Origin of the sequence: Frateuria sp. GZRe12, from assembly GCF_051900535.1 — a bacterium.
Taxonomy (GTDB): Bacteria; Pseudomonadota; Gammaproteobacteria; order Xanthomonadales; family Rhodanobacteraceae; genus Frateuria_A.
Genome location: NZ_JBHZGI010000004.1, coordinates 222,238 through 278,771 on the forward strand (window position 1 = coordinate 222,238; position 56,534 = coordinate 278,771).

Annotated in this window: 48 protein-coding genes (2 of these 48 only partly in view); 19 read left to right on the top strand and 29 right to left on the bottom strand. The window is 69.1% G+C overall.

Annotated features, from left to right (window positions below; genetic code table 11):
- Positions 1–698: the 3' end of a S8 family peptidase gene (locus tag ACFWZ4_RS11450; protein WP_439704801.1), read on the top strand. It extends 1,798 nt beyond the left edge of the window; 698 of the gene's 2,496 nt are visible here — the last part of the coding sequence; its start codon lies beyond the left edge, outside the window; the stop codon is at positions 696–698.
- A gap of 86 nt (positions 699–784) precedes the next feature.
- Here the strand turns inward: ACFWZ4_RS11450 and ACFWZ4_RS11455 are convergent, their stop codons facing one another.
- Genes ACFWZ4_RS11455 through ACFWZ4_RS11465 form a run of 3 tightly spaced genes read right to left on the bottom strand, consistent with a single transcriptional unit; the run spans position 785 to position 3,567 of the window.
- The gene (locus ACFWZ4_RS11455) at positions 785–1,549 is read right to left on the bottom strand and encodes a hypothetical protein (RefSeq protein WP_439704802.1); all 765 of its coding nucleotides are present in this window, start codon (positions 1,547–1,549) and stop codon (positions 785–787) included.
- Positions 1,550–1,586: 37 nt separating this feature from the next.
- The gene (locus tag ACFWZ4_RS11460) at positions 1,587–2,219 is read right to left on the bottom strand and encodes a thymidine kinase (protein ID WP_439704803.1); all 633 of its coding nucleotides are present in this window, start codon (positions 2,217–2,219) and stop codon (positions 1,587–1,589) included.
- 49 nt (positions 2,220–2,268) lie between these two features.
- The gene (locus ACFWZ4_RS11465; protein WP_439704804.1) at positions 2,269–3,567 is read right to left on the bottom strand and encodes an NAD(P)/FAD-dependent oxidoreductase; all 1,299 of its coding nucleotides are present in this window, start codon (positions 3,565–3,567) and stop codon (positions 2,269–2,271) included.
- 108 nt (positions 3,568–3,675) lie between these two features.
- On the opposite strand from ACFWZ4_RS11465, the gene ACFWZ4_RS11470 reads away from it, so the two are divergent.
- Positions 3,676–5,655 carry a UvrD-helicase domain-containing protein gene (locus ACFWZ4_RS11470; protein ID WP_439704805.1) on the top strand — a complete coding sequence of 660 codons (1,980 nt, stop codon included), beginning with the start codon at positions 3,676–3,678 and terminating at the stop codon, positions 5,653–5,655.
- 31 nt (positions 5,656–5,686) lie between these two features.
- On the opposite strand, the gene ACFWZ4_RS11475 is transcribed toward ACFWZ4_RS11470, so the two are convergent.
- Positions 5,687–6,721 carry an AI-2E family transporter gene (locus ACFWZ4_RS11475; RefSeq protein WP_439704806.1) on the bottom strand — a complete coding sequence of 345 codons (1,035 nt, stop codon included), beginning with the start codon at positions 6,719–6,721 and terminating at the stop codon, positions 5,687–5,689.
- Between the two features lie 101 nt (positions 6,722–6,822).
- On the opposite strand from ACFWZ4_RS11475, the gene ACFWZ4_RS11480 reads away from it, so the two are divergent.
- The 6 genes from ACFWZ4_RS11480 to ACFWZ4_RS11505 all read left to right on the top strand — a co-directional run bounded on the left by ACFWZ4_RS11480 (position 6,823) and on the right by ACFWZ4_RS11505 (position 16,429).
- The gene (locus ACFWZ4_RS11480) at positions 6,823–7,683 is read left to right on the top strand and encodes a 5'-nucleotidase, lipoprotein e(P4) family (protein WP_439704807.1); all 861 of its coding nucleotides are present in this window, start codon (positions 6,823–6,825) and stop codon (positions 7,681–7,683) included.
- 271 nt (positions 7,684–7,954) lie between these two features.
- Positions 7,955–8,863 carry a hypothetical protein gene (locus ACFWZ4_RS11485; RefSeq protein ID WP_439704808.1) on the top strand — a complete coding sequence of 303 codons (909 nt, stop codon included), beginning with the start codon at positions 7,955–7,957 and terminating at the stop codon, positions 8,861–8,863.
- 34 nt (positions 8,864–8,897) lie between these two features.
- Positions 8,898–11,510, top strand: coding sequence for a glycerol-3-phosphate 1-O-acyltransferase PlsB (gene plsB, locus ACFWZ4_RS11490; RefSeq protein ID WP_439704809.1), 2,613 nt, complete (start codon positions 8,898–8,900; stop codon positions 11,508–11,510).
- Positions 11,511–11,619: 109 nt separating this feature from the next.
- Positions 11,620–12,936, top strand: a complete 1,317-nt coding sequence (locus ACFWZ4_RS11495; RefSeq protein WP_439704810.1) for an amidohydrolase family protein — start codon at positions 11,620–11,622, stop codon at positions 12,934–12,936.
- Between the two features lie 555 nt (positions 12,937–13,491).
- A complete protein-coding gene (locus ACFWZ4_RS11500) occupies positions 13,492–15,348 on the top strand; it encodes a M1 family metallopeptidase (RefSeq protein WP_439704811.1) in 1,857 nt (618 codons plus the stop codon).
- Positions 15,349–15,448: 100 nt separating this feature from the next.
- A complete protein-coding gene (locus ACFWZ4_RS11505; RefSeq protein WP_439704812.1) occupies positions 15,449–16,429 on the top strand; it encodes an alpha/beta fold hydrolase in 981 nt (326 codons plus the stop codon).
- 53 nt (positions 16,430–16,482) lie between these two features.
- Here ACFWZ4_RS11505 and ACFWZ4_RS11510 read toward each other — a convergent pair whose 3' ends face one another.
- The 16 genes from ACFWZ4_RS11510 to ACFWZ4_RS11585 form a co-directional block, all read right to left on the bottom strand.
- Positions 16,483–17,169, bottom strand: coding sequence for an ArsR/SmtB family transcription factor (locus ACFWZ4_RS11510; RefSeq protein WP_439704813.1), 687 nt, complete (start codon positions 17,167–17,169; stop codon positions 16,483–16,485).
- 173 nt (positions 17,170–17,342) lie between these two features.
- The gene (gene hrpB / locus ACFWZ4_RS11515; protein WP_439704814.1) at positions 17,343–19,898 is read right to left on the bottom strand and encodes an ATP-dependent helicase HrpB; all 2,556 of its coding nucleotides are present in this window, start codon (positions 19,896–19,898) and stop codon (positions 17,343–17,345) included.
- 126 nt (positions 19,899–20,024) lie between these two features.
- A complete protein-coding gene (gene gspD, locus ACFWZ4_RS11520; RefSeq protein WP_439704815.1) occupies positions 20,025–22,652 on the bottom strand; it encodes a type II secretion system secretin GspD in 2,628 nt (875 codons plus the stop codon).
- Between the two features lie 2 nt (positions 22,653–22,654).
- The gene (locus tag ACFWZ4_RS11525; protein ID WP_439704816.1) at positions 22,655–23,494 is read right to left on the bottom strand and encodes a hypothetical protein; all 840 of its coding nucleotides are present in this window, start codon (positions 23,492–23,494) and stop codon (positions 22,655–22,657) included.
- The gene (gspM, locus tag ACFWZ4_RS11530) at positions 23,491–24,153 is read right to left on the bottom strand and encodes a type II secretion system protein GspM (RefSeq protein WP_439704817.1); all 663 of its coding nucleotides are present in this window, start codon (positions 24,151–24,153) and stop codon (positions 23,491–23,493) included. Before gspM ends, ACFWZ4_RS11525 begins: the two co-directional genes overlap by 4 nt.
- The gene (locus tag ACFWZ4_RS11535) at positions 24,150–25,310 is read right to left on the bottom strand and encodes a type II secretion system protein GspL (RefSeq protein ID WP_439704818.1); all 1,161 of its coding nucleotides are present in this window, start codon (positions 25,308–25,310) and stop codon (positions 24,150–24,152) included. The genes gspM and ACFWZ4_RS11535 overlap by 4 nt, the downstream gene beginning before the upstream one ends.
- Positions 25,307–26,155, bottom strand: a complete 849-nt coding sequence (locus ACFWZ4_RS11540; protein WP_439704819.1) for a general secretion pathway protein GspK — start codon at positions 26,153–26,155, stop codon at positions 25,307–25,309. Before ACFWZ4_RS11540 ends, ACFWZ4_RS11535 begins: the two co-directional genes overlap by 4 nt.
- A complete protein-coding gene (locus ACFWZ4_RS11545) occupies positions 26,152–26,877 on the bottom strand; it encodes a prepilin-type N-terminal cleavage/methylation domain-containing protein (RefSeq protein ID WP_439704820.1) in 726 nt (241 codons plus the stop codon). Before ACFWZ4_RS11545 ends, ACFWZ4_RS11540 begins: the two co-directional genes overlap by 4 nt.
- Positions 26,878–26,924: 47 nt before the next feature.
- Entirely contained in the window at positions 26,925–27,401 is a 477-nt protein-coding gene (locus ACFWZ4_RS11550) for a type IV pilus modification PilV family protein (protein WP_439704821.1), read from the bottom strand.
- Positions 27,398–27,901: a type II secretion system protein gene (locus ACFWZ4_RS11555; RefSeq protein WP_439704822.1), complete on the bottom strand. Its 504-nt coding sequence runs from the start codon at positions 27,899–27,901 to the stop codon at positions 27,398–27,400. The genes ACFWZ4_RS11550 and ACFWZ4_RS11555 overlap by 4 nt, the downstream gene beginning before the upstream one ends.
- A 74-nt stretch (positions 27,902–27,975) precedes the next feature.
- Complete coding sequence (gspG, locus tag ACFWZ4_RS11560; RefSeq protein ID WP_439704941.1) at positions 27,976–28,383, bottom strand: type II secretion system major pseudopilin GspG; 408 nt, start codon at positions 28,381–28,383, stop codon at positions 27,976–27,978.
- A 37-nt stretch (positions 28,384–28,420) separates the two neighbouring features.
- Positions 28,421–29,638: a type II secretion system inner membrane protein GspF gene (gene gspF, locus ACFWZ4_RS11565; RefSeq protein ID WP_439704823.1), complete on the bottom strand. Its 1,218-nt coding sequence runs from the start codon at positions 29,636–29,638 to the stop codon at positions 28,421–28,423.
- A 236-nt stretch (positions 29,639–29,874) separates the two neighbouring features.
- A complete protein-coding gene (gene gspE / locus ACFWZ4_RS11570; protein ID WP_439704824.1) occupies positions 29,875–31,605 on the bottom strand; it encodes a type II secretion system ATPase GspE in 1,731 nt (576 codons plus the stop codon).
- Between the two features lie 208 nt (positions 31,606–31,813).
- Positions 31,814–33,628: an ESPR-type extended signal peptide-containing protein gene (locus ACFWZ4_RS11575; protein ID WP_439704825.1), complete on the bottom strand. Its 1,815-nt coding sequence runs from the start codon at positions 33,626–33,628 to the stop codon at positions 31,814–31,816.
- A 124-nt stretch (positions 33,629–33,752) separates the two neighbouring features.
- Positions 33,753–35,342 carry a M4 family metallopeptidase gene (locus ACFWZ4_RS11580; RefSeq protein ID WP_439704826.1) on the bottom strand — a complete coding sequence of 530 codons (1,590 nt, stop codon included), beginning with the start codon at positions 35,340–35,342 and terminating at the stop codon, positions 33,753–33,755.
- A gap of 215 nt (positions 35,343–35,557) precedes the next feature.
- On the bottom strand, positions 35,558–37,513 hold the full coding sequence (locus ACFWZ4_RS11585; RefSeq protein ID WP_439704827.1) for a S8 family peptidase: 1,956 nt from the start codon (positions 37,511–37,513) through the stop codon (positions 35,558–35,560).
- Positions 37,514–37,787: 274 nt separating this feature from the next.
- On the opposite strand from ACFWZ4_RS11585, the gene ACFWZ4_RS11590 reads away from it, so the two are divergent.
- On the top strand, positions 37,788–38,573 hold the full coding sequence (locus ACFWZ4_RS11590; RefSeq protein ID WP_439704828.1) for a TatD family hydrolase: 786 nt from the start codon (positions 37,788–37,790) through the stop codon (positions 38,571–38,573).
- 33 nt (positions 38,574–38,606) lie between these two features.
- Here the strand turns inward: ACFWZ4_RS11590 and ACFWZ4_RS11595 are convergent, their stop codons facing one another.
- The 6 genes from ACFWZ4_RS11595 to ACFWZ4_RS11620 form a co-directional block, all read right to left on the bottom strand.
- Positions 38,607–39,353 (bottom strand): class I SAM-dependent methyltransferase, encoded by a 747-nt coding sequence (locus ACFWZ4_RS11595; protein WP_439704829.1) that lies wholly within the window; start codon positions 39,351–39,353, stop codon positions 38,607–38,609.
- 68 nt (positions 39,354–39,421) lie between these two features.
- Positions 39,422–39,955, bottom strand: a complete 534-nt coding sequence (locus ACFWZ4_RS11600) for a pseudouridine synthase (RefSeq protein ID WP_439704830.1) — start codon at positions 39,953–39,955, stop codon at positions 39,422–39,424.
- A 3-nt stretch (positions 39,956–39,958) separates the two neighbouring features.
- Complete coding sequence (locus ACFWZ4_RS11605; RefSeq protein ID WP_439704831.1) at positions 39,959–40,837, bottom strand: class I SAM-dependent methyltransferase; 879 nt, start codon at positions 40,835–40,837, stop codon at positions 39,959–39,961.
- 35 nt (positions 40,838–40,872) lie between these two features.
- Positions 40,873–41,535 (bottom strand): NYN domain-containing protein, encoded by a 663-nt coding sequence (locus ACFWZ4_RS11610; RefSeq protein WP_439704832.1) that lies wholly within the window; start codon positions 41,533–41,535, stop codon positions 40,873–40,875.
- A gap of 184 nt (positions 41,536–41,719) precedes the next feature.
- Positions 41,720–42,832, bottom strand: coding sequence for an S-(hydroxymethyl)glutathione dehydrogenase/class III alcohol dehydrogenase (locus ACFWZ4_RS11615; RefSeq protein ID WP_439704833.1), 1,113 nt, complete (start codon positions 42,830–42,832; stop codon positions 41,720–41,722).
- Between the two features lie 102 nt (positions 42,833–42,934).
- Positions 42,935–43,849, bottom strand: coding sequence for a LysR substrate-binding domain-containing protein (locus ACFWZ4_RS11620; RefSeq protein ID WP_439704834.1), 915 nt, complete (start codon positions 43,847–43,849; stop codon positions 42,935–42,937).
- 135 nt (positions 43,850–43,984) lie between these two features.
- Between ACFWZ4_RS11620 and ACFWZ4_RS11625 the strand changes: the two genes are divergently transcribed.
- Positions 43,985–44,158 (top strand): hypothetical protein, encoded by a 174-nt coding sequence (locus ACFWZ4_RS11625; protein WP_439704835.1) that lies wholly within the window; start codon positions 43,985–43,987, stop codon positions 44,156–44,158.
- 107 nt (positions 44,159–44,265) lie between these two features.
- Positions 44,266–45,216, top strand: coding sequence for an aldo/keto reductase (locus ACFWZ4_RS11630; RefSeq protein WP_439704836.1), 951 nt, complete (start codon positions 44,266–44,268; stop codon positions 45,214–45,216).
- Between the two features lie 61 nt (positions 45,217–45,277).
- Here the strand turns inward: ACFWZ4_RS11630 and ACFWZ4_RS11635 are convergent, their stop codons facing one another.
- The 3 genes from ACFWZ4_RS11635 to ACFWZ4_RS11645 all read right to left on the bottom strand — a co-directional run bounded on the left by ACFWZ4_RS11635 (position 45,278) and on the right by ACFWZ4_RS11645 (position 51,153).
- Entirely contained in the window at positions 45,278–47,512 is a 2,235-nt protein-coding gene (locus tag ACFWZ4_RS11635; protein WP_439704837.1) for an NADP-dependent isocitrate dehydrogenase, read from the bottom strand.
- A 226-nt stretch (positions 47,513–47,738) separates the two neighbouring features.
- Positions 47,739–48,143 carry a DUF4156 domain-containing protein gene (locus ACFWZ4_RS11640; RefSeq protein WP_439704838.1) on the bottom strand — a complete coding sequence of 135 codons (405 nt, stop codon included), beginning with the start codon at positions 48,141–48,143 and terminating at the stop codon, positions 47,739–47,741.
- 151 nt (positions 48,144–48,294) lie between these two features.
- Positions 48,295–51,153 (bottom strand): M16 family metallopeptidase, encoded by a 2,859-nt coding sequence (locus ACFWZ4_RS11645; RefSeq protein ID WP_439704839.1) that lies wholly within the window; start codon positions 51,151–51,153, stop codon positions 48,295–48,297.
- 249 nt (positions 51,154–51,402) lie between these two features.
- Between ACFWZ4_RS11645 and ACFWZ4_RS11650 the strand changes: the two genes are divergently transcribed.
- The 8 genes from ACFWZ4_RS11650 to ACFWZ4_RS11685 form a co-directional block, all read left to right on the top strand.
- On the top strand, positions 51,403–51,609 hold the full coding sequence (locus tag ACFWZ4_RS11650; protein ID WP_439704840.1) for a hypothetical protein: 207 nt from the start codon (positions 51,403–51,405) through the stop codon (positions 51,607–51,609).
- A gap of 58 nt (positions 51,610–51,667) precedes the next feature.
- Positions 51,668–52,132 (top strand): tRNA (cytidine(34)-2'-O)-methyltransferase, encoded by a 465-nt coding sequence (locus ACFWZ4_RS11655; protein WP_439704841.1) that lies wholly within the window; start codon positions 51,668–51,670, stop codon positions 52,130–52,132.
- Between the two features lie 110 nt (positions 52,133–52,242).
- Positions 52,243–52,893 (top strand): ubiquinone biosynthesis accessory factor UbiJ, encoded by a 651-nt coding sequence (locus tag ACFWZ4_RS11660; RefSeq protein WP_439704842.1) that lies wholly within the window; start codon positions 52,243–52,245, stop codon positions 52,891–52,893.
- Complete coding sequence (ubiB, locus tag ACFWZ4_RS11665; protein ID WP_439704843.1) at positions 52,890–54,536, top strand: ubiquinone biosynthesis regulatory protein kinase UbiB; 1,647 nt, start codon at positions 52,890–52,892, stop codon at positions 54,534–54,536. The genes ACFWZ4_RS11660 and ubiB overlap by 4 nt, the downstream gene beginning before the upstream one ends.
- A gap of 181 nt (positions 54,537–54,717) precedes the next feature.
- Entirely contained in the window at positions 54,718–55,416 is a 699-nt protein-coding gene (locus ACFWZ4_RS11670; protein ID WP_439704844.1) for a pseudouridine synthase, read from the top strand.
- Positions 55,417–55,489: 73 nt separating this feature from the next.
- Positions 55,490–55,912, top strand: coding sequence for an alternative ribosome rescue aminoacyl-tRNA hydrolase ArfB (gene arfB / locus ACFWZ4_RS11675; protein WP_439704845.1), 423 nt, complete (start codon positions 55,490–55,492; stop codon positions 55,910–55,912).
- On the top strand, positions 55,909–56,526 hold the full coding sequence (locus tag ACFWZ4_RS11680; protein WP_439704846.1) for a 1-acyl-sn-glycerol-3-phosphate acyltransferase: 618 nt from the start codon (positions 55,909–55,911) through the stop codon (positions 56,524–56,526). Before arfB ends, ACFWZ4_RS11680 begins: the two co-directional genes overlap by 4 nt.
- On the top strand, positions 56,526–56,534 hold the beginning of the coding sequence (locus ACFWZ4_RS11685) for a LysE family translocator (RefSeq protein ID WP_439704847.1). The gene runs 627 nt beyond the window's last position; only the first 9 of its 636 coding nucleotides appear in the window; it begins with the start codon at positions 56,526–56,528; the stop codon falls past the right edge of the window. The genes ACFWZ4_RS11680 and ACFWZ4_RS11685 overlap by 1 nt, the downstream gene beginning before the upstream one ends.

Here is a 56,534-nt window from a genome sequence, read left to right on the forward strand (position 1 = left end):
TCACTGGCGAGGTGAGCTTCCTCAACAGCGGCGGTTACACCGGCCTGGGCGACATCGCCAACCACCCGGCGCGCGAGGCGATCGAGTTCGCCGTCGCCCATCGCCTGGTCGATGGCCTGGCCGATGGCCTCTACCATCCCGACGATCCGCTCAAGCGCCGCGACCTGGCGCGGTACCTGGTGATGGGCGCGAGCGTGCGCCAGTACCTGCCGTTCGACGGCCAGCCGAGCTTCACCGACCTCGGCACCGGCGCCGCGGCCTATCCGTTCGCCGAGTCGGCGATCGCCCCCGGCGGCGCCCTGCGCGACACCGGGCAGAGCCAGGACGGCGTGATGAACCTGTGGGGCGGCCAGTTCCATCCGACCGACAGCGTGACGCGGCTGAGCCTCGCCTACTCGCTCGTGCAGAGCCTGGCGCTGCAGGACGAGGCGCGCGCGTTCACCGGGCCGCTGACCGCGTTCTACGAAGGCCAGCGCATTCCGGTCGACGACGCCGGCACGATACCGGCCAACCTGCGCGGCTACGTGCAGCTGGCGCTGGACCGCGGCGTGATCAACGCGCGCTTCAAGCTGACCCAGGGCCCGTACGACCTGCAACCGACGCTGCACGCGTACTTCGACCCGAACAAGACCGTCACGCGGGCGGCCTACGCGGTGGCGGCCGGACGCTACATGACGCTGTACCAGAGCGGGCAGTAAACGCGGCGGTCGACCGGCGGCCAGCCTGCCGCCGGTCGATCACGCAAGGCGCTTCCGCGGATCGGAGGACTGGCCGTGGGTTGCCCCTACATCGGCCAGTCGAACGCCACGTGGGTGTTATTGAAACGCGGATCGTCCAGGCTGCCGCCCGGATGGGCCACCAGCTCGCCGGGCAGGCCTTCGACCTCCATCGGCTGGCCCTCGACGAAGCGGGCGCCGAGCGCCTGCAGTTCGACCAGCCGCTCGCACAACATGCCGGCCTGGCCTGCGTGCGCATCGGGCACGCCGCGCAGGCACAGGTCCGGACGACCAAACTTGCGCAGCCCGCGGGTGTGGATGACCGAGCGGCCGTCCTCCTCGTCCGCCTTGCGCAGGATCAGCACGTGGTTGCGCGGCGGTGCGCCGCCGGGGACCAGGTAGTGCCGGCGCCACGCCTCGGCGTCGAACAGGGTGAGGATTTGCGGATCGAGGATCGCGCTGCCGCCCACGTCCAGCAGGCCAGCGAGCGCGCCCAGCGTGTCGCGCAGGTAGTCCAGGCTTTCGCGATCGGCGAGTTCACCTCGCACCACCAGAACGTCCGGCGCGGCGCGGGCCTGCTCGAAAGCGGCCGGCGCATCCTCCTTCAGCAGCTCGCCCAGCGCGCCCTTCAGCGGATAGCCCTCCCAGCCGCGCAGCGCGTTGTGGACGAAGCGCTGCAGTGCCACGCCATCGGGCAGGCCCTGGCTCGCGTAGCGCGCGGCCGGAATCGCCAGGTCCGCGGCGAAACGGCCGAAGACGTAGAAGTGCAGCGCGATGGTTTCGTCGCTTGGCTGCCAGTACGGGCGGGGCCAGGCTTCCGGGGTTGCGGTCATGGGTGTCCTTGGGAAAGAAAGCGCCCGCCCGCCGACGTCAGGGCCGCTCGTCGAGCGGCAGCACGCTTTGCTGCAGTTCGATGCGGCCGCGACCTTCGGTGATGTGCTTGAACTCGGCGCGACTGACCGAGACATAGCGATCGTTGCCACCGATCTCAACCTGCGGGCCTTCGGTCACCGCGCGGCCCTGCTCGTCCACGCGCACCACCATGGTGGCCTTGCGGCCGGTGTGGCAGATCGTCTTGATCTCGTCCAGGTTGTCGGCCCAGGCCAGCAGGTAGCGGCTGCCCTCGAACAGCTCGCCGCGGAAATCGGTGCGCAGGCCATAGGCCAGCACCGGGATGTTGAGCCGGTCGACCACGTCCGACAGCTGCCACACCTGCGCCTTGGAGAGGAACTGCGCCTCGTCGACGAACACGCAATGCAGCGCGCCCCGTTCGGCGATGTCCTTCTCCACCAGCGCGAACAGGTCCTCGCCGGCGCTGAAGCGGCGCGCATGGGCCTTCAGGCCGATGCGCGAGGCGACCACGCCTTCGCCGTAGCGGTTGTCCAGCGCGGGCGTGAGGATCAGCGTGCGCATGCCGCGCTCGTGATAGTTGTACGCGCTCTGCAGGAGCGTGGTGGTCTTGCCGGCATTCATTGCCGAGTAATAGAAATAGAACTTGGCCATGAGGTCGGCGACGCCGGATCGGTCAGCGGAAACGCGTCATTGTAGGCGACTATTCGGCACGCGCCTGGGCCAGGCGGTAGCGGCGACCCACCCACCACTCGCGCAGGTTGCGCAGCACGCTCACGCCGTAGACGATCTTGAACACGCGCAGCCGCATGAGCACCGGCGGCGGATCGAACAGGTCGCCGGCCAACATCGAGATCACGCCCTGCTCCAGCTGCCAGGTGTTGCGCGGCGAGGAGAACATGCGACGCATCACCGGCTCGTTGAAGCGATAGATGAAGAAGGCGAAGCGCGCCATGCCCCGGCGCAGGCGCTTCTCCAGCGCCCGCTGCAGCGCCGCTTCCCGCTTCGGTTCGCGCAGCGCGCCATCGACCACCTCGACCGCGCGCTCGGCCGCGTCCATCGCCAGGAACACGCCGGAGGAAAATACCGGATCGAGGAAGGCGAACGCATCGCCGACCAGCATCCAGCCGGGGCCGGCCATCTGCCTCGAATCGTAGGAGTAGTTGCCCGCCGCGCGCACTTCGTCGATGAGCTCGGCGCCCTCCAGGCGCTGCCACAGTGCCGCGTTCTGCCTGAGCGTATCGAGCAGGAACTCCTGCGTGTCGCCGCGGCGGCGCTTGAGGTACTCCGGCCAGCACACCGCGCCCACGCTCATGCTGTCGTCCGGCAACGGGATCATCCACATCCAGCCATGGTCAAAGCGGTAGATGCTGACGTTGCCGGCGTCTTCGCCCGGGCGCCGCGCGGCGTTGCGGAAGCGGGTGAACAGCGCGGCGCTCTGGTGCTGGCGGTTCCTGCGCTTGAACTTCTTCTTCGTGGAGAGGAAGGCGTCGCGACCGCTGGCGTCGATCAGGTAGCGCGCCTCGATGGTGTAGCGCCGGCCGTCATCGGTCTTCACGTCCAGGCGCGCCTGCCGCGGCCCGGGCTGCTCGACGGCCACCACCTGCTGGCCCTCGCGCGCATCCGCCCCGCACTCGCGCGCATGGTCGTAGAGCATCTTGTCGAAGTCCTGCCGCCATACCTGGTAGCTGTGCGGGGGACTGTCGCAAAGCGCGCGGCCGAACGAGAACACGTTGTAGCCGCGCTCGTTGTCGGCCTGGAAGTCGGCGCCGGCCTTGAACACGCCCATGGCGTGCACCTTGTCCAGCACGCCCAGGCGCTCGAGCACCGGCAGGTTCATCGGCAGCAGCGATTCGCCGATGTGGAAACGCGGATGACGCTCCTTTTCCAGCGCGATCACCTTGTAGCCGCGCCGCGCCAGCAACGCGGCCGCGGTGCTGCCCGCCGGGCCGCCGCCGATGATTGCCACGTCGCACGACTCGATTGCGTTTTCCCGCTCCATCCGCGCTCCCCCGGGCGTATCCGATTGCCGCCCGATTATGGCCGATGCGCTCCGGCGCGCCAGAGGGGCTCTGCTACCATCGGCCTCCGCCCGCACCGCGCACGTTCCATGCTCAATCCGCAACAACAGGCCGCCGTCGAACATTGCGACAGCCCGCTGCTCGTGCTGGCCGGCGCCGGCTCCGGCAAGACCTCCGTGATCACCCAGAAGATCGCCTACCTGGTCCAGCGGCGGAAGCTCGCGGCCAGCCGGATCGCGGCGATCACCTTCACCAACAAGGCCGCGCGCGAGATGCGCGAGCGCGTGGGCAAGCTGGTCAGCAGCGAGGATGCCGCGGCCCTGACCGTGTGTACCTTCCACGCGCTGGGCCTTAAGTTCCTGCAGATCGAACACGCGCGCGCGGGCCTGCGTCGCGGCTTCTCGGTGCTGGACGCGGACGACAGCGAGGGCATCGTCAAGGAGCTGGCGCCCAAGGGCGTCAAGCCCGACGTGCTGTTCGGCATCCGCAACCTGCTCAGCCGCGCCAAGAACGCCGGACTCTCGCCGGAGGAGGCACTGGCCGCCGCGCGCGCGCCGCGCGAACTGGAAGCGGCGACGATCTACCAGATGTACCAGCAGCGCCTGGCCGCCTTCAACGCGGTCGACTTCGACGACCTGATCCGCCTGCCGCTGCGCATCCTCGAGTCCGATACCGAATGCCGCGAGGCCTGGCGCGAGCGCCTGCGCTACCTGCTGGTGGACGAATACCAGGACACCAACGACGCGCAGTACCGGCTGCTCAAGGTCCTGACCGGCGAGCGCGGCGGCATCACTTGCGTGGGCGACGACGACCAGTCGATCTACGCCTGGCGCGGCGCCAACCCGGAGAACATCGACCAGCTCGGCCGCGACTGGCCGAATCTGCGCGTGATCAAGCTGGAGCAGAACTACCGCTGCGGCAAGCGCATCCTGCGCGCGGCCAACCAGTTGATCGCGAACAACCCGCACCTGCACGAGAAGAAGCTCTGGAGCGAGCATCCCGAAGGCGCGCCGATCCGCGTGCTCGAGTGCAAGGAAGCCGAGCACGAGGCCGAGAAAGTGGCCGCCATCGCCACCACGCTCGCGGAAAAACACAAGGCGCGCTGGCACGACATCGCCATCCTGTACCGCGGCAACTTCCAGGCGCGCCCGCTGGAGAAGGCGCTGCGCCTGGCGCGCATTCCCTACCACCTCACCGGCGCGCTGTCCTTCCTCGACCGCGCCGAGGTGAAGGACCTGCTCTGCTACCTGCGCCTGCTGACCAACCCCAGCGACGACGCGGCGTTCCTGCGCGTGGTCAACGTGCCCAAACGCGAGGTCGGTGCGACCACGCTGGAGAAGCTTGGCCAGCTCGCCCAGTCGAAGCACTGCTCACTGCTGGAAGCCACCCGCAGCGATGCGGTGCTGCGCCAGCTCACGCCGCGACCGGCGACCGCGTTGGCCGGCTTTTCCGAGCTGCTCGACGAACTGCGCAGCGCCTCGCTGCACGAGAGCGCCGCCGACCTGGTCGAGCGCATCCTGAAGCGCACCGGCTACGCCGCGCACCTCGCCGCCAGCACACCCGACGCCGCCCTGCGCGACCGCCGCCTGGCCAACCTGCAGGAACTGGCCGACTGGTTCCGCGCGATGCAGAAGGGCAGCAGCGCCGGCGACCTCGCCGCGCAGCTGGCGCTGCTAAGCCACGCCGACCGCGACGAACCAGGCAACGCGGTGCGCATGATGACGCTGCATGCCGCCAAGGGCCTGGAGTTCCGCTTCGTCTTCATCGTCGGCTGCGAGGACGGCACGCTGCCGCACGAGGGCGCCATCGACGAGGGCCGCATCGACGAGGAGCGGCGCCTGATGTACGTGGGCATCACCCGCGCCAAGGAACTGCTCACCCTGTCCTGGTCGGCGCGCACCAAGCGCTACGGCGAGATCCACAACAACCAGCCCAGCCGCTTCCTGCACGAACTGCCCCAAGCGGACCTGCACTGGCAGGGCAAGGACCCGGAGGCGGACAAGGAAATCGTGCGCGAGACCGCGCAGTCGCACATGGCGAAGATCGCGGCCATGCTGGCGGGCAAGTGAGCCTGCGCCTGGCGGGGACGCCGGCGGCGCGTCAGAGCAGCCCTTCGCCTTCCAGCTCGCTCTTGAGATAGGCGTAGTAGATCGGCGCGGCGACCAGGCCGGCCAGGCCGAAGGCCGCTTCCATCGCGAGCATGGCGATCAGCAGCTCCCACGCGCGCGAGCGGATCTGCGTGCCGACGATGCGCGCGTTGAGGAAGTACTCCAGCTTGTGGATCAGGATCAGGAACACCAGCGCGGCGATGCCCACGCCGAGGGACACCGACAGGCCGGCGATGGTCACGGCGGTGTTGGAGATCAGGTTGCCGATCACCGGCAGCAGGCCGACCACGAAGGTCACCGCCACCAGCGTCTTGGCCAGCGGCACGTGGATGTCCATCAGCGGCAGCACGCCGATCAGGAAGATCGCGGTGAACATGGTATTGATCAGCGAGACCTTGATCTGCGCGAACACGATGTTGTGGAACGCATCGGCCAGGCGGAGGGAGCGCTGGCCCAGCGCCGCCGCCAGCGGGCCGGGCTGGTGGGTGGAGCCGGCGCTGTGGCTGAGCGCCACGATGGCGCCCAGCACCAGGCCGATGATGATGTGCGCGAAACCCCGTGCGGTGTCCTTGCCGGCCAGTTGCAGGCTGGCCGCGTGCTTGCGGGTCAGGTCGCCCGCCATCACGCGCAGCTCGTCCACGCTGTCCGGCAGCGAGCCGACCAGTGCGGACGGCAGCTGTTCGCGCGCCTTCTCCACCAGCGGCATCAGCTGCTTGTCCCACAGGTCCTGCGGGTTGCCGATCTCGCTGTGGAAGAAGCTGATCGCGCCCAGTGCCAACAGGATCAGCAGCCCGACCACCACCGCACCAATCAATGCCACCACCACCACCCGGGCACGGCGACCGGACAGGCGCCGTTCCAGCAACGGGCTGATCGTCTGCACCAGCTCATACACCAGCAGGCCGGCCAGCAGCGCCGAGAGCAGGTGCAGCCCGATCACCAGCAGCAGCGCGATGCCGGCCAGGACGTAGCTGGCGATCCGGGTGGGGCGCGAGGGCTCGCGCAGCAGGGACGGGTTCGGGGCCATGCGCCGGCACTCGGGGAGGGAAGCCCAGTCTCGCAGCAGGCCGGCCCGCCTTCCAGCCTGGCGTACACTGGCAGGCCGTTCGCGCACAAAAGGACCACGCGATGACCTCGCGCCTCCCGGCCCTGGCCGCCCTGTTCCTGCTCGCCGGCTGCACGGCTGCACCTCCGTCCCGGCCTGTGGCCTCGGCAACGCCGGCGGACGACAACCTCAATGCCACGGCCTGGGTGCAGAACGCGGTCGAGCACGATTTGATTTACCTGCAGACCTACCGGGACGCCCAGCAACGTCTGGGCTCCGCGTTGGCCGACGCACGGTGGGACGCACTCACGCCGGCCGATCGCCTCCAGTCCTCGAACGGCCTGCCGCCGGCGGTGGTGCTGGACGTGGACGAGACGGTGCTGGACAACTCGCCCTACCAGGCGCGCCTGATCCGCGCGCGCGCCCCGTTCGACCAGGCCAGCTGGGATGCCTGGTGCCGCGAGGCGCGCGCCCGCGCGCTGCCGGGCGTGGTCGCGTTCACGCGCCAGGCCGCGGCGCAGGGGATCAAGGTGATCTTCATCTCCAACCGCGACAAGGCGCTGGATGAGGCGACCCTGGCCAACCTGCGCCAGGTCGGCGTGCCGGTGGCCGGGCCCGAGGCCCTGCTGGGCCTGGGCACGACCGTGCCGGGATGCACCCAGCACGCATCGGACAAGGGCTGCCGTCGCCAGTGGGTCAGCCGCCACTACCGCGTGCTGATGCAGTTCGGCGACCAGCTGGGCGATTTCCTGGACATCCCCGAAAACACGCCCGCCGGCCGCGCGGCATCGGTCAAGCCATACCTGGACTGGATCGGCCGGCGCTGGTTCGTGCTGCCCAACCCCAGCTATGGCAGCTGGGAGCCGGCGCTGTTCGGCAATGACTGGAAACTCGCCGTGCCGGAGCGGCGCCTGCGCAAGATCGAGACGCTTCGTGTCGATTGAAATCATGTACTTGCGTCACAAAACAAAACCATTGCCTCAAGAGTCGGGTACGCGTAAGCTCTGTTCCGCCAACACCTGCTGACCTCCTAATCGCAGGCGAGGCCATTTCCCTTCCGGCTTGGCCGGATTTGCCCCGTGAGGCTCCAGGCCCGCGGGGTTTTTCTTTTTGCGGCCCGAACAGACATCCGCTTGCCGCCAGCTCGACGGGTCGCGTACGCCGGTGGGGCCATGCTTGGGCCACCCCACCCCCATGCTTCCCACGATGAGGTCCATGCGCCCTTCCCTTTTCCGACGCATCCTGCCCTGCCTTGCCCTGACTGCACTCGCCGCCTGCCAGTCGAGTGAGCACACGGCCACCTACGCTGCCAGCCAGTCGCCCGAGGCGGCCGTGCAGCAATCGATCGCACTGGTGCGCGCCGGCGATTTCGCCGGCTTCTGGCAGCACGCGCTGCCGCCGCATGACTACGCCATGCTGCGCGAAGACTGGGGCCAGGCCCGGGTCGGCGAGGCGCCGCTGACCGAGGCCGAACGCGCGCGCATCGACACCGCGCTCGAGCAACTGGCAGCGCCGGACGCCGCGGCCACGCTCGACGACCGGCTGCAGCCCTGGCTGGCCGACGTACAGGCGCGTTACGGCGACCAGTTGCCGCTGCTGGTCGGCATCGGCCGAGCGCTGGCCGGCAAGGCGATCGAGGAAGACGCGCGCCTCTCCGACACCCAGAAGCACCACGCCGTGGCGCTGGTCAATGCCCTCGGACCGTGGGCGCAGCAGGCACCCTGGTTCGACCCGGCCCGGGCGCGCCAGGCGGTCGGCGTGGTCGTCGCCACCGCACGCGAGCTGGACCTGCGCGATGCGCAGAGCCTGCGCGCGATGGATTTCGACCAGGCCATGCGCAGCTACGCCATCGGCTTCCACGGCCTCGAACGCATGCTGGCGCTGTACGGATTGCCGCTGGACGAGGCGCTGGCCTCCGCGCGCGTGGTGCCGCTGGAATACCACCCGCCCTACGCGCGCGTGCGCATCGAGTACCAGTTGGTGGGCACGCCGCTGTCGATGGAGTCGACGCTGGTGCAGCAGAACGGTCGCTGGTACGACCAGGACCTGCTCGAAAGCGTGCGCCAGGCGCATCGGTCACTGGCCGCACCGGCAGCCTCCGGCACGGTCGCGATATCGCACTGAGCGGCGTTTACGACCCACCGGCTACAATCCGCCGATGCAGAACATGACCGCGGATTCTCCCGCCCGCAGCCGCGCGCCCTGGTGGTTCAGCCTCGCCGGCCAATTGCTCGAACCCTGGGTGCGCATCCGTCGCGACCCGGCCGAACCGGCCAGCCTGCTCAAGGCCGGCGCGCCGGTGTGTTACGTGATCGAACGCGACGGCTTTTCCGACGCGTTGATCCTCGACCGCGCATGCCGCGAGGCCGGCCTGCCCGCGCCCATGCAGCCGCTGGCCGGCACCCGCCGGCGCCGTTCGGTGTTCGCGCTGGCGCGGCGCGACGGCTGGCTGCTGGGCCGCAGCCGCCAGCGCGCGCCCTACGAAACGCTCGACCAGCTGGTCCGTTCGCTGGAAGAACACCCCGGGCGCGACATCCAGATCGTGCCGGTGTCGATCTACGTCGGCCGCGCGCCGAGCCGCGACACCGGCTGGTTCCGCGTGCTGTTCTCCGAGAACTGGGTGATGGTCGGCCGCTTCCGCCGCCTGCTCGCGCTGCTGCTCAACGGCCGCGACACGGTGGTGCACTTCTCCGCGCCGGTATCGCTGCGCCAGGTGCTGGACGACGCCGGCGAGGCCAGGCCCGAGCACTTCGCACGCAAGATTGCGCGCGTGCTGCGCACGCACTTCCACCGCATCCGCGCGGCGGTGATCGGCCCGGACCTCTCGCACAAGCGCACCGTCGCCGACGCCGTGCTCAACGCCGAGCCGGTGCGCGCCGCGATCACCGCCACCGCGGCCAAGGAACGCATCTCCTACGCCAAGGCCTGGCGCCGCGCGCACAAGCTGGTGATGGAGATCGCCGCCGACTATTCGCACCCGGTGGTGCGCTCGGTGTCGTTCCTGCTGTCGAACTTCTGGAACAAGCTGTACGACGGCATCGCGATGCACCATTTCGACAAGGCCCGCGCCGCCGCGCCGGGCTACGAAGTGGTCTACGTGCCCAGCCACCGCAGCCACGCCGACTACCTGCTCTTGTCCTACCAGCTGCACGTCTCCGGCGTGGTAGTGCCGCACATCGCCGCCGGCGTGAACCTCAACCTGCCGGTGATCGGGCCGATCCTGCGCCGTGGCGGCGCGTTCTTCCTACGCCGCAGCTTCAAGGGCAACGCGCTGTACTCGGTGATCTTCAACGAGTACATGGCGCAGCTGATCGACCGCGGCGTGCCGATGGAATACTTCATCGAAGGCGGCCGCTCGCGCACCGGGCGCCTGCTCGCGCCGCGCGCGGGCCTGCTGGCGATGACCGTGCGTGCGTTCCTGCGCGCGCCGCGCCGGCCGGTGCTGTTCCAGCCGGTGTACATCGGCTACGAGAAGCTGATGGAAGGCAAGAGCTACATCGGCGAGCTTTCCGGCAAGCCGAAGGAGAAGGAATCCTTGCTTGGCCTGCTCAAGGGCCTGAAGGTACTGCGCCAGCGCTACGGCCATGTGGCGCTCAACTTCGGCGAACCGATCGAATTGAATCCGATGCTCGACGCGGCAAGCGAGCACTGGCGCACCGCCAGCGGCGATCCGGACGCCAAGCCCGAGTGGCTCGGCCGCGTGGTGGATGACCTGGCCGAACGCATCCAGGTCAACATCAACCGCGCCGCCGACGTCAATCCGATCAACCTGCTGGCGCTGGCCCTGCTGGCCACGCCCAAGCACGCGATGGCCGAGAACGACCTGCTCGCGCAGCTGGAGCTGACCCGCGCGTTGCTGGTGGAACTGCCGTACTCCGACCGCGTCACGGTCACCCCGATGGATCCGCCCTCGATCATCGCCTACGGCGAGCAGATGGGCTGGATCCGCCGCGTGCGCCACCCGCTCGGCGACGTGCTCAAGGCCGACGACGAACCGGCGGTGCTGTTGTCCTACTTCCGCAACAACGTGCTGCATCTGACCGCGACCGCGGCGTGGGTGTCCTGCTGCTTCTTGAACAACCGGCGCATGACGCGCGCCTCGATCCTGCGCCTGGGCCGCATCATCTACCCGTTCATCCAGGGCGAACTGTTCCTGCCCTGGGATTCGGACGGCTTCGTGGCACAGATGCAGGGCACGATCGATTTCTTCGTGCGTCGCGGCCTGCTGGAGTCCTCCGCCGACGGCCGCGTGCTCGAGCGCGGACCGGGCCAGGACGACGCGGCGTTCCAGCTGAAGACCATCGCGCGCAGCCTGATCCAGGCCTTCGAGCGCTACTACATCACCATCGCCGCGCTGGCCAAGAACGGCCCGCACACCACCAGCGCCGCCGAACTGGAGAACGCCTGCGCGCTCACGGCGCAGCGGTTGTCCCTGCTCAACGAGCAGACGGCGCCGGAGTTCTTCGACAAGGCGCTATTCCGCGGCTTCATCCAGAAGCTGCGCGAACAGAAGCTGTTGTGGACCGACCAGGGCGGCAAGCTCGACTACGACCGCGCGCTGGAGGACATGGTCCGCGACGCGCGGGTGATCCTGGCGCGCGAGGTGCGCCATTCGATCCTGAAGATCACCGGCGTGGATGGCGACATGGACGCCGCGCCGCCCAAGCCGGTCAGCCACGTGCCCGAGGACAGCGGCAGCGAGGACCTGCACCGGCGCCACGTCGAGGCGGAACATCACCAGCACGAGCACGAGCCGAACCGGAACGCCTGACTTCACAGGGCGGGCTTCGGCCCGCCGTCGGGAATGCGGCAACGCGCGGTAGCCCGAAACCACCCTGCAGGCTCTGGCATGATGGGCCTCCCGTTGGAGGAGGCCGCCGATGATCTGCCGTCCCGCGCTTGTCCTGGCCGTTGCACTGATCGCCGCGCCCCTCTTCGCCGCCGAGCCACCCGCGAAGGGCGCATCGATCGCGCTGCATTGCACACACCTGCTCGATCCGGCCGCCGGGAAGTTGCTGGGCGAGAGCACCGTGGTGATACGCAGCGGGCGCATCGAAGCCGTTCATGCCGGCGCGCCCGCGGCCGGCGAAGGCCAGCCGGTCGAACTGAGCCGCCAGACCTGCCTGCCCGGCCTGATCGACGCGCACACGCACCTGACCTCCGAGACCAGCCCCACCGGCTACACCGACCAGTTCCGCTGGAACACCGCCGACTACGCGATCCGCTCCACCGTGTACGCGAAACGCACGCTGCTGGCCGGCTTCACCACCGTGCGCAACCTGGGCGACAACGCCAACGAATCGATCGCCCTGCGCAACGCGATCGACGCCGGCATCGTGCCCGGCCCGCGCATCTTCACCGCCGGCATGCCGATCGGTTCGACCGGTGGCCACGCCGATCCGACCGACGGCTACCGGCAGGACCTGGCCGGCAATCCCGGACCGAAGGACGGCATCATCAACAGCGCCGCGGACGCCTGGAAAGCGGTGCGCCAGCACTACAAGGACGGCGTCGACCTCATCAAGATCATGCCCTCTGGCGGCGTGCTGGACGAAAGCGCCAGCGCCGACAATCCGCAGATGACGCTGGAGGAGATCAAGGCAGTGGTCGCCGCGGCGCACGACTACGGTTTCACCGTGGCCGCCCACGCGCACGGCGCCGAAGCGATCCGGCGCGCGGTGCTCGGTGGCGTGGATTCGATCGAGCACGGCACCTTCATGGACGATGCCGACATGAAGCTGATGAAGGAACACGGCACCTGGTATGTGCCGACCATCATCGCCGGCAAGTACGTCGAGCAGATGGCTTCGAAGCCCGGTTACTACCCGCCGCAGGTGGCGCGCAAGGCGAAGGCGGTGGGCCCGATCATCCAGGCCACCGCCGGCCGCGCCTACAAGGCCGGCGTGAAGATCGCCTTTGGCACCGACGCATCGGTGTACCCGCACGGGCAGAACGCGAAGGAGTTCGAGTACATGGTGCAGGCGGGCATGCCGCCGATGTATGCGATCCAGGCCGCCACCACGCATGCGGCCGCCTTGTTGCATAAGACCGACGAGCTGGGGCAGATCCAGTCCGGACGCCACGCCGATGTGATCGCGGTGCCGGGCAACCCGCTCGAGGACATCACCGCGCTCCAGCGCGTGAGCTTCGTGATGAAGAACGGCACGATCTACAAGCAGGACGGCAAGCCGCTGTAGCTCCCTCTCTCCTCCGGGGAGAGGGTTGGGATGAGGGTTCGGGCCTCGCGGGGGAAGTCCGCAATAGACCTTTTTCGCTTGTCGCATTTGCGATTTCCTCCGCGACTGGGCTCGCCTGCGGGCTTCCGATCGCCTGACGGCGCTCGGGTCACTTTTCTTTGCGGGCCCAAAGAAAAGTAACCAAAAGAAACGGCCTGGCGCAGCCCGGGGTGGTAAAAGAGCTAGGTGCCATCACGCCTTGCTAGGCGACTCTCTTGCTCATAGAGGAGCTGCCGCCGCTTTACCGACGGGCGCTCGGGAGCTGAGGCAAGGGAAGGTACGCGCGGATTGTGTGCGAGCGCCGCGCCCTGGCGCCCTCTCCCCTCCGGGGGGCGGGCTGGGGTGAGGGGCCAAGGCTGGCCGCGGTTCCTCGTCGGGCTTGGCAGCCATCGCTTTTTAAGTTCTCTTCGCAAAGAGAAGCGAGACGAGCACGCCTGCTCCAGGCCCTTTCGTCATGGGCACCCCGATGCGACCGAATGGCATACTCGCCTCTTCCGTCCCCGGAGAAAGACCCGCATGCGTGTGATCCCCGCCCTCGCCCTCGGCGCGCTCGTCCTGCCGCTGTCCGCCCTCGCCGCCGATCCGCATTCCTACGCGCAGCCCGCCGAAGTGCGCGTGACCCACCTGGATCTGGACCTCGCGATCGACTTCCCGCACAAGGCGCTCGACGGCACCGCCACGCTGAGCCTGGACTGGAAGAACCCGAAGGCCCCCGCGCTGGTGCTGGACACGCGCGACCTCAAGATCGCCAAGGTCGAGGGCCTGGACGCCGCCGGCCGCGCCACCGCGCTGAAGTTCGCGCTTGCGCCGCGCGACAAGGAACTGGGCAGCAAGCTCACCATCCAGGCGCCGAGGCACCCGGCGAAGGTGCGCATCGTCTACGGGACCTCGCCACAGGCTTCGGGCCTGCAGTGGCTGACCCCCGCTCAGACGGCGGACAAGAAACTGCCCTTCATGTTCTCGCAGTCCGAGTCGATCCACGCCCGTTCATGGGTCCCGCTGCAGGATTCGCCCGCGATCCGCTTTACCTACAAGGCGCACGTGAGCGCGCCCAAGGACGTGCGCGTGGTGATGAGCGCGCTCAACGATGCCAGGCATCCGCTCGACGGCGATTTCCGCTTCGACCAGCCTCACCCGATTCCCTCCTACCTGCTGGCGATCGCCGCCGGCGACATCGCGGTGAAGGAGACCGGCCCGCGCTCGGCCGTCTACGCCGAACCCTCGGTGGTCGGCAAGGCGGCGCACGAGTTCGAGGACACCGAGAAGTTGATCGAGGCGACCGAGAAGCTCTACGGGCCCTACGCCTGGGGCCGCTACGACATCCTGGTGCTGCCGCCCTCCTTCCCCTACGGCGGCATGGAAAACCCCAACATGACTTTCGCCACGCCGACCGTGCTGGTCGGCGACAAGAGCCTGGTCTCGCTGGTCTCGCATGAGCTGGCGCACTCCTGGTCGGGCAACCTGGTGACCGCCGCGAGCTGGCGCGACATCTGGCTCAACGAAGGCTTCACCACCTACGTCCAGGGCCGCATCACCGAGGCCGTCTATGGCAAGGCGCTGGCCGACGAGGAAGCGCTGCTTTCGGCGCGCGCGCTGCAGAAATCGATTGGCGAGATGCCCGAGAACTCGCAGAAGCTCGCCCCCGACCCGCGCGGCGTGGGCGCGGACGACTCGCTCTCGGACGTCGCCTACGACAAGGGCTCCTGGTTCCTGCGCACGCTGGAGCAGCGCTTCGGCCGCGCGACCTTCGACGAATGGCTCAAGGCCTACTTCCACCGCCACGCCTTCACGTCCATCACCACCGAGCAGATGCTGGCCGACATGAAGGCCAATCTGTTCGACACGCATCCGGGCAAGATGAGCTGGGACGAGGCCAGGGCCTGGATCTACCAGAGCGGCATCCCCAAGGACGCGCCGCTGCCGACCTCCGCCCGTTTCCAGGCAATCGACAAGGAGCGCGCGGACTTCCTGGCCGGCACGCTGGACGCGGGCCAGCTCGACGCCAAGGGCTGGAACACGCAGGAGTGGATGTACTTCCTCGACCGCCTGCCCGACGCGCCCTCGCTGACCAAGATGAAGCAGCTCGACGCCGCCTGGCACCTCACCGGCACGCCCAACGCCGAGATCGGCATGCGCTGGTACAGCCATGCCATTGCCGCGGGTGACAGGAACGTCTGGGAAGACGCGCGCGAACACATGACCCGCATCGGCCGCATGTACCTCACCCTGCCGGTGTACAAGGCCTTCGCCGCCACGCCTGAAGGGCTGGCCTACGCCGAGGCGGCCTACGCCAGGGCGAAGGACGGCTATCACCCGATGACCCAGGGCGCGATCGAGTCGATCCTGCGCAAGGCCAGGCAGGCGAAGAAGTAGGCCGCTCCTGCGGGGGCCCGCTTGTGGGCGATGCTTCCAGGGCATCGCCACAAGCGGGTTCCTGCAACCCGGGCCCATACCCCACGAATCAGGACCTTCGATGACCCCACCCGCCACCCGTCCGCTCTGGAAGCGCATGCTGTTCCGCCGCCTGAAGTTCTTCGGCGTGCTGGTGGCCCTGGTGGTGGCGCTGCTTGGCGGCAGCTACCTGTTCGCGCCGCAATGGCTGCTGGGCGCGCACGTGATGCGCCAGGCGATGACCGCGCACGTGGAAGAACACACGCTGCGCGCGGGCGACACCACCTGGAGCTTCTACGAAGGCGGCCAGGGCCCGACGCTGGTACTGCTGCACGGCTTCGCCGCGGACAAGACCATCTGGCTGCCGCTGGCCGAACAGCTCACGCCGCACTTCCACGTAGTGATCCCGGACCTGCCCGGCTGGGGCGAATCCTCGCGCGACCCGGATGCCAGCTACGGCGTCGACGCCCAGGCGCGGCGCCTGCAGTCGTTTCTCGCGGCGCTGAACCTGCAGCGTTTCGTACTGGTCGGGCACTCGATGGGCGGCGCGATCGCGGGCGTCTATGCGGCCCAATCCCCGCAAGGCGTGGCGGCGCTGGCGCTGGTGGACGCCTATGGCTTGAAAGCGACCCCGAACGATTTCGATCGCACCATCGCGGGCGGCAAGGATCCGTTCGTCTACGACGACCGCGCCGGTTTCGAACATGCGCTCAAGCTCGCCTTCCTGCAGCCGCCGGAGATGCCCGGCCGCATCGAGGACGTCTTCGTGGCACGCAACCGGCGGGACCGCGCCTTCATCGAGCGCACGCTCAGCGAGCTGCGCAAACCCGAGGACTACCTATCGCTGCAACAGCGGCTGGGCCAGCTCACCATGCCGGTGCTGGGGCTGTGGTGCAGCGAGGATCGCATGGTCGATCCGTCCGCGCTGGACAGCCTGCGCAACGGCCTGGTGCAAGCACCGGCGATCAGCTCCAGCGTTCTCAACGGCTGCAACCACATGCCGATGATGGAAAAGCCCGAGGCCACCGCGCAGGTGCTGACCGGCTTCGTGCTGGGGCACTAGCCGCCGCGCGTTCCGCTCCCCGGGACAAGGGCAGAATCTGCCGCCGGACCTGGTCAGCCAGGCAACCGCACGCCGAGCAGAGCGAATCGCCGCAGCCCTTCGACGCTGGGCAGCAGCGCCCGCCCGTGCGACGCGTGGCGTAGCCAACCCGCCTCCAGCATGGCGCCGGTGAGCGCCACGCCCAACGGCCCGCCCACGTGCAGGCGCCGTTCGGTCCAGTCCAGGCAGGCTCGGCCGCGCAGTCCCGGCAAGCGCGCCATGGACTCCGGATCGAGTCCCGCCTCAGCCAGCGCCGCGGCCCCGGCAGGGTCCAGAGAGAGGCCTTCGCTGGTGGTCGTCAGATGACCGCGCCCGAGCAACTCCGCGCAGAGCGCCACGCCGAGCTGGCCGGCGAGATGGCGATAGCAGCTGCGCGCGCGCCGCAGCGCGGTATCCCCGGTTGGCGGCGCGATCGGCTGGCGCGGCGGCGCGAGTGCTTCGAGCCAGCTGGCTACTTCGTCCCCGGCCAGCCGGTAGTAGCGATGGCGCCCCTGCGCCTGCACGGCGAGCAGTCCGCCCTCGAGCAGGCGCTTGAGGTGCGCGCTGGCGGTCGGTGCACCGACGCCTGCCGCATGGGCCAGCTCACCGGCCGGGCGCGCGGTGCCATCGACCAGGGCCAGCAGCATCGCCGCGCGCGCCGGTTCGGCGAGCAGGGAGCCGATTTCGGCGAGCTGGTGTGGCGTGAGCGAGGTGGCGTGCATGAAAGGAGTCTAGTACCGCACTTGCCCGGGACCTTTCGGTGGAAAGCGAAGCGTATGGTCTTCCGCAGGGTTGCCCTCACGCCCCTTCGTCTGCCTTCGCCCCGCGGTGGCGGGGGAAGGAACCTGTGGATCGCCATGGCCCCGGGAACGCGGGGGCTCGCCGGCTCTGTCGATCACGTACCGCGCGGCTTCGCCCGGTGCGTCGGGGTGGCGGACCAGGGATCGTCTGGCCAGGGATGGCGCGGGTAGCGGCCTTTGAGTTCCTTCTTCACTTCCGGGTAGGTGCGCTCCCAGAAGCCCTTGAGGTCCTGCGTGACCTGGATGGGCCGGCCGGCCGGCGAGAGCAGGTGCAGGGTCACCGGCACGCGCCCACCGGCCACGCGCGGGGTGTCGGCCAGGCCGAACAGTTCCTGCAATTTCACCGCCAGCACCGGTGGCTCGCCGGGTGCGTATTCGAGCTTGCGCAGCTGGCCGCTCGGGACGCTGAGGCTCTCCGGGGCGTGCTGGTCGAGCTGGCGCCGCTGCTCGTAGTCGAACAGTGCGGCCATCGCCTGGGAGAGTTCGTCGGCACCGAGCGCGTCGAGCTTGCGCTTGCCTTGCAGGTATGGCCCAAGCCACGCCTCCAGCGAGGCCAGCAACGTCGCGTCGGATACGTCGGGCAGGCCCAGCTCGGGCATCCAGCCGGCCAGCGCCTGCATGCGCGCGCGCAGTCGCCGGGCGGTCTCGCTCCAGGGCAGCGTATCGATGCCGCGGCTGCGGATCGCCGCGAGCAGCGCGGGCAGCGCGTCCTCCGGCCGGACCGGCACGCCGCGCCGTTCCAGCACGATGGCGCCGAAGCGCTGCTCCTCGAACGCCTCCACCGCACCCCGGGTGTCGTTCCAGCGCAGCGTGCGCTCGCGCCGGAAGTGCTGCGGGAAGTCCTCATCGAGGCGGCGTGGGTCGAACGGCGCCGCGGCGAGCACCAGGCTGTCGCGCGTTTCCAGGCGCAGGTCGAGCACGACCAGCCAGGGCTCGCCGAACAGCGCACTGGCCTCATGCAAGGAGACGCCGCGACCGTTGGCCAGCGTGTAGCGGCGCGGATTGGCTTCGTCCTGGCGGGCGATGCGGTCGGGCCAGGCATGCAGCAGGAGGTCGCCGACGGCATGGTTGTCGGGTACGCCGCTGGCGGCCGTGCGGACGTCCAGACGTCTGCGCCAGCCCTTGGACGCCTGCTCGATGGCGGCCATGGCGCCGCTGTCGAAACCGCCGCGCGCACCGGCCCCCTTCGATGGGCCGGGCGCGGAACCCCGGCGGTCGCGCCAGGCGTGCAGCGCCTCGACGCGTGCGCGGAAATCATCGCTGCGTGCCTCCTCGCCGCGCAGCGGCGAGCGTGCCTCGACCAGCGCCAGCAGGTCGGCCGCCAGTGGGTGCAGTTCCGCCGGCGCACGCAGCGCCATGGCTGCCAGCCGCGGGGTGGCGCCGAGTTCGAGCATGCGCCGGCCCAGCGGCGTGATGCGGCCATCCGCGCCGAGCGCGCCCAACGCGGCGAGCAGTTCGCGCGCCTGCGCCAGCGCGCCCGCTGGCGGCGGATCCAGCCAGCGCAACGTGTCGTCGCTGCCGGCGCGGACACCCCAGGCGGCCAGTTCCAGCGCCAGACCCGACAGCTCGGCCTGCTCGATCTCCGGCGTGCGCGCGGCCTCCAGCCGCCGGCTTTGCGGCCACAGGCGGTAAGCCGTGCCATCGGCGACGCGGCCGGCACGACCGGCGCGCTGGTCGGCCGAGGCCTGCGAGATAGTGACCGTTTCCAGTCGCGAAAAGCCGGAGTTGGGATCGAAGCGCGGCTCGCGCGCCAGACCGGCATCGATCACCGCGCGGATGCCGGGCAGCGTCACGCTCGATTCGGCCACGTTGGTGGCAAGAATCATCCGCCGCGTGCCCGGCTCGGCCGGCGCCAGCGCAGCCTGCTGTTCCGCCAGCGAGAGTTCCCCGTGCAGGGCGAGGATCTCGAGTTCCTCTCCTTTTGCGACAGGAGAGGGAAGCGTGTTTTCGAGCAGCGCATGGGCGCGAGCGATCTCGCGGCGTCCGGGCAGGAACACCAGCACGTCGCCGGGATTGTCCTCCAGCGCCTGGCGCGCGACGCGGGCCAGTTGATGTTCGGGCGTCTCCTGCGCACGCGCGGGCGGGTGCTCGATGCGCACGGGAAAGCTGCGTCCCGGGCTGGACAGCCGCGGCGCGTCCAGCCAGCGCGCCATGCGCTCGCCGTCGAGCGTGGCGGACATCACCAGCAGCCGCAGGTCGGGACGCAGGGTCGCCTGCACGTCCAGCGCCAGCGCGAGGCCAAGGTCACCGGCCAGGTGGCGTTCGTGGAACTCGTCGAACAGGATCGCGCCGATGCCGGACAATTCCGGATCGTCCTGGATCAGCCGCGTGAGGATGCCCTCGGTGACCACCTCGATGCGGGTGGCGGCACTGACCCGGGATTCGAAGCGGATGCGGTAGCCGACGGTCTGGCCGACCTCCTGGCCCCGCTGCGCCGCCATGAACTGTGCGGCGGCGCGCGCGGCGATGCGCCGAGGTTCGAGCATCACGATGCGCCGGCCTTCCAGCCACCGCGCGTCGAGCAGCGCCGGTGGCACCTGGGTGGTCTTGCCGGCGCCGGGCGGGGCTTCGAGGACCAGGCGCGGGTGGGCGTCGAGCGAAGCGCGCAGCTCCGGGAGGAGCGGGGTGATGGGGAAGTCGGCTTGCGTCATTCCCGCGGATGATAAGGGCTGGGCAGGGTCGCCCCCATCCGTTCCATCGGCGCGAGCCCGCCTATCGAGGCTCCCCGCTTACGGGGAAAAGTGTCGACAGGCGGATGGGGGTTGCCCTGGCCGGATCTACTTCCCACCTGCCATGCACTGTGCCACCCACTTGCGCGCCGTGTCCACGCCCTCGGTATCGCCAAGGTGTGTACGCACGCTTGCGATGACCTGCCAGTTGCGCGCACACAGTTCGCCATGCTGCGAGCCGTTGCGCCACGACTCCAGCGCCAGCCGTTGGGCGGCGTCGTAGTCGCTCTGCTTGAGCGCCGCCTCGGCCTGCTGGTGGAGCTGCTCGGGCGAGGCCGGCGGCGTGGGCAGTGGCACGTCGGTCGGCGAGGCGGCCGCCGGCGGCGGCTCCTTCGCGCGCTCGGCGCGCAGCGGCGCCAGCGACTCGAACTTGGCCTGGTACTCGTCGGTGATGCGCTTGGCGTCGTCGCTGGAGCCGATCACCCGCGGCGTGATCAGCACGATCAGCTCGGAGCGGTTGCGATGGCGGTCGGTGCTGCCGAACAGGCGACCGATCAGCGGGATGCGGTTCAGGCCTGGGATGCCGGTATCGGTGTCGCCCTCGTCCTGGCGGATCAGGCCGCCCAGCAGCACGGTCTGGCCGCTTTGCACGCCGACCTGCGTGGCGATCTCGCGTTGCTGGATGGTGTAGTTGCCGTTGGAGTCCTTGGTGCCCGGCACGCTCACCTGCTGCTTGATGTTGAGGTAGACCAGGCCGCCGGGATTGATGCGCGGCTGCACGTCCATGATCACGCCGGTGCTGATGTATTGCACCTGGCCGATGGTGGTCGGACTGTCGTTGGTGGTGGTGCCCAGGCCGGTGGTGAAGAAGGTCTGGTTGACCGGGATCTGGTCGCCCGCCTGGATGTGCGCGACCTGGTTGTTCATCACCACCAGCGAGGGCGCCGAGAGCGTCTTGACGTTGCCGTTGGTCTCCTGCGCGTGCAGCGCGACCTGCAGGTTGTTGTTGAGGAAGGAGTAGAAGAACGAGTCACCGGTCGGGTTGTAGGTCATGCCGCCCTTGCCCAGCGCCCACTGCTGCTGGTTGCCGGGCTGGCCAGGGGTGACTCCACCGCTGCTGTTGGCCGTGCCGCCGACCAGGCCTTCCAGGTACCACTGCACGCCGAACTGGAAGGCGCCGGTGAGCTGCACCTCGAGGATGCGGGTCTCGATCTGCACCTGCAGCGGCACCGTGTCCAGGCGCTGGATCGCGCCTTGGATCTCCGCCCACTGGGACGGACGCGCGCGCACCAGCAGCTGGTTGTTGGCATCGACCGAGGAAATCTTGGTCGAGCCGTCCGCCGAGCTGTACTGCTGGTCGTTGGCCGAACTGCTGGCGTTGGCCAGGCCGCCGGTGTCGCCGAAACCGCCGCTGCCACCGAAGCCGTTGCCCTGGCCGGACATGCCGCCGTTGTCGCTGCCGTTGATGCCCGACAGCCCGCCGCTATTGCCCATGCCAGTGTCGTTGCCGCCCTTGAAACTGCCCGAGCCGCCGGCGATTCCGCCGCTGTTGCCGAAGCTGCCGGCGGTGCTGCCCATGCCGGTGCCGTTGGCGTTGTCGGCGTTGCCCAGGGTTCCGGAGTTGAGCCCGGGGCCGACCTCGCCGCCGCTGCTGCCGCTGGCCGAGGCGTTGGTGTAGATCTGCGCCAGGTATTTGGCCAGGTCCGACGCCTTGATGTTGCGCACGTCGTAGACATACAGCTGCGGCTCGTTGCCGCCGCCACGATCGATGCGCGCGATCCAGTCGCCCACTTCCTGCAGATAGTCCGGCTGCGTGCTGATCACCACCAGCGCGTTGGTGCGCTCGATCGGGATGAAGCGCAGCATGCCGGCCAGCGGGCTGTCGCCCTGCTTGCCGAAGATCGCGTCGAGCTTGGGCATCAGCTCGGACACGTTCGCCCGTTGCAGGCTGAACACGCCCACCGACATGCCCTTGAGCCAGTCGACGTCGAAGGTGCGGATGGTGCGGGCGTAGTTGTCCAGTTCCTGCGGCGAGCCGGCGAGCACCAGCACGTTGCGCGACGGATCGGCGAGCAGGATCGAGTCGGGCCGGGCGAACGGCTTGATCAACTTCTGCATCTGCGCCGCGGAGATGTAGTGCAGCGGGAACAGGCGCGCCTGCATGCCGCCCTGCGGCGCCACCGCGCCGAGGCTGGGCGAGACGCTGCCGGCGATCGCGTTCTTGGAGGGCATCACGACGTAGCTGTTGCCCTGGCGCACCAGCGCGTTGCCGGTCCAGGACAGGAGCGTCTCCAGCACCGGCAGCGCCTGGCTGGCGTCGATCGGTTCGGAGGTGGAGAAGGAGATGTTGCCCTGCACGCCCGGCACGATGGTGTAGTTCTTCTTCAGGAAGTCGCCGAGGATGGCCTTGACCACCGCCTGCACCGGCTGGTTCTCGAAGTTGAAGGTCACCGCGCCCTCGCCATGCGCGGGCGGCCGGGGCGTGGACAGCGCCTGCGGGCGGATGAACTCGCCGGTGCCGCTGTTGATCTGCGGCTGCGGGCTGGCTTCGCCGGCCGGGCTGATGTTGTTGTTCAGCGGCAGCGGCGCGGGCGCGGGCTTGTCGGTACCGGCGATGGCCTCGCGCTGCAGCGCGTAGTCGTCGCGCGGCTGCGGCATGCTGGAGCATCCGACCAGCCAGACCGTCAGCGCAATGGCGCCGATCCGGGACATTCGGTGCAGGGCGTGGGGGAACATGGTCAGCGATCTCCTTCGTGAGCCTTCGCGGCAGCCTGTTCGGCGCGGCGTTTCTGGATGGCGGCCTTGAGCTGGCGCAGGCGCTCGGCCTGGCGATCCTCGTTGGTCATGTCCATGCGGGCCGGCGCGCCGCCGCGCATGGCCGGGATGGCGGCGCCGCCATCGGACGGGGCGTTGTCATTGTCGCTCCCGCGATTCTCCGGGATGCCGGGGCCGGGACCAGGCCCCGGCTCGTCCGACGGGTTGCCGTTCTGGTCGTCCTCGTCGGGTGGTTGCAGCCGGTGCGAGCGGTCGATCACCTCGTCCGGCAGCTCCGGCACCGACGAGGCCCCGGCCGGATTGCCCCGCACCTGGTCGATCGGCACGCCGGCCGGCAGTTGCAGTTCGACCCGGCCGCTGGACGAATCGAACACCGCCGAACGCGGCTTCACCTCGACCAGGGTCCAGCTGCCGTCGGGCAGGCTGGCGCCCTCTTTCACCCGCAATTCCTGGTTCTTGTCGGCCTGGCGCTTGTTGTGCAGCAGCGCCATGCGCAGGGTTGGCGTGAGGATGATGCCGGTCAGTTGCATGTCGCCGAGCTGGCTGCCGCCGCTGGCGGCGTGCGCCACCGGCTTGCGGTCGGGATTGAACAACGGCTGCTGCCAGACCGGCGCGTAATGATCCAGCGGCACCGGTGGCGGCAGCGTGGCGGCATGCTGGGCCGGCAGCGGAGTCGGGGCGCGTGGCGGCGCCCAGTGCACGCCCCGGCCGATGCCGGCCAGCAGCGCCAGGAAAACCACGCCCAGCACCAGCGTTGCGGCGGCCAGCGGCACGGTCAGGCGGCGTTGTGCGGCGGCGTTCATGGCTCTTCCCCGTCGCCGGTGTCCATCGAGCTCTCGGCGGGCGCGGGCGCGGCGCCGACCGCACCGTGCGAGGGACGCACGTAGCCGGACAGGGTGAACTGCACTTCCAGCACCGGCTGGTTGCCCTGCTGCGCGGCGACCGGGTTGCGGTAGATGCTCAGGTCATCGACGAACAGGTAGGGAGTGCCCTGCTCCAGCGCGTTGAGCACCGCCACCAGCGGCTCCATGTCGCAGCGCAGGCTGATGCTCACGGCCGCCTTGCGGTACGGGCTGTTGTCGTCGTCCGGCGGATTGGGCAGCGGCATCTTCTGGGTGACTTCGCAGGCACCGCCGGCGGTGTGCGCGCCGACCGCGTCGACCACCCGCTGCATGAGCCCGGCCGAGGCGGCGTTGGGATCACTTTCGGGCAGGAACGCGGCGCTGGCAGCCTGCCCGGCGCCCAGTTCGGCGATGCGCTTCTGAAGCGCCGGCTTCTCGGCGATCGCGGCGGCGTAGCGGCTCTGCGTGTCGCGCAGGTCCGCCATCTGCGCGTCGACCGCGCGCAGCGGTGCGACGAACCACCAGTGGATCAACAGGAAGTAGACCAGCACCAGCGCCAGCACCAGCAACAGCACGGCGGCGATGCGGCTGTCGCGCGGCTTAAGTTCCAGTTGCCTCATGGCTGCGCTCCCGAACCGGCGCTGGCCGGTGCCGCCGGCGCGCCGGCCTGGCGCAGCTGCGCGACCATGTAGAAGCGTTCCTTGCCGCTGACCGGATCAGGCTGGATGCTGCCCTGGAAGTTCGGGTCACGAACGATCTTCGAATCCTTCAGCGCGTCGATCAACGCGGCGGCCTGCGGCGCCTGTCCCTGGAAGCCCACTTGCCCGCTCGGATCGACGCTGAGCCTTTCCAGCCATGCGTTCTGCGGCATCCGTCGGGTGAGATCCAGCAGCAAGTCGAGCATGGTCACGCGATTCTGCTTGCGGCGCACCAGGAAGCTCGCCGCGCCGGCGTTGTCCTGCAGTTCCTGGCGCAGCGCGGCGACCTGCTGCGCTTCGGCCTGCATGTCCTGCACCTGCATCTGCATGGTGGCGAGTGCCTGCTCCCGATTGGCAAGCCACTGCGCCAGCGCCAGCACCAGCAGCAGCACGACGGCCCCGGCGAGCGCGAGGTTGAGGCGCTGGCGCGGGTTGGTGCGGTAGGGCACGCGCGTCGGCGGCAGCAGGTTCACGCCCAGCCGCCCGGTGCCCTCGGCCACGTCCACCGCGTCGACGCGGATGCCCGCGCCTTCGAGCTCGGCCAGCAGCGGGTCGAGCGTGTCGCGCGGCACCGCCACCAGCTCGGCGAAGAAGCGTCCGGCCGGAGCCGGCGTGTCCAGTTCGAGCACGGCGTAGTGGACCTGCTCGACGCGGAACGGCGTCTGCCGGTCCATCTCGAAGGCACCGACCTGCTGCAGGTTGTCCCCCGCCGCGCGTGGCAACAGCAGGCGCCGGCGCAGGGCCGCCTCCGCCGGCAGCAGCAGCGCCAGGCGAAGATCCTCGCGATCGACTTCGCGCACCGCCGCGGACAGGGCGGCCTGCTCGATCGCCGCCTCGCTGCCGCGCGGCCATTGCGCGCGCACTTCCGTCTCGCCTGCCCGACGCAGCTCCCAGCGTCCGTCGGTGCGCTGCAGCAGGTACCACTGCGCGCCGCCGCCGAACAGCCGGCCCCACGCAGCCGGCAACAACGCGCCGAGTTCGCTGAACCACCAGGCGAAGAAGCGCGGCAGCGGCGAGGCGCGCCAGGCACGGCGCGCGCGGTCCAGCTGCGGCCGCAGCGATTGCGTTGCGTTGGTCATTCGCGGTCACCCTCCCGCCAGTGCAACACCGCGTAGGGCTGCGCCCCCGGACGAACGCCCTGCAGGCGTACGGTGGCATGCAGCACGGCGCGCGTGCCGTCGGCCATCGTGGCCTCCGAGCGGATACTATGCGTCACTCCATTGCCCGCGAACAGGCCGGCCACGCCCGGCCGCGTGTTCTTCCGTGCCGCCAGCACCTGGGCGACCCGTTCGGGCGTCATGCCCGGGATCGCCCCGAGCGCCAGCGGCTGGGCGGTGTTCGGATCGGGACTTTCGCGGCCGGACCAGATGGTGATCGCGCCGGCGATCGTGCGGTACAGCGCGGGCGTCATGCCAGCCACCTGTTGCAGTTCCTCGATGCTCAGGAAGGGTGCGTGGCGCGGCTGGTAACCGTTGGCTGCGTATACCTCCAGACCTACCTTGCGACCGGCGTTGAACTCGCGCCAGTCGACCACCGCCGCGGCCATCTTCTGCGCCTCGTCCGGACGCAGGCCGGCAGCGCGGAACAAACTCTGCAGCACGATCGGCGAGGCGCTGTTCAAGTCCACCTTGCCGCCTTCGTCGACCGCGCTGACGCTGACCGCCGCACCATCGAAACGGAACGTGTAGGGCCGGCCGTCGGCCAGCCAGCGCTCGGCCAGGCGCGGGTCCTGCAGCCCATAAACCGCGCGGGAGAGGCCGGCCTCGGCGGCATAGTGCGCCTGCGCCTGGGCGAACTGGAAGCGCGCCTGCAGGCCTTCGGTGCGCGCGGTCATCGCGTAACCACCGAGCATGATCGCCAACAGCGTGCACGCCCACAGCACCAGCAGCAACGCGACGCCCCGCTGGCCCCGACGCCGGCTCATGGCTGCCTCCAGGCGACGTTCGGTCCCGTCGCCTCCAGCATCGCGAACTGGCGCTGATTGGCCGAGGCATCCACGCGCAACGGCACGGTCAGCTGCGGCCAGTAGCCGGCGCCAGGCAGCTTCAGGTCGATGCGCACCAGTTGCGGCAGCTGATCGCCCTGGCGCCAGTCGTCGCGCCACGCGCCGATGCGGCCCTGCGCGTCCAGCCCGCGATAGTGGAAGCTCGCTTCGCGCACGTCCTCCAGCAGCACCTGCGGCGGACCGGGCTTGAGCGGCTCGCCGCTGGGCGGCAGCAACGCGAAGCGGACCTGCAGCCGCTGCCCGCCCTTGCCGTTGGCGACCAGCTCGAGCGTCTGCACCTGCGGCCCGAGCTTGCCCAGGTAACCGGGCAAGGGCGCGACGAAGCTCATCGAACCCGGCGCACCACGGAAGAAGATCGCTTCGTCGTTCTCGGGGTTCTTGCCCAGCTGCTGGGTCATCGCCTGCGCCAGCTCGTTGCGCAGGAACTGCTGCGCCGAGCGCACCGCGTCGAGCCGTTCCACCGCCGCGGTGCCCGAGCGCACGCTGTGCGAAGCGGTGCGGATGCCCGAATACACGCCCACCAGCAGCAGCGCGAGCAAGGCCAGTGCGGCGAGCGTTTCGAGCAGGGTGAAGCCACGGACACGCCGGGAACCACCAGTGGACAGAACACGGACGGCTCCCCCACTCGCCCGGGTATCCACGGGCAGCGCCAGGGCGACGTATCCCGCCCGCCTCCTTGGCCCAGAGGTCACGAACCTGCTCCCTGCGGCTGCGGGCCACCGACGCGCAAGGTGCTGAAGCGCGCCGTGTAATCGTGCCCTGCGCTGGTCCACATCACGTCCAGGTCGAGCCGGTAGAGCTTGAGCGGCGAGGCCTGCGCGCGAGGCTGCGGGCCGCTCGCCTGCGCGGTCGCCGGCGGCTGCACCGGCCGCACGTCGAGCTGCCAGCGGTAACGCTGGTCGAAGCGTCCGCTGCTGCGACCGACGCGGATCGGTTCCAGTACGAACACGCTGTCGAGCAGGCTGCGGCCCCACATCGCCGCCTCGCTGCGTTCGGCCGAGCGCGCGGTGAGAGTGAGCGAGCTGCCGGCCACCCGCATCAGGGACGCGAAGGTGATCGCCAGCAGCAGCACCGCGGCGATCACTTCCAGGAGGGTGAAGCCGCCGGCGCAGGTGCGCCTGCCCGATTTGGCGGAGCCCGGCCATGCGGTTGCCAGCCCGATCATGAATTGACCACGCTCACCGCACCGGTGAGCCAGGTGACGTTGACCTGCCAGCGGCGCTCGCCCCGCTGCAGGACGATGTGGCCGCCGGTGGAACTGCCGTCGGGGAAGAAGCGGATGCGCCCGGTGTGGTTGTCCGGCTGGTCTTCGCGCGCGCTGGTGATGGACAGGCGCATGCCTTTGGGCAGAGCCACCTCCTTGCCGCCGGCGGCTTGGTAGCTGGCCGATTTCGTGTCCAGCTCGAAGGACTGTTCCGTGCCCTTGACAATGGCCTGCGCGCGGGTCGCGCGCAAGGCGGCGGCCAGCTCCACGCTGGCCGCGCGCGTGCGTGCGCTGGCCAGTCCCTGGGTCACCGACACAGCGGCCGCGGCCGCGGCGATGCCGATCAGCAGGATCACCGCGAGCATCTCGAGCAGGGTAAAGCCCCTGGCGCGCGGTGCGTGCCGGGAACGGAGGACAGGGAACCGGGAACGTGCGGCCTCATCGCGGGCGCCGGGCAACATGCTCCGGACGTACGCGAAAGCCGGGGCCGCGTTGCGTCCCACGTTTCCCGTTCCCCGCTTCCCGTGCCCCGCTTTCATTGCCAGCTACCGATGTCCTTGCTGTAGCCATCGCCACCGGGCTGTCCATCCTGGCCATAGAACACCAGGTCGTAACTGCCGTGTTCGCCCGGCGCCTTGTAGCCGAACGCATGGCCGAACGGGTCGACCAGGTCGGACGGCTTGGCGTACGGGCCCTGCCAGTTCGGCGCGTTCGGCGGCTTCTTGACCAGCGCGTCGAGGCCGGCCGGCGGCGAGCCATTGTCCAGCGAGTAGTTTTCGATCTTCTGTCCCAGCGTCATCAACTGCGCCTTGCCCGCGCCGTATTTGCCCTTGTCGACGCTGCCGCCGACCTGGCGCACGACGATCGCGCCGATGATGCCGATCAGCACGATCACGGCGAGCATTTCGAGCAGGGTGAAGCCGCGGGCGCGCCGCGCGCGCATCGAGCCGGTCCGTTGGTGTTTCATTGCACTCTCCACATCATTGAATATTCGCCGTGAGGCTCAGCAGCGGCAGCAGGATCGCCGCCATGATGATCGCCACCAGCACGGTCATCACGATCGTCAGCGCCGGCACCAGGGCGGCCAGCAGGCGGTCGATCGCGCGCCTGGATTCGAGGTCGAAGGTGTCGGCGACTTTCAGCAGCATGGTGTCCAGCTGCCCGGCTTCCTCGCCGACCTGCACCATCTGCAGCGAGAGCCGCGGGAAGCGCTGCGAGCGCGCCAGCGCGGCGCTCAGGCCGCCGCCGCCCTTGACCTGTTCGGACGCCTGCGCAAGTGCGTCGTCCAGCGCGGTGTTGCTGGTGACCTGCCGCGCGATGCCCAGCGCCGTGAGCAGCGGCACGCCGTTCTTCAGCAGCGTGCCCAGCGTGCGGGCGATGCGCGCGGTCTCGACCTTGAGCAGCAGCGGCCCGATCACGCGCATGGTCAGCAGCTTCGCGTGCCAGGCCATGCGCAGCGCCGGGTCGCGCAGGCGCGCGCGCCACACCGCGACGCCCGCGATCAGCACGATCATGAGCAGCCACCACCACGATTGCAGCACCTGGCCGATGAACAGCACCACGCGCGTGATCAGCGGGATGGGCACCTGCATGTCCTGGAAGATCGGCACGAACTGCGGCACCACGTAGGCGAGCAACAGCACCAGCGAGCCGAGCACGCCGATCATCAGGAAGGCCGGGTAGATCAGCGCGTTGACGATGCTGCCGCGCAGCTGCTGGGCACGCTCGAGGTACTCGGCCAGGCGGCGCAGGGTTTCTTCCAGCGAACCGCCGGCCTCGCCCGCGCGCACCAGCGAGATGTACAGCTTGGGGAACACGCCGTGTTCCTCCTCCAGCGCCTGCGACAGCGTGGTGCCGCCGCGCACGCGGTCGCGCACGCGCTCGACCAGCCGCTTGGCGCGCTCGGCCTCGGGCAGTTCCAACAGGATGCCCAGCGCGCGGTCCAGCGGCTGGCCCGCACCGAGCAGGGTCGCCAGTTGATGGGTGAACTGCGCCAGCTGGTCGCCGGTAAAGGGACCGCGCTTGAACAGCGCGGCGAACGCCGAGCCTTCGCCCATGGCATCGGCAGGCCTGGCCTCCAGCGGCGTATGGCCCTGGTCCTGCAAGCGGCCGATCGCCTCCTGCAGGCTGGGGGCCTCGATCTGGCCCTGCAGCATCTCGCCTGCGGCGCTGATGGCGCGGTAGCGGAACTGGGCCATGTCAGAGGCCCCGCGCTGACTGCTCCCTCTGCCCCATCCTTAATAGATGCGGGGGGAGAGGGTTGAGGTGAGGGGCCAAGGGTTGCGGGAAAGGATGGGCGGAGCGTCGGGTGTTTGCGCCCTTCGAAGCAAAAGCTGACGTCACACCGGGGTGGATTTGCGCGAGCCCCGCCCCCTTACCCCAGCCCTTTCCCCGGCGGGCAGAGGGAACAAGAAAGGCGCCGACTCGCACGGCATCAGCCTTCCTGCGTGACACGCAGCACCTCCTCCAGCGTGGTCACGCCGGCGACCGCCTTGGCGATGCCGTCCTCGTACATCGTGCGCATGCCCTCGGCGCGGGCCACGCGCTCGATCTCGCTGGCGTCGGCGCGCTTCATCACGAGCCGGCGCAGCGGCTCGCTCATCACCAGGAATTCGACGATCGCGCGCCGGCCCCGATAGCCGGTCGGGTTGGCGGCACTGCTGCCGGGCTTCCACAGGCGGATCGGGCGTTCGTCGGTGTACTTCTCCAGCTCGAACTCGGCGATGACCTCGGGCGAGGCCTCGTAGGGAATCGCCGTTTCCGGATCGAGCCGGCGCACCAGCCGCTGGGCCAGGATCGCGTTCACGGTCGAGCCGAGCAGGTAGTCCTCCACGCCCATGTCGAGCAGTCGCGTGACGCCGCCGGCGGCCGAATTGGTGTGCAGCGTCGATAGCACCAGATGGCCGGTAAGCGCGGACTGGATCGCGATGCGGCATGTCTCCAGGTCGCGCATCTCGCCGATCATGATGACGTCCGGATCCTGACGCATGATCGAGCGCAACGCGTTGGCGAAGTCCAAGCCGATCTGCGGCTTGACCTGAATCTGGTTGATGCCCTCGAGCTGGTACTCGACCGGGTCCTCGACCGTGATGATCTTCACGTCCGGCGTGTTGATCCGCGACAGCGCCGTGTAGAGCGTGGTGGTCTTGCCCGAACCGGTCGGGCCGGTCACCAGCAGGATGCCGTTGGGACGTTCAAGCACCTCGACGAAGCGTTTTTCGAACGCGGGCGTGAAGCCCAGCGATTCGAAGTCGAACACCACCGACTCGCGATCCAGGATGCGCATCACCACCGATTCGCCATAGGCGGTCGGCACGGTGGATACGCGAAGATCCAGTTCCTTGCCCTGCACGCGCAGCTGGATGCGCCCGTCCTGCGGCAACCGGCGTTCGGCGATGTTGAGCTTGGCCATGATCTTGACGCGGCTGATCACCGCCGCCGTCGAGGACGATGGCGGTGCCTCGACCTCGTGCAGCACGCCGTCGATGCGGTAGCGCACTTTAAGGCGATTCTCGAACGGCTCGATGTGGACGTCGGAGGCCCGCTGCTCGACCGCGCGCTGCAGGATCAGGTTGACCAGGCGGATCACCGGCGCCTCGGAGGCGAGGTCGCGCAGGTGCTCGACGTCGTCCTCCTCGCTGGCCTCGCCGCCGAGGTTTTCCACGATCGTGCCCATCGCCGAACGGCCGGTGCCGTAGTAGCGCTCGATCAGGTCGTCGATTTCCGAGCGCAGGCCGACACGCAGCGCCACCGGCCGGCCGGCGGCGAGTTCGACCGCCTGCAGCGGATACGGATCGGCCGGATCGGCCACCACCAGCGCCAGGTCGTCCTCGCCCTCGCGCACCGGGACCACATGTTGCTGCTTGAGGAAACGCAGGGAGAGTTCGGGTTCGGCCGGCGGCATCTCCGGCGCGTCGCGCGCGGCCAGCAACGGCACGCCGAGCAGTTCGGACCAGGCCTCGGCCAGGTCGCGCTCGGACACCAGCCCGAGCCGCGCCAGCAGCGCGGTCAGGGTGCCCTCGGGCGCCTCCTCGTGCAGCCTGCGCGCGCGATGGAGGTCGCTGTCCTTGAGATTGCCGCGCGACACCAGGAGTGCGCAGACCGCCGCTTCACGGTCGTCCACGGAGAGCGCCCAGGTGGCCGCGGGCGTTGGAACTGCCGACATGCAGTGTCTCCCGCCAGTCACGTCAACCCGTCAACACCCCCCGCGTCGACGAGAAAAACCATTGGTAGCACATCCCCCGGCCCGGGCGCGAGCGCGCGGCGGGAGATGCCGTGGAACTTCCGACTAACATCACGCGCACAAGTTCAGCGCAATGTGAAACGGCCGGCGCCTGCATGTGCGCCGGCCGTCCGCGGGCTCGTCCCGGGGCTTACCAGCCCACGCCCAGGCCAACGCCGCCGGAGGTCTCGCTGCCGCTGACCGCCGCGCCGAAGGTCAGGCTGGCGTGCGAGGACAGCTGGCGCGAATAGCCCACCGCCAGCGCGCCCTGGTTGTGGTAACCGCCCACGCCCACGCCCAGCCGGTTGGGGCTGTTGATGCCCTGGGTGCTGAACGCCATCTGTGACATCGCCGCGCCCATGGCGCCGACCGCGTCCACGCGGTTGTTGACGGTGCGGAAGCGGTCGTCCATGTCCCGCCGCAGGCTGGACACGTCGGTGCTCATGAAAGCGACCTGCTGGTCGGTGTAGGCACGGGCGGTGGCCAGCGCCTGGTCGACCTGCCCGGTGTTGGCCGCGTCGGTGGGCGCACTGCCGGCAGCCACGTTGGTGATCCGGCGTTGCTGCGAGGCGCTGCCGACCGAGACCGTGTTCGCCTGGTCGGCAACCGAACCCTGGCCCAGTGCCACCGCGCCGTCGGCGGTGACCAGCGCGCCTTGACCCAGCGCGGTGCCGGAGGGCGCGACGACCGTGGCGCTTTCGCCGACCGCCACCGAGTTGGTGGCGTCCGGACCGATCGCCGCGTTGGCGCCCAGTGCGGTGCTGCCATCCGCCAGCACCAGCGCACCGCCACCGAGCGCGGTGTCGTTCGGGCCGGCGGCGTAGCTGCTGTCGCCCAGCGCGACGCTCGACTGGCCATCGCTCTCGGCGCCGACGCCGGCCGCCAGCGAGTACGCACCGGAGCTGTACGAGCCGTAGCCGAGCGCGGTGGAAAGGAAGCCTTCGGCCACGCTGTAACCACCCAGCGCCACGCCGCCGGCGTCCAGCGCGCCGCTGTTGAAACCGATCGCGGTCGACTGCTCGCCCAGCGCGCCGCCCGGTGCACTGGAGCCTTCCTGCGAACCGATGCCCACGGCGTAGGAGCCGCTGGCATTGGCGTCGGTACCCAGCGCCGTGCTGTTGACGCCGGTCGACACGGCGTTCAGGCCCATCGCGGTGGCACCATCGTTGCCGGCGAACGCCGCCGCGCCGAGCGCCGAGGCGCCGGCGCCCTGCGCCCAGGCGCCGCTGCCCTGCGCGGTGGCGTTGTCGCCCAGCGCAACCGTCTGGTAACCGGACGCCAGCGCGCCGCGACCGCTGGACACCGCCAGCGAACCCAGCGCGATCGAACCTTCGCCTTCGGCAAGGGTGGCGTAGAAACCGTTGTCCGGATCCGGATCGCCACCGCCAATGGCGATGCCGCCGCGGTCGGTCGCCTCGGAGTTGGCGCCCAGCGCCACGCTGTTGTAACCGTCCGCGCCGGCATTGGTGCCGCCGGCGAACGAGCCCTGGCCGGTGGCGTAGGAAAGCGAGCCGACCGCGGTGCTGTCGATGCCGTCGGCGCCGGAGCCCGCGCCCAGCGCCGTGGCGCCCGAGCCGCTGGCCTCGGTGGTGTAGACCGTGCCGTCGGTATCGGTATAGGCCCCGCCCACGGCAGTGGAGCTGTCGGCGGTCGCGCTGGCATCGGAGCCGACCGCGGTGGCGCCGCTGCCGGTCGCGGTCGCGTTGGCGCCGCAGCCGAAGGAGCCATCGCCCGTCGGCGTGGCCGGCACGGTGGTGGTCGTGCCATCGGTGGTGTAGGTGCAGCTGACCGGCGCGGTCTGCGCGTGCGCCGCCTGCGGCGCAAGCGAGAACACCGTGGCGAGTGCTACTGCCACCGCTCCCGCACCGAGGACGCGGCCGCGCTTGCCGGCCGTCGAAGCCAGTTCAGACGCCACCACCGGCGCACCGAGCACGCGGTTCCAGACTTTGCTGTAGATCTTGTTCACGAGGATTCTCCAATGCACGGGGCCTCGCGGCGCACGCGCCGCGGGCATCTCCGCAAGAAAGGGTTCGTCGGCCCGCGAGGCCGATCGGAGCGGTGCCCGCCGCCTGGCGGCGGGCACCGGAGACTCAGCGGGGTGCGCTGTCGCAGGCCACGCCGACGACGCCGAAGGCATTGGCCACGTCGATCACGCTGTAGCCGCGATCGACCGCCGCCTGCTCCACGCCACAGGAACCGCCGTCGAAGGTCTCGTTGGGAGCCCAGTACAGCGCGTTGGCGTCATGGAACACTTCGAACGCCATGCGCGTGTTCCAGCCGGCGGTCCTGGCCAGCGTGCAGAACGCGCGGTTGTAGACGCCGCTGGTGTAATGCACATCCAGGCTGTCGCTGTACTGGCTGGCATTGTCGATCGACGCGCCGTCGTTGCTCGGCGTGCACATGTCGCGCAGCGCGGCCATGCCCAGCATCGGCACCGTGGCCGGCTTGATCATGTCGGCGCCGACCAGGAAGTCGTTGCTGCCCCGGTCGAAATACTTCACCGCCTCGCCGGCCATGTCCGAGAACGCCTCGTTCATGCCGCCGGACTGGCCGGTGTATTCCAGGCCCGAATGCTGCTCGGTGAACCCGTGGCTGATCTCGTGGCCAGTCACGTCCAGCACCACGAACGGGTAGAAGTACTGGTCGCCGTCGCCGAACACCATCTCGGCACCGTCCCAGAACGCGTTCTCGTAGTTGGTGCCGTAATGCACCCACATGTGCAGCTGCATCGCGCTGCCATCACGGTTCCTGAGCGGCGGAGCGCCGAACCAGTTGCTGTACATGTCGTAGACCACGCCACCGAAGTGGTGCGCGTCGTTGATCGCCGAATAGGCGCCGTTGATCTGGTCACCCATGCTGGTCCAGCCGGCCGGGTTGGTGCCCGCGCAACCGAACGACCACAGCGTGGTGCGCTGACCGCCGGCCACGTTGTAAGTGGCCACTTCGTCGTTCTGCAGGTAGCAGACGTTGCCGATGCGGGTGGCGTCGAGCAGCTCCTGGCCGGGGCCCGACCCGTCGTACCAATAAAGGCCTGTGCCTTCGTTGCCGCCGGGACCGTTGGCCTGGATCGCCACCGGCGTGCCGCCGGGCGGGCGACGGCCGGTGGTCAGGCCGTCCCAGTGACGGATCACCTGTCCGGTATTGGCATCGACGATCGCCGTGGGGCGGGACAGCTGGCCGCCGACGTTGACCAGGTAGGAGCTGCGATACACCAGCCGGGCCTTGCCGTTGGACTGCGGATAGACGAACAGCTCGTTGAGCGCATGGCTGACCGTATCGCGCTGCTGGCCCAGCCTGGTCTTGAGCCGGGCTTGCGCCTGCGCGCCGGTCAGGTGCGGGCGTACCGAGCGCAGCGTGGTCGGCAGGCTGCCTTCGGCCTCCCCTTCGGCGCTGACCACGTTGCCGGCGCGGTCGCGCTCGACGACGAGGCTGCGGCCGTACACCGGCACGCCCTGGAAGGTCTGCCGCTCGCGCGTCTTGGTCGTGCCGCGAACGGTATGCGCATGCGCGCTGGCGGCGAAAGTGTTGCCCTTGCCCAGGCCAAGGCGCGCCGCAAGCGCGGCCGGGGCGAGGTGGCCGAGTCGGCCGGCATGGACGTGGACGGGCGCAGCCTGGCACAACGACGCCGAGGCGCAGCCGAGCGCGGCGAGCAGCGCGCCGGCGAGCTTCTTGTGGAGCATGGTTTTCCCCCTACGGACGAAGGGCCCCGGCGATGCACAGGGGCCTTGCTAGTGGTGCCATTTCGTGAAAATGACAACTTCGTCACGGTATGCGGGGTTGACGGGAGCGTCAATTGCGAAATTTTCCAAGAGCCGCTTGGCCGGCGTTCTGCTAGGAATAGTCGGTTTGTTGCGTCTTTGGGGCCGGCATCCCATTCCAGCCGGCCCCTGCACTTTCAGCGTGCGGCGATGTACTTCCCCAGCAGATCCACGCCGCTGTAGTCCGTCCGCCCGACCAGCGTGACGAACCAGCTGCCGGCCGCCGGACGGTCGAGCACCACCGACTCGCCGGTGCCGGCGTGCGCGGAGCGGCAGTGGTAGTCGTCGGCCGTTGCGGGCGTGCCTTGGTTGACATAGAGGGTGAGGTCGCCGCTGCCCCCGGTCGTGCGCAGGCTCAGTTTGCCGGTGCCCGCGGGCACGTCGATGCGGTACACCGCGCGGCTGCCCTTGGCTCCGGCCTGGTCCGTCAGCGCCACGCCGTTGGCCAGCACGGCCGGCTGGCTGGTGGTCACGCCCTTGGCGATGGCCATGTTCACCGCGGCGTAGGCGTCCAGGATACCGGCACCGATGCGGTGATCCGGCATCACCTTCGGCGTGGCGGCGGTGCGCTGCAGGATGTCCAGCACCGCGGCGGGCGACAGTGGCCGGAGGCCGCGGGCAAGTCGCGCGCCCTGCATCAACGCCACGGTGCCGCTGACATGCGGAGTCGCCTGGGACGTGCCCGCGTAGCCGGCATAGCTGGAGTCATCGGCCACCGGCTTGGTGGTGCCGCTGTTGATCGCCTGCCAGACGAAGCCGTCCGCGACCTGCTCGCCGCTGTTGCGGTCGCCCGCGTAGATGCCGCCGCCCGGCGCGGCCAGGTCGACCGTGCGCCCGTAGTTGGAGTAGTACGCACGCCGGCTGGTGATGCCGGTAGCCGCAACCGTGATGGTTCCCGGGCAGCTGGCGGGCGAGAAATACTTCGCGTTGTCGTTGTCGTTGCCCGCCGCGACCACCACCACCGCGCCGCGCCGGTTGGCCAGGGCAATCGCCTGCCCCATCGGATCGTCCGCCGTGCACTGGCCGTAACCGCCGAGGCTGAGGTTGATCACCTGCGCAGGATGGGTGTTGTCCGGCACGCCATCGACGTGGCCGCCAGCGGCCCAGATGATCGCGTCGCTGATGTCGCTGTCGTAGCCGCCGCAATGGCCGAGCACGCGGATCGGCAGCACCCGCGCACGGTAGGCAATGCCGGCCAGGCCGACGCCATTGTTCGTGCGTTCGGCGCCCACCGTGCTGGCGACGTGCGTGCCATGCCAGGAACTGGGCTGCGGCGGGTTGAACTCGTCCGTGCACATCGATTGCCACGGCTTGCCGGTGGTCCAGTCACCGGGGTCCCAGCCGCCGGGGATGCGGCCGTCGGTCTTGCGACCGGAAAGGAACGCGTCGGTGATGAAGTCGTAGCCGGCGCCGGCGAGCTTGGTGTTGACGTCCACGTGCGTGGTGATGCCGGTGTCCAGCACGGCGATCACGACGCCCTTGCCGTCGGCCAGGTCCCACGCCGCATTGACGTGGGAACCGCCGTAGTTGCGGTCACCGGAAATCGTGGCGCGGCCGCTGGGCGCCTTCAGGTCCCACTGGTAGCTGGCGTAGTCGGTATCGGTCGGACGGAAGGCCGACGGATGCAGCGAGGCCGGCGCGGCGATGTCGCTCACCGGGCGGCGCAGAACGTCCGGCGCCACGTGCAGCACGGCCGGGTCGCTGGCCAGCTGCGCCATCAGCGCGACGGCTTCGTCGCGGTCGAGCTTGCGCGAGGTGCGCAGCACGTCGGCTCCGATCGCCAGCCGTCGTCCGTAGCTGGCCTGCACGGGCGCCTGCATCATGCCCTGCGCACCGAGCGTGGCGCGCACCAGACCTGCGCGGGACAGCGCCGCGCCCATGCTCTGGCGCATGAAAGACGGATTGGCGCGCTCGGCGCTGCCTGGTCGCCAGGTCACGATGAAGCGGTCGTAATGGCCGTCGCTCTTGAGCGAGCTGATGTTGTAGTGGGTGCCGCCGAGTCCGCCGGTGGTACCGGCGGCGTGCGCCGCCATCGAGAAGGCGAAGGCCATGGAAGCGCCGAGCAGCGCCCCGATCCGCATACGATTTGCCATGAAGTGATTCCCCGGTTTTGAGCACCCGCCGCCTTGCACGGCGGGCAGTACTGCACGGAGTCCTGAAACCCCGCTTCCGTCGACGACGGTCGCCATGGGCGCGTCCTGCCGGCTGTCGCGTGACCGCATCACCAACGCCCCCACTGCTTCCTTGCCGTCGTCGACCTGCAAGCTAGGGGTTCATTTGTCGCCCCGATGTGACAGCGGGCTGGACGGCTGCGCGCCTTGCCAATCGGGCCCGCTCTGCAACAATGCGCGCTTTTGCGGACCTGCCATGCAGCTGATCGACATCGGCGCCAACCTCACGCACGAATCCTTCCGCCACGACTTCGCCGACGTGCTTGCGCGGGCGACGGCGCAGGGCGTCACACGGATGATGGTGACCGGCGCCTCGCGCGATGGCAGCGAGCAGGCCGTGGCATTGGCGCACGAACATCCCGGCGTGCTGTGGGCAACCGCGGGCGTGCATCCGCACCACGCGATCGACTACGACGAATCCACCGATGCGCGCCTGCGCGAACTGGCGCGACTGCCCGAAGTCCGGGCGGTCGGCGAGACGGGTCTGGATTACCACCGCAACTACTCGCCGCGCGACGTGCAGTTGCGCGTGTTCGAGCAACAGCTCGCCATCGCCGCCGAACTGGGCAGGCCGCTGTTCCTGCACCAGCGCGACGCCCATGCAGATTTCCTGGCTCTGCTCAGGCGCTACCGCGACCGCGTGCCGGCAGCCGTGGTGCACTGCTTCACCGACACCCGCGAGGCGCTGCACGACTACCTCGCACTGGACTGCCATATCGGCATCACCGGCTGGATCTGCGACGAGCGGCGTGGCACGCACCTGCGCGAGTTCGTGCGCGAGATTCCCGCGGACCGGTTGATGCTCGAAACCGACGCGCCTTACCTGCTGCCACGCACCGTGCGCCCCCCGCCGAGCCATCGACGCAACGAGCCGATGTATCTGAAACACATCTGCGAGGAAGTGGCGCGCGATCGTGGCGAGCCGGTCGAGGTGACGGCGGCGAACAGCACGGCCGCCGCCGCAGCGTTCTTCGGGCTGTAACACCCGCGGCTCCTTCGCAGAAGAAGGCCGGGGTCAGAGGCGGCCGACGCGGGTGAAGAAAGGCCAGCGCACGGTACGCACCCTTCCCGGCTCGCCCCAGGCGTCGGCCAGCGCGGAGGTCGCCGCTTCGACCGGGTCGATGCCCGTGCGCTTCAGATGCCGCTGCGTGGCCGACCACGAGCCCAAGTAGGCAAGGAACTGCGCCAGGTTCCATTGCGCATGCATGGCGAAGCTTGGCGCAGGCACGAGGTCGAACGGGAACGCCAGTTCGCGATAGCCGCTATCCACCAGCGCGCGTTCCGGCGGCCAGTCGGCACCGAGCGTCCCGGCGTAGAGCTTCCATTCGACGGCATCTACCGCCCGGTCCACGCTGCAGTTGCCGTAGGCCGATACTGCCAGCAGCGCTCCCGGTTTGGCGACACGGCGCACTTGCGCGTAAAAGGCTTCCAGGTCGAACCAGTGCAGCGCCTGCGACACGCTCACCAGGCTCACGCTGCCAGGCGCCAGGCTGCTGTGCTCGGCCGGTTCCACGCGGTAGTCGATGGATGGGTGCGCGCTCGCCTGGGCAACCTGCGTGGCGCTGGGATCGGTCGCCACCACGCGTTCGAAATGCGCCGCCAACCCCAGGCTGGCCTGGCCGTTGCCGCAACCGGCATCCCAGGCCAGCTGGGTGTCCGGCGCCTGGCCGGCGAGCCAGGCAAACCAGTCCGCCGGTGGCAGTGGTCGGGCGTCGCGATAGAGCGCGGCGTGGCCGGAGAAATGGTCTTTGAAGGTGGGCATGGCTGGAGACCGCAGGGTGGGCTTCAACTCATCGATGAATGGTGGCGGCATGGCGGGCTGAAGCCCACCTATAAGAGCCGGCGGGTTTCACCCGGCGCCAGGCCGTCCAGCGCCCAGTCGCCGATGCGCACGCGGATCAGCCGCAGTGTCGGAAAGCCGACCGCCGCCGTCATCCGCCTTACCTGACGGTTGCGACCCTCGCGCAAGGTGATGCTCAGCCAGCTGGTGGGGATGGTCTTGCGAAAACGCACCGGCGGGTCGCGCGGCCACAGCCAGTCCGGCTCGGCCGCATGTTCGACACCGGCCGGCAAGGTGAGGCCATCGTTGAGCGTGACGCCCCGGCGCAGCGCGGCGATCGCCTCGTCGGTGATCGCGCCGTCCACCTGCACCAGGTAGGTCTTCGATTGCTTGTGGCGCGGGTCGGTCAGCCGGTGCGCCAGGCGGCCGTCGTCAGTCAGCAGCAGCAGGCCTTCGCTGTCGTGATCCAGCCGTCCGGCCGGATAGACGTCTTTTTCGCGCACGAAGCCGGCCAGCGTCGGCCGGCTGCCGTCACCGGAAAACTGGCACAGCACGCCATAAGGCTTGTTGAGCGCGACGAGCATCCGTCACGGCGCGGAGGCTGCGTGCGCGGGCGCCTCCGGCTTCACGAAGCGGAGCGTCATGCGGTCGGATTCGCCGATCGCCAGGTACTTGGCCTTGTCCTGCTCGCCCAGCGCCAGCGTGGGCGGCAGCGTCCACACGCCCTTGGGGTGGTCGTGGTCGTCCTTCGGGTTGGCGTTGATCTCGCTGCGGCCGTCCAGCACGAAACCGGCATCGGTGGCGAGCTTCACGACGTAGTCCACCGGCAGGTAGCCGCTGCCCTTGACCTCGTCCAGCGAGGCGCCGGCATCGGCGCGATGGTCGACAATACCAAGCACGCCGCCGGGCTTGAGTACCGTGTAGAAGGCCTTGAACATCGCCTGCGCGCTGCCGTCCATCGCCCAGTTGTGCACGTTGCGGAAGGTCAGCACGCGGTCGGCCGAGGCCGGAGGGCCGACCACCGGCGCCTTGGGATCGAAGGTCACTATCGCGGCCTGGCCGAACTGTGCCGGGTGCGCGGCGAAGAGTTTGCGCAATGCGCTGTCGTCGCTGCGCGCCTCCTCATCGGCGGACGGCTGCTTTTCGGCGGCAATGTAATGACCGTTGTCGCGCAGCAGCGGCGCCAGGATCTGCGCGTACCAGCCGCCGCCCGGGGTGATCTCGATCACCGTCTGGTCCGGACGCAACTCGAAGAACGTCAGCGTCTCCTTCGGGTGGCGATACGTGTCGCGCGCGCGCTGGTCGGCCGGACGCCAGTCGCCGCCGATGACCTGGTCCAGCTGGGTGGCGGTGTAGTCACTGGCGCTGGTCGGCGGTACCAGCGCGTCGGCGGGCTGGTCCTGCGCAATGGCCGGCAGGGCCATCAGCGCGGCGGTGCAGAAGCTACAAAGCAGCAGGCTCTTCATCGTGTCTCCTTACGGCCATGCGTGGGGCGAATGCTTCAGAATGGGCGCGGGCAGACCGACTGCAATCCGTCGATGTGCTCGTGCAGGTCCGGGGCTATACCCTGCCACATCGGGTCGAGGATGAAGTCGATGCCCTCGTAGCGGGCGAGCTTGGCCGCCGGGATGAAATCCGCGTCGCCGGCGACCAGGATGATCTGGTCGACCAGTTTCTTGTAGGTAAGCGCGGCGATATCGATGCCGATCTTCATGTCCACCTGGGTCTGGCGCATGTCCGGCTCGAAGTGCTCGTCGCCCAGATCCTCCCACGCCAGGGTGCCCTCGCGCAGCTGCTGGTAGGCAGTGAACCGGAGTTTCCATTCGCCGCGCTCGGCCAGCCGACCGAGCCTGAGCGCCATCTTGCGCTGGCGCCGCAGCTGGTCGTGGAGCTCGCGGCGGAACGCTGCCGCGCCGGTGCGCGAGAAGTCCACTGCCTCGCCGCTGAGCGGGCGCACCAGCACCTTTTCCAGCGGCGGGCAGTCGTAGAAGAAAATCCGGTACATCGACTCGCGCGGACGATCCAGCGCCTTGAGGTGTTCCAGCGCCATGCCGAACACAGTCTTGGCCACGGTGCGTGCGTCATTGGCATCGCGCTCGCCCCAGACCTTGCGGTAACGGGCAAGGAAGAAGGCGCCGTCGACGAGGATGGCGGTGCGTTGCATGGGGATCCTTTGGGGGAGTGCCGGGGAGGCGCGCGCATTCTAGCCGAGCGCCAGGTCGCGGGCCTTCCCCCGCGAATGCCGGGTGGTGCGACAGTTGACCCTGGCGGAAAGCCCAAACCGACCCCTTCGAGGCTTCCCCGTCCGCCCTTCGGGCACCTTCCCGCGAGCGGGGAAGGGAAGCAGGTCAGTAGCGGACCACCGAGCGGATCACGCGGCCTTCGTGCATGGCATCGAACGCCTCGTTGATCCGTTCGAGGGGCAGCTCCTGGCTGACCATCTCGTCGATCCTGATCTCGCCCGCCAGGTAGCGCTCGACGTAGCCTGGCAGTTGCGAGCGGCCCTTGACCCCGCCGAACGCCGAGCCGCGCCACACGCGCCCGGTCACCAGCTGGAACGGCCGCGTGCGGATCTCCTGCCCGGCGCCGGCCACGCCGATGATGATCGACTCGCCCCAGCCCTTGTGGCAGCACTCCAGCGCCGCGCGCATCACGTCCACGTTGCCGATGCACTCGAACGAATAGTCCACGCCGCCGCCGGTGAGCTCCACGATCGCCTGCTGGATCGGCATGTCGGGGTAGTCCTTCGGATTGACGCAATCGGTGGCGCCCAGCAGTTTCGCCATCGCGAACTTGGACGGATTGGTATCTACCACAACGATCCGCCCGGCCTTCGCCATCACCGCGCCCTGCACTACCGACAGCCCGATACCGCCCAGCCCGAACACTGCCACGCTCGCGCCCGGCTCGACCTTGGCGGTGTTGAGCACCGCGCCGATGCCGGTGGTGATGCCGCAGCCGAGCAGGCAGACCTTCTCCAGCGGCGCGGCCTTGTTGATCTTCGCCACGGCGATCTCGGGCAGCACCGTGTATTCGCTGAAGGTGCTGGTGCCCATGTAGTGATGGATCATCCGGCCGTTTTTGGAGAACCGGGACGTGCCGTCGGGCATCAGCCCCTGGCCCTGGGTGGCGCGGATGCGCTGGCAGAGGTTGGTCTTGCCCGAGCGGCAGTATTCGCAGGTGCCGCACTCGGGCGTGTACAGCGGGATGACGTGGTCACCCACGGCCAGCGTGGTCACGCCCTCGCCCACCTCTTCCACGATGCCGCCGCCCTCGTGGCCCAGGATCGCCGGGAACAGGCCCTCCGGATCGGCGCCGGAGAGGGTGAACGCATCGGTGTGACAGACGCCGGTGGCAACGATGCGCACCAGCACTTCGCCGGCCTTCGGACCGGCCACCTCCACGTCCTCGATCGACAGTGGCTTGCCTGCCTGCCAGGCGACGGCGGCACGGGATTTCATGGGCGGCTCCAGGCGGGCGGAAACCTGAGATGATGCCGCGCGCCGGCCCTCGAAGAAACCCGGGAGCAGCGGTGCTGCGCGCGTGAACTTTGCTCCTGCAGGTCAGGCCTTCGCGGGCTTGACCTCGCGCAGCCGCGGCATCTGCGTGCAGTACGCCTCGGCCTCGCCGAGCAGCCATTCGCGGAACACCTGCAGGCCGCGGTGCTCCTCCGAGCGCGGCGGATAGACCAGCCAGTAGGCCTCCTGGATCGGCAGGTAACGGTCGCCCAGCACCACCAGCCGGCCGGCGTCGATCAGCGAGCGCGAGCTGACCATCCGTCCCAGCCCCACGCCCAGGCCCTCCAGCGCCGCGTGGCGCAACGCGTCGGTGCTGTCGAAATGCGCCACGTAGCGCTTGGGTGGCGTGCCGCTCACCTCCGCGAACCATTCGCGCCAGCGGTCGCCCGGATCGCCCAGCAACGGCCAGTCGCCGAGCTGGTGTGGATCGGCCCCGCCCATGCGCGCGATCAGCTCGGGCGTGGCCACCGGCGCCAGCCACTCGCCGAACAGCCGTTCGCTGGTGAGCCCCGTCCACTGGCCGCGGCCGTAGCGCAACGCGGCGTCGACCGGCTCGCGCTCGAAATCCACCAACGTGGTGCCCGACTGCAGGTTGAGTTCCAGTTCCGGGTGCGCGGCGACCAGCCCGGGCAGCCTCGGCACCAGCCAGCTGGACATGATTCCCGAGCTTGCGCTCAGCGTGAGCGAGTCGTGCCGCCGCTCGCGATAGCGCGCCAGCGCGTGGTCGATGCCATCGAAGTGCTCGCCCACCGCCTCGAGCAAGCCGCAGCCCTCGGTGGTGAGCGTGACGCCGCGCGGGCCGCGCTCGAACAGGCGGCGGCCGAGGCGATCTTCCAGCTGGCGGATCTGGTGGCTCAGCGCACTGACGGTGAGGTTGGCCTGCACCGCCGCGCGCGACAGGTTGCCCACGCGGGCCACCCGCACGAACTGTTGCAACAGACCAAGCGGAACATGGCTCACGAGGTCGGCCTCCCAGTGCAAGTTGAGCCTTGAAATGCGCTCAAGGCTGGCTTGCGAATATATCGCTTTTTGGCGGGCCGACGGCGACGTACCTTGAGCACACCCCAAGGCAACACATCCCCCCCGGAGGTTCCCGTGAAACCGTTCTGGAAGCAGTTGCTGTACCTGCATGGCCACGCCCTGCCCACCGACCTGCGCTGGCGCGAGGACGCGCGCGAGACACGCGGTCGCCGCACGGCCCCGGTCGTGAAACCGGTGCCGCCGATGCTGCGCTGGCGCGACGCACTGCGTGCTGCGTTGATCAGCTGATCACGGCGCCCGACCGCCACGAGCCGGACTGCAGGAGCGCTCCTGCAGTTGATTCCCTCGCAGCTCCGCTCCATTTCATGGGAATTCCCGTCCCCGGAGAAATTTCCATGCAATTGCGCCCGCTCGGCCGCTCGCCACTTTCCATCGCCCCGTTCGCCTTTGGTGGCAACGTGTTTGGCTGGAGCGCGGACGAGAAGCGCTCCTTCGAGTTGCTCGATGCCTTCATCGGCGCCGGCTTCAACCTGATCGACACCGCGGATGTCTATCCGGCCTGGGTGCCGGGCAACCGCGGCGGCGAATCGGAAACCATCATCGGCCGCTGGCTCAAGGCCAGCGGCAAGCGCGACCAGGTGGTCATCGCCACCAAGGTGGCCAAGTGGGCCGAACAACCGGGCCTGTCACCGGTCAATATCCAGCAAGCGGTCGAAGGCTCGTTGCGACGCCTGCAGGTCGACTGCATCGACCTCTACCAGGCGCACGAGGATGACGCCTCGATACCGCTGAGCGAGACGCTGGGCGCGTTCGGACGGCTGATCGAACAGGGCAAGGTGCGCGTCATCGGCGCCTCCAACTACACCGCCGACCGCTTTGCCGAAGCGCTGAAGGTCTCGGCCGAACACGGGCTGCCCCGCTACGAATCGCTACAGCCGGAATACAACCTGCTGCGCCGTGCCGGCTACGAGCGCGAGCTGGAGCCGCTGATCCGGCGCGAGCAGGTCGGCGTGATCAGCTACTACGCGCTGGCCAGCGGTTTCCTTTCCGGCAAATACCGCAGCGAGGCGGATCTGGCCAAGAGTCGCGCGCGTGGGAACGGCGTGCGCAAATACCTGGACCCCCGCGGGCTGGGCATCCTCGACGCCCTCGACCGCGTCGCCGCCAGCCACCAGGCCACGCCCGCGCAGGTCGCGCTGGCCTGGCTGATCGCCCGACCCGGGCTCACCGCGCCGATCGCCAGCGCCACCAGCGTGGAACAATTGCACGAGCTGCTGGGCGCGGTGAAACTCGCGCTGGCGCCGGATGAGATCGCGGTGCTGGATCGGGCGAGTGCCGAAACCTAGCCGTCGTGGACGCGACTCGGTGCGACCGCAAAAAAAGGGCGCCCCGGGGCGCCCTTTTTGTTTAGCCTTCCAGCATCGCCAGCGCGTCGTTGAAGGTTTTGCTCGGTCGCATCGCCGCGCTCGTGCGCGCCAGGTCGGGGTGGTAGTAGCCGCCGATGTCCACGGCTTTGCCCTGCGCGCCGTTCAACTCGGCCACGATGGTCGCCTCGTTGTCCGCCAGGGTTCTGGCCAGCGGCGCGAAGGTGGCCTTCAGTCCGGCATCCTCGTCCTGCGCGGCCAGCGCCTGCGCCCAGTACAGCGCCAGGTAGAAGTGGCTACCGCGGTTGTCGAGCTCGCCGACCTTGCGCGCGGGCGACTTGTTGTTGTCCAGGATCTTGCCGTTGGCCTCGTCCAGCGCTTTGGCCAGCACGGCGGCGCGCTGGTTGCCATAGCGCTCGGCCAAATGCTCGAACGAGGCGGCCAACGCGAGGAACTCGCCCAGCGAATCCCAGCGCAGGTAGTCCTCTTCGACGAACTGCTGCACGTGCTTGGGCGCGGAGCCGCCGGCGCCGGTCTCGAACAGGCCGCCGCCGGCCATCAGCGGCACGATCGAGAGCATCTTGGCGCTGGTGCCCAGCTCCATGATCGGGAACAGGTCCGTGAGGTAGTCGCGCAGCACGTTGCCGGTCACCGAAATGGTGTCCTGGCCCTTGCGGATGCGCTCCAGCGAGACGCGCATGGCCTCGACCGGCGACAGGATACGGATGTCCAGGCCGGCGGTGTCGTGGTCCTTTAGGTAGCGCTCGACCTTGGCGATGACTTGCGCGTCGTGCGCACGCGCAGGATCCAGCCAGAACACCGCCGGCGTGCCGGAGAGGCGCGCGCGGGTGACCGCCAGCTTGACCCAGTCCTGGATCGGCGCGTCGCGGGTTTCGCACATGCGCCAGATGTCGCCGGCTTCGACCGCATGCTCGAACACCGCGTGGCCATCCTGGTCGGTCACGCGCACGGTGCCGTCGGCGGCGATCTGGAAGGTTTTGTCGTGCGAGCCGTATTCCTCGGCCTTCTGCGCCATCAGGCCGACGTTGGGCACCGAGCCCATGCTGGCCGGATCGAACGCACCGTGCACCTTGCAGTCCGCGATCACGGCCTGATAGATGCCGGCGTAGCTGCGGTCGGGGATCAGCGCAAGGGTGTCCTGGAGCTCGCCCCTGGCGTTCCACATCCTGCCCGAGTCACGGATCATCGCCGGCATCGAGGCGTCGACGATCACGTCGGACGGCACGTGCAGGTTGGTGATGCCCTTGTCGGAGTTGACCATCGCCAGCGCCGGACGCTTCGCGTACTCGGCCTGGATGTCGGCCTTGATCGCCGCCTGCCTGTCTTCGGGCAGCTGGGACAGGCGCGCGTAGAGATCGCCGATGCCGTTGTTGGCGTCGAAACCGACCTGCTTGAGCTCGGCGGCGTATTTCGCGAGCACGTCCTTGTAGAACTCGCGCACCACCACGCCGAACATGATCGGGTCGGAGACCTTCATCATGGTGGCCTTCAGGTGCAGCGAGAACAGGACGCCGCCTGCCTTGGCGTCGGCGATCGCGCCGTCGACGAAGCGCGCCAGCGCGGCGCGGCTCATCACCGCCGCATCGACGACTTCACCGGCCTGCACGGCGACCTTTTCCTTGAGCACCGTGGCGGCGCCGTCCTTGCCGACCAGCTCGATCTTCAGGGCGCCGGCCTTGTCCATCGTGGCCGACTTTTCGGAACCGTAGAAATCGCCGCCGTCCATGTACGCCACACGGGTCTTCGAGTCGGCGCTCCACTTGCCCATCTTGTGCGGATGCTTGCGCGCGTAGCTCTTCACCGACGCCGGGGCGCGGCGGTCGGAATTGCCTTCGCGCAGCACCGGGTTGACCGCGCTGCCTTTGACCTTGTCATAGCGCGCCTTGATGTTGTACTGCTCGACGTCGCCATGGACCTCGTCGGGATAGTCCGGCAGGGCGTAACCTTGGCGCTGCAGCTCCTTGATCGCGCTTTTAAGCTGCGGCACCGAGGCGCTGATGTTGGGCAGCTTGATGATGTTGGCGTCCGGCGTGGTGGCCAGCTGGCCGAGCTCGGCCAGGTCGTCGGCGATGCGCTGGTCTTCCTTCAGGTATTCGGGGAACTGCGAGAGGATGCGCCCGGCCAGCGAGATGTCGCGGGTTTCCACGTCGATGCCTGCGGTGTGCGCGAACGCCTCGACGATCGGCAGCAGCGACTGGGTGGCCAGGAACGGCGCTTCGTCGGTCAGCGTGTAGAGAATCTTGGGAGCCTGGGACATCGTCTGCGTGACCTCTCGTGCAAAGGCATGCGGGGAAGCGCGGCAGGGCCGAGGCCGCGCCGCGAAGAAAGACAAGACCGCCATTTTCGCCCGAACGGCGCGCGCTGGCTATCGCACGGGCGTACGCGGGCGCATGGAAAGCAGGCACCCGCGCGTCAGGCGCGGGTGCGTTCGCGGCTATGCATGGAACGCCCCGGCATGGCCGAGGCACAGGCGCGACGGACGGTCAGCTGCCCTGGATCGGATAGGTCTGCACGCCGCTGGCGGTGGGCGCCGGCTGCTGCGTGGCCGGCTGCGTGGTCGGGGCCGGACGCGCGCTGCCGCACTGGTAGGCGCCCCAAGCCTGTTCGCCATCGACCGGCTCGCCCAACGGCTTGACCGTGTCGGCACTCATCTTGGCCGCTTCGTTGCGGGCCATCACTTCCAGTTCGTCGCGCACCTTGATGTCGTTGCGGTCGACCGGGCCGACGCGTTCCATCACCGAGACGGTGACCTTGCCCAGGTCGCGGCACTGCGAGACGTCACCGTTCCAGGCCGTGCGCACCTGCTTGCCCGCGTCGTTGAGGGTGATGCCCCAGGTGCAGGCGCCGAGGAGCAGGACGGGGACGAGCAGCAGCGGGGTCTTGCGCATGAAGGGGCTCCGGAGGGAAAGCTGGGACGAACGCCATCGTAGCGTGGAGCGCGGACGGCGGACACGAAGTGGCGCCACACCGTTTGCCTGCGTGCAGGAAAGCTCCCGCCCATCCGTCCCGTGGAAACCGGATGGGCGGGATCGTGCCGCCTTACTTCACCGGCTTGCCGTCGGCGTCGAGCACCTGCACCTTGCCCAGCTTCAGCGCACGCACGGGTGCCTCGATCTTCTTGAGGTCGCCGACGATCACCCAAGTCAGGTGATCCGGATGGATCACCTCGTTGGCGGTCGCCTGCACCTGCGGATCCGTCAGCGCCTGGATGCGCGCCTTCTCGGTCTGGATCCAGTTGTCAGGACGGTCGTAAAGGGCGATGTCCTCCAGCGCATCCATCACCGCGGAGGTGGTCTGGTACTCGCCAGGCAGGCTGCGCACGTCGCCCTCCTTGATCTTGGCGATTTCCTCGGCGCTCAGCGGATGCTTGCCGACCACGCCGCGCGCCTCGGAGAGGATCTCCTGCGCGGACGGCGCGGTCTTGTCGGTCTGCACCGGCGCGTACATCAGGAACGGTCGCTGGCCGAGTGCGTCGGGCATGAAGCTGTAGGCGCCATACGCCCAGTGCTTGTCCTCGCGCAGGTTCATGTTCAGGCGCGAGGTGAAGGTGCCGCCGAACGCGCCGTTCATGGTCTCGATCGCCAGGTTGTTGTCGACCTTGGTCGAAGGTGCCAGGCCGCCGGCCAGAATCAGGCTCTGCTGCGCGCCGGGGCGGTCGATCAGGTAGACGCGCGAGGTGCCGGGCGCCGCCACCTTGGCGAGGTTCTTGGCCGGCACCTTGCCCGCGCCCGGCTTCCAGTCGCCGAACACCTTGTCCAACTGCGGGATGACCGCGTCCAGCGTGGTGTCGCCGGCGACCAGGATCTTGACGTTGTCAGGACGAATGAAGTCGCCCATGAAACGGCGCATGTCATTGGCGTCGAGCGCGGTGATCGACGTGACGGTGCCCGAGCCGGTGAACGGAATCGCGTAGGCATGGCCTTCGCCGTAGAGCAGCGGCGGCAGCGTGCGCAGGGCGATGCCGATCGGCTGGCTCTTCTCCTGCGCGATGCGCGCCAGCCACTGGCCGCGCAGGCGGGAGATGTCGCCGGTGCGGAAGGCCGGATTGCGCACGATGTCGGCGAACAGCGTAAGCGACGGCTCGAGCTTGTCGTTCAATGCATTGAGCGAGACGTTGCAGGAGTCCAGCCCGCAGCCGCTGCCGATCTGCGCGCCCAGTCGCTGCTCGCGCTTGGCGATCTCGACCGAATCGAGATCCTTGGTACCCTCATCGAGCATCGCCATCGTGAAGCTGGAGGTGCCCAGCTTGCGACCCTGGTCGGCGGCGTAACCGGCGTCGAACAGCAGTTGCACTTGCGTCGCCGGTACTTCGTGGCGCTCGGCCAGAGTGACTTCGATGCCGTTGGCGAGCTTGCCGTGCTGCAGGGTCGGGAAGGTGAGGCTGGGGAACTGGGTCACCTCGGGCACGCCCTTGGCACGGTCCACCGGGCTCTTGACGGTGGTGTATTCGCCCTTGGCCGACAGCTCGTCCATCGGCTTGCCCGGCTGTGCGGGGCGGCCGGCATAGGTGGCGAAGTCGGTGTCCTCGACCTTGCCGGGCGCGACGGTGAGGGTGTAGTCGCCCTTGGCGATCCAGCGGTTGGCCGAGGCCTTGACGCTGGTCGGGGTAGCTGCCATCAGCGCGTCGAAATCCATCAGGTAGGAACCGGGGTCACCCTGGTAGAGCTGGCCCTCGGCCAGGATCGAAGCCTGCGTGTTGACCCGCTCCAGGCCGCGCACGAACGCCGCGCGGATGCCGGTCTTGACGCGCTCGAGCTCATCGGCGGTCGGACCATCCTTGAGGAACCTGGCCCACTCGTCGGCCACGGCGGCCTCGACCTTCGCCGGGTCGGCGCCCTTCTTCACGTCCACCTGCAGCTCGAACAGGCTGGCCAGCACGTGCTGCTCGATGTCGACCGAAACGTCGTCGGCGAGCTTGTCCTTGTAGACCAGGCGCTGGTAAAGACGCGAGGTCTTGCCGCCGCCGAGCACCGCGGCGGCCAGCTGCAGCTGGTTGAGCTCGACGTCGTTGCGCGAAGGCACGTTCCACTCGCGGTAGATGCGCGCCTGGGCGACGTTGTCGGTCATCGTGCCGCGGGTGGACTTCCCGCGCGGTGTCACCCACACCTGCGGTCGCGGCACGGCCGGGCCAGCGCCGATGTCGCCGAAGTACTTGAGCATCTTCTGCTTCGCCTGCGCCGGCGTGATATCGCCGGCCAGCACCACCACTGTGTTGGCGGCGCCGTAATAGTCCTTGAACCACTGCTTGACGTCGCCGAGCGAGGCGGCGTTCAAGTCGGCCATCGAGCCGATGGTGTCGTGATGGTAGGGATGGTTGGCCGGAAAGGCCTCGGCCTGGATCAGCTCGCTGACTCGGCCGTAGGGCTCGTTCTCGCCCTGGCGCTTCTCGTTCTGCACCACGCCGCGCTGCTCGTCCAGCTCCTTCTGGCCGATCGCGCCGAGCAGGTGGCCCATGCGATCCGATTCCATCCATAGCGCCATGTCCAGCGCGGTGGTGGGCACCGTCTCGAAGTAATTGGTGCGATCGAGCCAGGTGGTGCCGTTCTGGTCGGTGGCGCCGGCCAGCTCGAACGGCTTGAAATACTCGTCCTTGTGGTTCTCCGAGCCCTGGAACATCAGGTGTTCGAACAGGTGCGCGAAGCCGGTCTTGCCCTTCGGTTCGTAGGAGGAGCCCACGTGGTACCACACGCTCACCGCCACCACAGGCGCCTTGTGATCCTCGTGCACCACCACCGTCAGCCCGTTGGGCAGGGTGAAGCGCTCGTACTTCAGCTCGGGGATCTTTTGCGCCTGGGCGGCCGGCGCATCGGCGGCCTGCGCCGGCAGCAGGGCCGGTCCAGCCAGCAGGCTGGCGGCGATCAGCGCCAGCACGGTCTTGGGTGGGGAACGCTTTGCCACGGTGAACCTCCTGTCTCACGAAAGAGGACCGAGGCTATCGGTCCGGGGCAAACCAGCACAAGCGACAAAGGCCATGGCTGTCCGGATGGTGTCCGCCCACGGACCTCGCAGTGTCCGCGGACAACCCGCGCGGCTCGTCGCATCGCCAGGACGCCTATATGGATCAACGCTTTAGCGATCCATCGCGGCTGGCACGAGCCTTGCCACTACGTGGGCAAGGATCCCACCCCCTGTCCAAGGAACGCCGCCATGAAATTCGAAACCCTGTTGCTGCGCAGCCTGTTCGCCGCCTGCCTGCTGGTATGCGGCTGGATCATGGCCTCGATGTTGTTCATGCCCGGTCCGGTGCAACTGGCCGGCGCCGGCGACGGTGCCGCGCTCGGCGTGACGCTGGCCGTGCCAGGCGCCTGCATGCTACCGCCCGACGGCGTCGTTTGCCCGCGCGTGGAAAGCTGAGCATTCGAAGCGATCGACCGCCGGCCCATCGACGGGCCGCGCAGCGGATAATGGGCGGATGCTGCATGTCATCCTCTTCCGTCCCGAGATCCCGCCGAACACCGGCAATGCCATCCGCCTGTGCGCCAACACCGGCGCCTCGCTGCACCTGATCCGCCCGCTCGGCTTCGAACTGGACGACGCCCGCCTGCGCCGCGCCGGGCTGGACTACCACGAGTACGCCCGCGTCACGGTGCACGACGACCTGCCCACCTGCCTGGCCGCGCTCGGCGAGCCGCGCGTGTTCGCCTACTCCACCCGCGGCCGCCTGGCCCACGTGGATGCCCGCTACAGCGAAGGCGACGCGCTGCTGTTCGGCTGCGAAACCGCCGGCCTTCCGGATGAGGTGCTGGACGCCATTCCGCCCGATCAGCGCCTGCGCCTGCCGATGCGCCCGGAAAGCCGCAGCCTCAACCTGTCCAACAGCGTGGCGGTCGCGGTCTACGAGGCCTGGCGTCAGCTGGGATTCGCAGGATCGGTGTAGCGCCGACCCGGCGCGCGTCCGCCATCGCCAACCCCGCGATCGGACACCGCGGTCGCACCCAAGCGCGGTCCGACAGGAACCGGATCGGCCCCGCCCGCTACAATCGTCGGATGAACGTCCCCATCCCGAACGCCTGGCTCCCGCAGCCGCTGCGCAAGCTCGCCGGCCGCGCGCTGGAAACCGCGCTCAACCACACGCTCTCGCTCGATCCGGACACGCAGCAGAAGCTCGCCGCGCTGGCGGGCCGCAGCATCCAGCTGCATCTGCGCGGACCGGAGCTCGCGCTCAGCGTGATGGTGGAGGGCGAGCGCCTGAAGGTCGGCCCGCCGCAGGACATGAGCCATTTGCGCGTGGCGGCGAGCCCCGGCAGCCTGCTGGCCATGGCGCTGCGCCGCGGCGACGAAGGCGTTTCACCGGGCAAGGTGGAGATCGCCGGCGACGCCGATCTCGCGCGCCGGCTGGAGAAGCTCGCCAGCGCCTTCCAGCCGGATTTCGAGGAGGCCTTCGCGCGCAGCTTCGGCGACGTGCTCGGCGTGCCGCTCGCCCAGGCGATCACCAAGGGTCTGCGGCATGCGCGAGAGGGCGCGCGGCATTTCACCGAAGACGGCGCCGACTGGCTGCGCGACGAAGCACGGCTGACCCCGGCATTGGGCGAAGTGGACGATTTTCTCGACGGCGTGGATGCCCTGCGCGAGCGCGCCGAACGCCTGGAAGCCCGCCTGGCGCGCCTGCGCCAGCGCACGTCGGGGCCGCGCGCATGACGCCGCTCAAGGTATTGCCGGGTGCGCTGCGCGTCGCCTCGGTGCTGCTCGCCTGGCGGCTGGACGAGCTGGTCGACGCGGCGCACCTGTACCGCCCGCTCAAGCTGCTGCGCCCGCTTTTGGCACGCACGCGCCCCGGCGCGCGCGAGCTGCCGCGTGGCGCGCGATTGCGCATGGCGCTGACCGAGCTGGGTCCGATCTTCGTCAAGGCCGGCCAGGTGCTGTCGACCCGGCGCGATCTCATTCCCGCCGACATCGCCGACGAGCTGGCCGAGCTGCAAGACCAGGTGCCGCCGTTCCCCGGCGCCGAGGCGCGCGCCATCGTCGAGCACGAGTTGAAGGCCACGATTGGACGTCTGTACGCCCATTTCGACGAAGTACCGCTCGCTTCCGCATCGATCGCCCAGGTGCACGCTGCCACACTGCACGATGGTGCGGAGGTGGTGGTCAAGGTACTGCGGCCGGGCATCCAGGCGAAGATCGCCCGCGACGTGGCGCTGATGCGCTCGCTGGGCGAACTGGCGCAGCGCTGGCACCCGAACGCCGACAAGATCCGTCCGCTCGATGTCGTCGCCGAGGTCGAGAAGATGCTGGCCAACGAGCTGGACCTGCAGCGCGAAGGCGCCAGCGCCAGCCTGCTCAAGCGCAACTTCGAAAGCGGCGTGGATCTCTACGTGCCCGCCGTCCATTGGGACTTCACCTCCGAACGCGTGCTCACGCTCGAGCGTGTGCATGGCGTCAGCGCGGATGACGTGGCGGCCATCGATGCCGCCGGCATCGACCGCAAGGCGCTGGCCGCCAAGGGCGTGCGGGTGTTCTACGAGCAGGTGTTCCGCGACAACTTCTTCCACGCCGACGCGCACCCGGGAAACATCTGGGTCGACCTGGAACGGCGCGAGGAGCCACGGTTCGTGGCGCTGGACTTCGGCATCATGGGTTCGCTGCCCGAGGCCGACCAGTACTGGCTGGCGCAGAACTTCATCGCCCTGTTCGAACGCGATTACGCGCGGATCGCCCAACTCCACGTGGCCGCCGGCTGGATGCCCGCGACGGTGCGGCTGGACGAGCTGGAGGCGGCGGTGCGCACGGTGTGCGAGCCCTATTTTACCCGCCCGCTGGCGCAGATCTCGCTGGCCGAGGTGGTGGTCAAGCTGTTCCAGACCGCGCGCCGCTTCGAGCTGACGCTGCAGCCGCAGCTGATCCTGTTGCAGAAGACCCTGCTCAACATCGAGGGTGTCGGGCGCATGCTCGATCCCGACATCGACATCTGGGCGGTGGCCCATCCGGTGTTGAAGCGCATCCTGCGCGAGCGCTACAGCGCGCGGCGCACATTGCGCGCGGTGCGCCAGCGGCTGCCCGAATGGCTGCATGCCGCGCCGCAACTGCCTGAACTGGTGCGCGATGCACTGCGCCAGACGGCCAGCGGCGAGCAGCGGCAACTGACCGATCAGGCAGAGCTGGCGCTGCACGCGGAGCTCGCGTTGCGCCGGCGGCGTGCGCTGCTCGGCGGGCTGTTCGGCACGGCGTTGCTCGGCTGCGCCACCCTGCTTTGGATCGCCGGTGGGCCGGACGGCTCCGATTGGGTCGCACTCGGCTGCCTGGCCGCCGCCCTGATTGCCTTCCTGACCAGCGCACGCCGCTGAGCCGAAGCAGGAGGAAAGTTCGCATCGCCGGCGTGCCGTCTGGAAGGCGCACCTGTGCGCGACCGCGTGCCTGGCCGCCCCGAGCGGTCGCGCAAGGCGCGCTCCGGCCGGGTGCATGCGGTTGTTCGAGGCTTCCACACCGGCAGCAAAGCATCACCGACACGTGAGTTCCTGAAGAAACATGCTCGAGATTCTTTACCAGGACGACGCCCTGCTCGCGGTCAACAAGCCCGCGGGTCTGCCCGTGCACCGCTCCAAGCTGATCGGGCCCGCCGACGCCTTCCTGATCGACCTGCTGCGCGAGCAGGTCGGCGGCGAACTGCTCCTCGCCCATCGCCTGGACCGGGCGACCAGCGGCGTGCTGCTGGTCGCCCGCTCGGCCGCCGTGGCCGCGGCGCTGGGCGAACAGTTCATGGAACGCGAGGTGCACAAGCACTACCTGGCGGTGGTGCGCGGCTGGCCCGAACCGGCCGAAGGCGTGGTCGACTATCCGCTGCCCGGCTCGCGCGAGACCGGTCCGCGCCGCGACGCGCGTACGCGCTACCAGCGCCTGGCCACGACCGAAGTGCCGATCGCGCTGGGCCGTTATCCGCAGCAACGCTACGCACTGGTGCTCGCGGAGCCCGAGACCGGGCGCTTCCGCCAGATCCGCAAGCACATGGCACATCTCCACCATCCGGTGATCGGCGATTGCCAGCACGGGCGCAGCGATCACAATCGCCTCTTCAAGCAGCACTTTGGCTGCCATCGCATGCTGCTGCACGCCTGGCGGCTGCATTTCGCGCATCCGCTCAGCGGCGCGCCAATGGCGCTGGAAGCCCCGCTGGACGATGTGTTCCGGGCGATGCTGGAGCGTTTCGGCTGGGGGCTGGCGGGCTGAAGCCCGCGCTACCGGTCATCGCCACCGCCGGGTGGGCTTCAGCCCGCCAACCGCAATCCCCTAAACTGCGCCGATGCTGCAGATCAGCCGCACCCTCGCCCTCCCCGATACCGAGCTGACCGAGCGCTTCCTGCGCGCGGATGGCCCCGGCGGGCAACACGTCAACCGCACCGAGAGCGCGGTGGAGCTGCGTTTCGACGTCGTTTCCTCGCCCTCGCTGCCGGAGCCGGTGCGCGCGCGCCTGCTCTCGCGTCGCGACCGTCGCATGACCGAGGAGGGCGTGCTGGTGATCCAGGCGCGCCGCTTCCGCGAGCAGGCCCGCAACCGCGACGATGCGCGAGAACGGCTCGCCGACATCGTGCGCGGTGCGCTGGTGGCGCCGAAGAAGCGCGTGGCGACCCGCCCCACGCGCGCTTCGAAGGAGCGCCGGCTGGCGGGCAAGCAGCAGCGCGGCAAGCTCAAGCAGAACCGCTCGCGCGACTGGAGCGGCGAATGAGCGAGTCCATCCTGCCGCCGGTGCCGCCCCAGGCGCCGCGGATCGACAGCCGCTTCTGGCCCTGGCTGATGCGGGGACTGTTGCGCCTGTCCGGGTGGCGCCTGCTCGGCGAACTGCCGGACGTCCCGAAGCTGATCATCATCGGCGCGCCGCACTCGTCCTACTGGGACGGCGTGTGGGGGCTGATGATGAAGATCGCGCTGGGCGCGGACATCAAGGTCATGATCAAGCGCGAGGTGCTCGACAGTCCGCTCGGGCTGATCCTGCGTCCGCTGGGCATGATCGGCATCAACCGCAAGGCCGCGCTCAACGTGGTCGGGCAGATGGTGCGCCGCTTCGCCGATCACCCGCGCATGTGGCTGGGCATCACGCCCGAAGGCACGCGCAGGCACGTCGTGCACTGGAAGAGCGGTTTCCTGCGCATCGCGCGCGAGGCCGAGGTGCCGATCCTGCCGGTGTTCCTGGACTATCCCACCAAAACTTTCACCCTGGGCACGCCGCAGTACGCCACCGACGATCCGGAAGCCGACATGGCGCGCATCCGTGCGCTGTTCCGCGGCTACCGTGGCAAGCACCGGAATACCGAAAAAGCCGAGCCGGATCCGGACGTGTAATGGCTGCC

What these genes read in the sequence shown, in the direction of transcription:
- ACFWZ4_RS11455 (WP_439704802.1), bottom strand. Translation starts at nt 1,549, where the DNA reads ATGACCGCAACCCCGGAAGCCTGGCCCCGCCCGTACTGGCAGCCAAGC.
- ACFWZ4_RS11460 (WP_439704803.1), bottom strand. Translation starts at nt 2,219, where the DNA reads ATGGCCAAGTTCTATTTCTATTACTCGGCAATGAATGCCGGCAAGACC.
- ACFWZ4_RS11465 (WP_439704804.1), bottom strand. Translation starts at nt 3,567, where the DNA reads ATGGAGCGGGAAAACGCAATCGAGTCGTGCGACGTGGCAATCATCGGC.
- ACFWZ4_RS11470 (WP_439704805.1), top strand. Translation starts at nt 3,676, where the DNA reads ATGCTCAATCCGCAACAACAGGCCGCCGTCGAACATTGCGACAGCCCG.
- ACFWZ4_RS11475 (WP_439704806.1), bottom strand. Translation starts at nt 6,721, where the DNA reads ATGGCCCCGAACCCGTCCCTGCTGCGCGAGCCCTCGCGCCCCACCCGG.
- ACFWZ4_RS11480 (WP_439704807.1), top strand. Translation starts at nt 6,823, where the DNA reads ATGACCTCGCGCCTCCCGGCCCTGGCCGCCCTGTTCCTGCTCGCCGGC.
- ACFWZ4_RS11485 (WP_439704808.1), top strand. Translation starts at nt 7,955, where the DNA reads ATGCGCCCTTCCCTTTTCCGACGCATCCTGCCCTGCCTTGCCCTGACT.
- plsB (WP_439704809.1), top strand. Translation starts at nt 8,898, where the DNA reads ATGCAGAACATGACCGCGGATTCTCCCGCCCGCAGCCGCGCGCCCTGG.
- ACFWZ4_RS11495 (WP_439704810.1), top strand. Translation starts at nt 11,620, where the DNA reads ATGATCTGCCGTCCCGCGCTTGTCCTGGCCGTTGCACTGATCGCCGCG.
- ACFWZ4_RS11500 (WP_439704811.1), top strand. Translation starts at nt 13,492, where the DNA reads ATGCGTGTGATCCCCGCCCTCGCCCTCGGCGCGCTCGTCCTGCCGCTG.
- ACFWZ4_RS11505 (WP_439704812.1), top strand. Translation starts at nt 15,449, where the DNA reads ATGACCCCACCCGCCACCCGTCCGCTCTGGAAGCGCATGCTGTTCCGC.
- ACFWZ4_RS11510 (WP_439704813.1), bottom strand. Translation starts at nt 17,169, where the DNA reads ATGCACGCCACCTCGCTCACGCCACACCAGCTCGCCGAAATCGGCTCC.
- hrpB (WP_439704814.1), bottom strand. Translation starts at nt 19,898, where the DNA reads ATGACGCAAGCCGACTTCCCCATCACCCCGCTCCTCCCGGAGCTGCGC.
- gspD (WP_439704815.1), bottom strand. Translation starts at nt 22,652, where the DNA reads ATGTTCCCCCACGCCCTGCACCGAATGTCCCGGATCGGCGCCATTGCG.
- ACFWZ4_RS11525 (WP_439704816.1), bottom strand. Translation starts at nt 23,494, where the DNA reads ATGAACGCCGCCGCACAACGCCGCCTGACCGTGCCGCTGGCCGCCGCA.
- gspM (WP_439704817.1), bottom strand. Translation starts at nt 24,153, where the DNA reads ATGAGGCAACTGGAACTTAAGCCGCGCGACAGCCGCATCGCCGCCGTG.
- ACFWZ4_RS11535 (WP_439704818.1), bottom strand. Translation starts at nt 25,310, where the DNA reads ATGACCAACGCAACGCAATCGCTGCGGCCGCAGCTGGACCGCGCGCGC.
- ACFWZ4_RS11540 (WP_439704819.1), bottom strand. Translation starts at nt 26,155, where the DNA reads ATGAGCCGGCGTCGGGGCCAGCGGGGCGTCGCGTTGCTGCTGGTGCTG.
- ACFWZ4_RS11550 (WP_439704821.1), bottom strand. Translation starts at nt 27,401, where the DNA reads ATGATCGGGCTGGCAACCGCATGGCCGGGCTCCGCCAAATCGGGCAGG.
- ACFWZ4_RS11555 (WP_439704822.1), bottom strand. Translation starts at nt 27,901, where the DNA reads ATGTTGCCCGGCGCCCGCGATGAGGCCGCACGTTCCCGGTTCCCTGTC.
- gspG (WP_439704941.1), bottom strand. Translation starts at nt 28,383, where the DNA reads ATGCGCGCGCGGCGCGCCCGCGGCTTCACCCTGCTCGAAATGCTCGCC.
- gspF (WP_439704823.1), bottom strand. Translation starts at nt 29,638, where the DNA reads ATGGCCCAGTTCCGCTACCGCGCCATCAGCGCCGCAGGCGAGATGCTG.
- gspE (WP_439704824.1), bottom strand. Translation starts at nt 31,605, where the DNA reads ATGTCGGCAGTTCCAACGCCCGCGGCCACCTGGGCGCTCTCCGTGGAC.
- ACFWZ4_RS11580 (WP_439704826.1), bottom strand. Translation starts at nt 35,342, where the DNA reads ATGCTCCACAAGAAGCTCGCCGGCGCGCTGCTCGCCGCGCTCGGCTGC.
- ACFWZ4_RS11585 (WP_439704827.1), bottom strand. Translation starts at nt 37,513, where the DNA reads ATGGCAAATCGTATGCGGATCGGGGCGCTGCTCGGCGCTTCCATGGCC.
- ACFWZ4_RS11590 (WP_439704828.1), top strand. Translation starts at nt 37,788, where the DNA reads ATGCAGCTGATCGACATCGGCGCCAACCTCACGCACGAATCCTTCCGC.
- ACFWZ4_RS11595 (WP_439704829.1), bottom strand. Translation starts at nt 39,353, where the DNA reads ATGCCCACCTTCAAAGACCATTTCTCCGGCCACGCCGCGCTCTATCGC.
- ACFWZ4_RS11600 (WP_439704830.1), bottom strand. Translation starts at nt 39,955, where the DNA reads ATGCTCGTCGCGCTCAACAAGCCTTATGGCGTGCTGTGCCAGTTTTCC.
- ACFWZ4_RS11605 (WP_439704831.1), bottom strand. Translation starts at nt 40,837, where the DNA reads ATGAAGAGCCTGCTGCTTTGTAGCTTCTGCACCGCCGCGCTGATGGCC.
- ACFWZ4_RS11610 (WP_439704832.1), bottom strand. Translation starts at nt 41,535, where the DNA reads ATGCAACGCACCGCCATCCTCGTCGACGGCGCCTTCTTCCTTGCCCGT.
- ACFWZ4_RS11615 (WP_439704833.1), bottom strand. Translation starts at nt 42,832, where the DNA reads ATGAAATCCCGTGCCGCCGTCGCCTGGCAGGCAGGCAAGCCACTGTCG.
- ACFWZ4_RS11630 (WP_439704836.1), top strand. Translation starts at nt 44,266, where the DNA reads ATGCAATTGCGCCCGCTCGGCCGCTCGCCACTTTCCATCGCCCCGTTC.
- ACFWZ4_RS11635 (WP_439704837.1), bottom strand. Translation starts at nt 47,512, where the DNA reads ATGTCCCAGGCTCCCAAGATTCTCTACACGCTGACCGACGAAGCGCCG.
- ACFWZ4_RS11640 (WP_439704838.1), bottom strand. Translation starts at nt 48,143, where the DNA reads ATGCGCAAGACCCCGCTGCTGCTCGTCCCCGTCCTGCTCCTCGGCGCC.
- ACFWZ4_RS11650 (WP_439704840.1), top strand. Translation starts at nt 51,403, where the DNA reads ATGAAATTCGAAACCCTGTTGCTGCGCAGCCTGTTCGCCGCCTGCCTG.
- ACFWZ4_RS11655 (WP_439704841.1), top strand. Translation starts at nt 51,668, where the DNA reads ATGCTGCATGTCATCCTCTTCCGTCCCGAGATCCCGCCGAACACCGGC.
- ACFWZ4_RS11660 (WP_439704842.1), top strand. Translation starts at nt 52,243, where the DNA reads ATGAACGTCCCCATCCCGAACGCCTGGCTCCCGCAGCCGCTGCGCAAG.
- ubiB (WP_439704843.1), top strand. Translation starts at nt 52,890, where the DNA reads ATGACGCCGCTCAAGGTATTGCCGGGTGCGCTGCGCGTCGCCTCGGTG.
- ACFWZ4_RS11670 (WP_439704844.1), top strand. Translation starts at nt 54,718, where the DNA reads ATGCTCGAGATTCTTTACCAGGACGACGCCCTGCTCGCGGTCAACAAG.
- arfB (WP_439704845.1), top strand. Translation starts at nt 55,490, where the DNA reads ATGCTGCAGATCAGCCGCACCCTCGCCCTCCCCGATACCGAGCTGACC.
- ACFWZ4_RS11680 (WP_439704846.1), top strand. Translation starts at nt 55,909, where the DNA reads ATGAGCGAGTCCATCCTGCCGCCGGTGCCGCCCCAGGCGCCGCGGATC.